A 55,810-nucleotide genomic window follows, 5' to 3' on the forward strand; every position below is an offset into this window, starting at 1 on the left:
TCGACCAGATCAGCAAGCAGGTCGGCGCGGAGAACGTCGCCGCGATCATCATCGAGCCGTTGCTCGGCGAGGGCGGTTTCATCGAGCCGGCCAAGGGCTTCCTGCCGGCGATCCGCGAGTTCGCCTCCGCCCACGGCATCGTCTTCGTCGCCGACGAGATTCAGTCCGGCTTCTGCCGTACGGGCCAGTGGTTCGCGTGTGAGGACGAGGGCATCGTCCCGGACCTCATCACCACCGCCAAGGGCATCGCCGGCGGTCTCCCCCTGGCCGCCGTCACCGGTCGCTCCGAGATCATGGACGCCGCGCACGCCGGCGGCCTGGGCGGCACCTACGGCGGCAACCCGGTCGCCTGTGCCGGTGCGCTGGGCTCGATCGAGACGATGAGGGAGCTCGACCTCAACGCGCGGGCGAAGAGCATCGAGGCCGTCATGAAGGCCCGCCTGTCGGCCATGCAGGACAAGTTCGACATCATCGGCGACGTCCGCGGGCGCGGTGCGATGATCGCCATCGAGCTGGTGAAGGACCGGGCCACCAAGGAGCCGAACCCGGAGGCGACCGCCGCACTCGCCAAGGCCTGCCACGCCGAGGGCCTGCTGGTCCTGACCTGTGGCACCTACGGCAACGTGCTCCGCTTCCTGCCCCCGCTGGTGATCGGCGAGGACCTGCTGAGCGAGGGCCTCGACATCATCGAGCAGGCCCTCACCCGCGTCTGAACCGCCGCCGCGCGTATCTGAGCCCCCGTCGGGGCAGGTGAGCCGCCCCGGTTCCGCTCCCGGGGCGGCGAGCGACAGAGCGTGTGAAGAAGGTGTGCGAGGTGGATGGCAGGGAGCCCGGCGGCCTGTCCTCCGCCCCGCCCCTGTCGTAGGTTCTACCCAGATGAGAGATACACCCCGCCCACAGGGGACTGTGGGCGACATCAGGCCGGGGCCTCCCCAGCTTCGACCTGGTCGTGCCCTCGCGCACACAACCGGAGCCTGAGGCTCTGGATCTCCTCACCGATCGGACGGTCGCCCGCCCCAAACCCCCCGGGGCGCGCGACGTTCCGGTCCGTACGGCCGCCTCGGAGCCACCCCCCCTTGTTCCGGGGCGGCCGACCTCCCTCCCGTGCGTCCGCGCGCGTGCCAAGCTGTGCCACATGCCGATCCCCGCGAGCCAGGAACGCGCCGCGTCCACCGCGCGGGCCAGGAGAACACACCCGGGAGCGCTGACCCTCCTGTTCGGCCTTCCCGCCCTGCTGTTCGCGCTGATCACCTGGCAGGTCGTCGCCGACGGCCCGCTCGTCCGGCTCGACGAGCGCGTCAGCCGCGGCCTCGTCCACCCGGACGGTCTCTCCGAGTTCCTCTCCGACCTCGGCAACGTCCAGGTCGCGGTCCCGGTCCTCGCGGTCGCCCTCGGGTACGTCGCCGTACGCGTCCGCCGCGGCGGCGGCGACCGCTGGTGGTCGCCGGTGGCCGTCGCGGTCCTGCTCATGGCCCTGGTCCCGGCGCTGGTCATCCCGCTCAAGGAGCTCACGGACCGCCCGGGCACGCCGGCCGTCCCGCCCGGCACCGGCTACTACCCGTCGGGCCACACCGCCACGGCCGCCATCGCCTACGGCTCCGCGACCCTGCTGCTGCTCCCCCGGCTCCGCACGCCCCTCGCCCGCCGCACCCTGGTCACCGCCTGCCTCGTCCTCGTCCTCGGCGCGAGCTACGGCCTGGTCCGCCGCGGCTACCACTGGCCGCTGGACGTGGTGGCCGGCTGGTGTCTGTGCGCGGTGCTGCTGTCGTCGCTGTGGCTGTCCCTCAGGCGGACTGCGCCGCCCGAGCAGCCCGAATAGCGCCTACGCGCCGTTCTCCGTGGCCAGCCCCGCCGCCGCCTCGTGCATCGCCAGTTCCAGCAGGGCCGGGTCCGTCAGCAGGCCCGACCCGTCCGGGGGGACCAGCCAGCGGACGCCGCCCGGTGAGGAGCGGCCCGGGTACGGTACGACGATCCAGGTGCCGGCGCCCGCCGTGCGGATGCCCGTGCCGAGCCAGCGTGCCGCGGTGCCCGGCGGCACGAAGAAGCCCATGCGCGCGTCACCGAAGTCCACGAGCACCGGCCCCGGCCGGTCGAGAACCCGGCTCAGCACGTCGAGCGTGGCGTAGCCGAGTTCGCCGGGCAGGATGAGCACGTCCCAGGCGCTGCCGGCCGGCAGCAGCGCCACCCGGAGCAGGCTGCGCTCCCACTTCCAGCGGCAGGCCTCGGGATCGGGTGCGACGGATGCGAGCCACTCCACCGCCGTCTTCGCCCCTTTCATCAGGAAGACCCCCATCTCTCTCGTGAATCTCGCGGACGCGCAGCGCGTCACGAGGGAGAGGGGGTGTCCTGGTGGTCATTACGCGGGTTGCGGCCCCTCGTTGGAGTGAACCGGCTCACGCCCGTGCGTCAGCTGTCGAAGCCGAGGCCCAGCTTGTCCATCGTCCGCAGCCACAGGTTGCGGCGTCCGCCCCGCGCATCCGCGCGGGCCAGGGACCACTTGGTGAGGGCGATGCCCGTCCAGGCGAAGGGCTCGGGCGGGAACGGCAGCGGCTTCCGGCGGACCATCTCCAGCTCCGTGCGCTCGGTGCGCTCCCCCGCCAGCAGGTCCAGCATCACCTCGGCGCCGAACCGGGTGGCACCGACCCCGAGTCCGGTGTACCCGGCCGCGTAGGCCACCTTGCCCTGGTGGACGCTGCCGAAGAACGCCGAGAAGCGGGAGCAGGTGTCGATCGCGCCGCCCCAGGCGTGGCTGAAGCGGACGCCCTCCAGCTGCGGGAAGCAGGTGAAGAAGTGCCCGGCGAGCTTGGCGTAGGTCTCGGGGCGGTCGTCGTACTCGGCGCGGACCCGGCCGCCGTAGGGGTAGATCGCGTCGTAGCCGCCCCAGAGGACGCGGTGGTCGGCGGACAGGCGGAAGTAGTGGAACTGGTTGGCGCTGTCGCCGAGACCCTGGCGGTTCCTCCAGCCGATCGAGGCCAGTTGAGCGGGGCTGAGCGGCTCGGTCATCAGGGCGTAGTCGTAGACCGGGACGGTGTAGGAACGGACGCGTCTGACCAGGTTCGGGAAGATGTTCGTGCCGAGGGCGACCCGGCGGGCACGGATCCGGCCGTAGGGCGTGCGGACCGCCATGCCGGCGCCGTACGGCTTCAGGTCCAGCGCCGGGGTGTGTTCGTAGACGCGCACGCCCAGGTCCACGCACGCCCGCTTCAGGCCCCAGGCGAGCTTCGCCGGGTTCAGCATCGCCACGCCCCGGCGGTCCCACAGGCCGGCCTGGAAGGTGGGTGAGTTCACCTGCTCCCGTACGGCTTCGGCGTCCAGGTACTCGATTCCGTCGGCGAGGCCCCGGCGGGAGGTCTCCTCGTACCACTCCCTCAGTTCCCGCGCCTGGTACGGCTCGGTGGCGACGTCGATCTCGCCGGTGCGTTCGAAGTCGCAGTCGATGGCGTGCCGGGCGACCGCCGCCTCGATCGCGTCGAGGTTGCGGGCGCCCAGCTCCTGGAGCTTGTGGATCTCCTCGGGCCAGCGGGCGAGGCCGTTGGGCAGGCCGTGGGTGAGGGAGGCGGCGCAGAAGCCGCCGTTGCGGCCGGAGGCGGCCCAGCCCACCTCGCGGCCTTCCACCAGCACCACGTCCCGCTGCGGGTCGCGCTCCTTGGCGACCAGCGCGGTCCACAGTCCGCTGTAGCCGCCGCCGACGACCAGCAGGTCGCAGGTCTCGGAGGTGGTGAGGGCGGGTGCGGGACGGGGCCGGCCGGGGTCGTCCAGCCAGTACGGGACCGGCCGGGCGTCGGAGAGCGAACGGGTCCACTGATTCATGGCGCTCGGGGCCATGATGTCAACTCCCTACGGTGATGCCTTGTGTCTGTTGCGGCGGTTTCCGACAGCCATGGAAACCAGGACGAACAGGACGGCGACGACGAACATGGCCGTGCCGATGACATTGATCTGAACGGGCGTTCCGCGCTGCGCCGATCCCCAGACGAACATGGGGAAGGTGACGGTCGAGCCGGCGTTGAAATTGGTGATGACGAAGTCGTCGAAGGAGAGGGCGAAGGCGAGCAGCGCCCCCGCCGCGATCCCCGGCGCCGCGATCGGCAGGGTGACCCGGACGAAGGTCTGGAACGGGCCCGCGTACAGGTCCCGCGCCGCCTCCTCCAGTTGTGGGTCCATCGACATCACACGCGCCTTGACGGCCGTGACGACGAAACTCAGGCAGAACATGATGTGCGCGATGAGAATTGTCCAGAAGCCGAGCCGCGCGCCCATGTTGAGGAACAGGGTGAGCAGTGAGGCGGCCATGACGACCTCGGGCATCGCCATCGGCAGGAAGATCAGCGAGCTCACGGCGCCGCGGGCGCGGAACCGGTAGCGAACCAGGGCGAAGGCGATGAGCGTGCCGAGGAGGGTGGCGCCGAGGGTCGCCCAGAACGCGATCTGGAGGCTGACCGACAGCGAGCCGCACAGGTCGGAGACCCCGCAGGGGTCCTTCCAGGCGTCCAGGGAGAACTGCTGCCACGCGTAGTTGAAGCGCCCCTTCGGTTTGTTGAAGGAGAAGACCGTGACGATGACGTTCGGCAGGAGCAGATAGCAGAGCGTCAGCAGTCCCGCGATGACGACGAGATTTCTCTTGAGCCAGTTGACGAAGGGCATTCAGACCAGATCCTCCGTCCCGGACCTGCGGATGTAGAAGGTGACCATGAGGAGGATGGCCGCCATGAGGATGAAGGAGAGCGCCGCGGCCGTCGGGTAGTCGAGCACTCTGAGGAACTGCGCCTGGATGACGTTTCCGACCATGCGGGTGTCAGTGGAGCCGAGCAGATCGGCGTTGACGTAGTCGCCGGTCGCCGGGATGAAGGTCAGCAGCGTGCCGGAGACGACACCCGGCATCGACAGCGGGAAGGTCACCTTGCGGAAGGTCGTCCAGGGCCGGGCGTACAGATCACCGGCGGCCTCGTGGAGCCGGCCGTCGATGCGCTCCAGCGAGGTGTAGAGCGGCAGGATCATGAACGGCAGGAAGTTGTACGTCAGGCCGCAGACCACCGCGAGCGGCGTGGCCAGGACGCGGTCGCCCGCGGTCCAGCCGAGCCAGCTGGTGACGTCCAGGACGTGCAGCGTGTTGAGCGCGCCGACGACCGGGCCGCCGTCCGCGAGGATCGTCTTCCAGGCCAGCGTGCGGATCAGGAAGCTGGTGAAGAACGGCGCGATCACCAGGATCATGATCAGGTTCCGCCAGCGGCCCGCCCGGAAGGCAATCAGGTACGCGAGCGGGTAGCCGAGCAGCAGGCAGAAGATCGTCGCGGTGCCGGCGTAGAGCACGGACCGGACGAACTGCGGCCAGTACCCGGACAGCGCGTCCCAGTACGTGGCGAAGTGCCAGGTGACCCTGTATCCCTCCTCCAGTGAGCCCGTCTGCACGGACGTGGAGGCCTGGTAGATCATCGGCAGCGCGAAGAACACGAGCAGCCAGAGGATGCCGGGGAGCAGCAGCCAGTACGGGGTCAGGCGGCCCCTGCGCTTCGGGGGCTTCGGCCCGGGGGCTTCCGGTGCGAGCGGCGGTGGCGCCTCGGTGAGTGTGGTCATCAGGCGGCCTCTTCCACTCCGGCCTCGATGTCCTGGGCCGCGTCCAGGCCGAAGGTGTGGGCCGGGTTCCAGTGCAGGACGACCTCGGCGCCGGGCACCAGGCGGGGGTCGCGGTCGATGTTCTGGGCGTAGACCTCGAAGTCGGCGCAGACAGGGCTGTCGACCACGTACTGCGTCGAGACGCCGATGAAGCTGGAGTCCGCGATCCGGCCGGTGATGCGGTTGCGGCCCCCGGGTATCTCGCCGGCGTCGTCCGCGTGGGTGAGGGAGATCTTCTCCGGGCGGACGCCGACCAGCACCCTGCCCCCGGCCGTCGTGGGCGCGCCGCACCGCGCCCCGGGCAGGACGAGCTTGCCGCCACCCGCCTTCAGCACGATCTCCTCGCCGCTCTTGTGGTCGACCTCGGCCTCGATGAAGTTCGAGGTGCCGAGGAAGTTGGCGACGAACGTGGTGCGCGGGTTCTCGTAGAGATCGGCCGGCGAACCGAGCTGCTCGACGCGGCCGGCGTTCATCACGGCGACCGTGTCGGCCATGGTCATGGCCTCCTCCTGGTCGTGCGTGACGTGGATGAAGGTGATGCCGACCTCGGTCTGGATGCGCTTGAGCTCCAGCTGCATCTGGCGGCGCAGCTTCAGGTCGAGGGCGCCGAGCGGCTCGTCGAGCAGGAGCACCTTGGGGTGGTTGATGAGCGCGCGGGCCACGGCGACGCGCTGCTGCTGGCCGCCGGAGAGCTGGTGCGGCTTCTTGCGGGCCTGCTCGCCGAGCTGGACCAGGTCGAGCATCTCCTCGACCTGCTTCTTCACCGACTTCCATCCCCTCCGACGCAGCCCGAAGGCGACGTTCTCGAAGATGTCGAGGTGCGGGAAGAGGGCGTACGACTGGAAGACCGTGTTCACCGGCCGTCTGTACGGCGGGAGGGCCGTCACGTCCTGGTCGCCCAGGAAGACGGTACCGGCGGAGGGCTCCTCCAGGCCGGCGATCATGCGCAGGGTGGTGGTCTTGCCGCAGCCGGAGGCGCCGAGCAGGGCGAAGAACGAGCCCTGCGGCACGGTCAGGTCGAGCGGATGGACGGCGGTGAAGGCGCCGTAGGTCTTGGTGATACCCGTCAGGCGGACGTCACCGGTGGGGTCCGTCTTGGTCGTCATGGTGGTCACGCCCCCGTCAGCTTCGCGAACTTCTCTTCGAACTCGGTCTCTTCCTTCGAGCTCAGCGAGCGGAAGGCGTGCGACTTGGCGGCCATGGCCTTGTCGGGGATGATCAGCGGGTTGTCCGCCGCGTCCTCGTCGATCTTCGCCAGCTCGGCCTTCACCCCGTCGACGGGGCACACGTAGTTGATGTACGCGGCGAGTTCGGCGGCCGGCTTCGGCTCGTAGTAGAAGTCGATGAGCCGCTCGGCGTTCGTCTTGTGACGGGCCTTGTTGGGGATCAGCAGGTTGTCGGTCGACGTCATGTAACCGCTGTCCGGGATGAGGAAGTCGATGTCGGGGCTGTCCGCCTTGAGCTGGACGACGTCCCCGGCCCAGGCGACGCAGGCCGCGAAGTCGCCGCTGGTCAGGTCCGAGGTGTAGTCGTTGCCGGTGAAGCGGCGGATCTGGCCCTTGTCGACGGCCTTCTGCAGCCGGGCGATGGCGGCGTCGTAGTCGTCGGCGGTGAAGTCCGCCGGGTCCTTGCCCATGTCGAGCAGCGTCATACCGACGCTGTCGCGCATCTCCGACAGGAAGCCGACCCGGCCCTTGAGCCTGGGGTTGTCGAGCAGGTCGGATATCGACGTCACCTCGACTCCGTCGAGGGCCTTCTTGTTGTACGCGATGACGGTGGAGATGCCCTGCCAGACGTACGAGTAGGCGCGGCCCGGGTCCCAGTCGGGGCTGCGGAACTGGGCCGACAGGTTGGCGTAGGCGTGCGGCAGGTTGGCCGGGTCGAGCTTCTGCGCCCAGCCCAGGCGGATGAGGCGGCCGGCCAGCCAGTCGGTGAGGACGATCAGGTCGCGGCCGGTGTCCTGGCCCGCGGCGAGCTGCGGCTTGATCTTGGCGAAGAACTCGTTGTTGTCGTTGATGTCCTCGGTGTACTTGACCTTGATGCCGGTGCGCTCGGTGAACTGCTCCAGCGTCGGGTGGTGCTTGCCGCTGTCGTCGACGTCCATGTACTCGGTCCAGTTGGAGAAGTTCACGGTCTTCTCCTCGGCCGAGCGGTCCTCTGCGGAGACGCCGCCCTGCGAGGTGCCCGCCGCCGGGATGCCGCAGGCGCTCAGTGTCCCGAGTCCGCCGGCCGCGAGTGCCCCGCCCGCGGAGGCGCGCAGCAGGGACCGCCTGGTGAGGGCGGCCCGGCCGTTGGTGAGACTGCGCCGCATTGCGGCCACTTGGGCCGGGGACAGGCGGTCGGGCTCGTACTGCTCCATGCGCGTGGTGCCCTTTCGGAGGGTGGGCGGCCGCGGGTCAGGCGGCCTGCATACGGCTATCGGTCCCCGAAGACGGTGCGGTGCCAGTCCTTCGCGGCCACTGCGGTGTTGTCGAACATGACGTGCTTGATCTGGGTGTATTCCTCGAACGAGTACGCGGACATGTCCTTGCCGAAGCCGGAGGACTTGTAGCCGCCGTGCGGCATCTCGCTGATGATCGGGATGTGGTCGTTGACCCACACGCACCCGGCCTTGATCTCGCGCGTGGCCCGGTTCGCCCGGTACACGTCCCGGCTCCACACGGAGGCTGCCAGCCCGTACGGGGTGTCGTTGGCGAGCGCGAGGCCCTCGTCGTCGGTGTCGAACGGCAGCACGACCAGGACCGGCCCGAAGATCTCCGACTGGACGACCTCGCTGTCCTGGGCCGCGTCGGTGATGAGGGTGGGCCGGTAGTAGGCGCCCTGGGCGAGCTCACCCGCGGGTTCCTCGCCGCCGGTCACCACGCGCGCGTAGGCCCGTGCCCGGTCGACGAAGCCGGCGACCCGGTCGCGCTGGGCGTGCGAGATGAGCGGGCCGAGGTCGGTGCCGGCAGCGAAGGGGTCGCCGAGCCGGACGGTCTCCATGAGCGCGGCCGTCCGTTCCACGAAGGCGTCGTGGAGCGGTCGCTGCACGTACGCGCGCGTGGCGGCCGTGCAGTCCTGCCCGGTGTTGATGAGGGCGCCCGCGACCGCGCCGTGGGCGGCGGCCTCCAGGTCGGCGTCGTCGAAGACCACGAAGGGCGCCTTGCCGCCGAGCTCCAGGTGGAGGCGCTTGACGGTGGCGGTGGCGATCTCGGCGACGCGCCTGCCGACGGTGGTGGAGCCGGTGAAGGAGGTCATGGCAACGTCGGGGTGGCCGACGAGGTGCTCTCCGGCCTCCTTGCCGGTGCCGGTGACGATGTTGATCACGCCGTCCGGGATCCCGGCGTCCGTGGCCGCCCGGGCGAAGAGCAGTGAGGTCAGCGGGGTGAGTTCGGCGGGCTTCAGGACGATGGTGTTGCCCGCGGCGATCGCCGGGAGGATCTTCCAGGCGGCCATCTGGAGGGGGTAGTTCCAGGGCGCGATCGACCCGACGACCCCGATGGGCTCGCGCCGGACGTACGACGTGTGGTCCCCGGAGTACTCACCGGCGGACTGCCCCTGCAAGTGCCGTGCGGCGCCGGCGAAGAAGGCGGTGTTGTCGATCGTCCCAGGGACGTCGAACTCGCGGGTCAGCTTCAGCGGCTTGCCGCACTGGAGCGACTCGGCCCGCGCGAAGTCCTCGGCCCGGTCGGCCAGGACCGCGGCGAACCGGTGCAGGGCGTCGGACCGCTCGCCCGGGGTGGCCCCCGCCCAGCCCGGGAAGGCCGCCCGGGCGGCGGCGACGGCCCGGTCGACGTCGGCCGTGCCCGCCAGCTCGTAGGTGAGGACCTCCGCGCCCGACGCCGGATCGACGACCGTGTGCGTGCGGCCGGAGGTGCCCCTGGTGAGGTGCCCCGCGATGAACTGCGCGCCCTGCGCGAAGCGCTCCTCGGCCGGGGATCGGTCCGGGGTGACAGTGCCCGGGTTGTGCATGTCGCTCTCCTCCGTGCCCTTGATGGGGCCGGCGTGGCTCAGGCTCGATTTGAGTGCCGATCCTGACAGAGGTATGCCACTCCAACAAGGGATTCCGTTGTTGATTTTTGGTTACGCGACGGAATCTGTCGACCAGGTGTCGAGTTGACCGGGAAAAGGCAGGACGCTGTGTCAGTGGTGCGTGCCAGACTCACGTGCATGAAGGAGATCACGGGGGCGGTCGGCTCGCGGGAGGCCCTGATCAGGGCGGTCCAGGCGGGGGCCAGGATCAGGTATCTGCTGTTCTGGGGCCACCGGCCGCGGCCGGACGGCCGGATCGGGGCGAGCTGTCTGAGCCAGTGGTGGCCGGCGCCGTTCACGGTGGACGAGGTGGAGTACGCGACGGCCGAGCACTGGATGATGGCGGGCAAGGCCCGGCTCTTCGAGGACCCGGCGGCGGAGCGTGCCGTGCTGGACGCCGGGCATCCCGCGGAGGCGAAGAAGGCCGGGCGGCTGGTGCGCGGGTTCGACGAGGCGGTGTGGCAGCGGGAGCGCTTCCGGATCGTCGTGGAGGGCAGCGTCCACAAGTTCGGGGCGCATCCCAGGCTGCGGGAGTTCCTGCTGGGCACCGGTGACCGGGTGCTGGTCGAGGCGAGCCCCGTGGACCGCGTCTGGGGCATCGGACTGGCCGCGGACGACGATGCGGCGATGGATCCGCAGCGGTGGCGGGGGCCGAATCTGCTGGGCTTCGCGCTGATGGAGGCGCGGGAGCGGCTGCGTTCGGCGGGTGCATGAGTGAGGGGGCCGGTCCGCGGACCGGCCCCCTCCTCGATGCTTCGTCCGGCCCAGGCGCGGTTCACAGGCCATGACTCGGCTCGGGCCACCGCTGCGCTCAGGCTTCGGCTCCGCTCAGGAAGCCGCGCCGATCCCGCCCATGATGCTGGCGAAGAGCAGGAAGCCCAGCAGCGGAAGGATCACGGTGGCGATGATGCCGCAGACCAGGCCGGCGGTCGCCGCACCCTTGTTGGTGGCCTCCCCGCGGGTGGCCTTGCCCCGGCCGACGGCGCCGAAGATGATCGCCAGAATGCCCAGGATCACGCCGAAGAACCACAGCACCAAGGTCACGCTGCACACCACGCCGATGATGCCCAGCACCAGACCCGTGGTCCCCATGCCGTTGCTCGGCTGCGCGGGCATCGCGTAGCCCGGGGCCTGCGCATAGGCCGGGGCCTGCGGGTAACCCGCCGTCGGCGCGGCGGGGTAGCCGGGGCCGCCCTGGGGGTAGCCGTAGCCGGGGCCGGACTGCTGCGGGAAGCCGTAACCCGGAGCTGGCTGCTGCGGGGGCTGGGACGGCGGGCCGAAACCACCGGGCGTGGGGTTGGTGCTGGACATGGACGATCTCCCCTCCGTTGTCAGACCAGGGAATCGTAGTGGCCAAGTCCCCCGCGGAGTACGGCAGTTTCAGCGGTGGGACCAGGCGGTGGCGACCGGGGCGTGCGCGCCGTAGTACGGGTCGTCGTAGGAGTCGTCGCTGTTGATCGCGGCCGTGATGCCGACGGCGATCAGGACGATCACCGTGATGCCGAGGATGATCCCGATGATGCCCATGATCAGACCGGCCTGGGCCTGGCCGTGGTTGGTGGCCACCCCTGCCTCGGCGCGCTTACGGCCCTTGATGCCGAAGACGACGGCGAGGATGCCGGTGACCAGGGAGACCACGCCGTAGAGACAGAACAGGGTGCAGGAGATGATGCCGAGCACCATCGCCGCGACACCCATGCCGTTCTGGGGGGCCATGGGCATGCCGGGCCAGCCGTGTCCCGCCGCGGGGTAGCCCGGGTAGCCGGGGTGGCCGTAGCCGCCGGTGGCGGGACCGCCGGGTGCGACGGGCGGGGGCGGGACCGCGCCGGTGCCGGTGTTGCCGTACTGCGGCGTGCCGGTGGGCGGAGTGAAGCCCGGCATCGAGGTGACCGTGGCCTGGTCGTGCACCGAGGGGGGACCTGCGGCGGGGGGCTGGTTCTTCTCGAGCGACGGCCTGTTCTCCGGGGGCGCCCACGGGTCGTGGCCGCCGCCTCCGCCGGGCTGCGTCGGGTCCGTCATGATGTTTCCCCCCTGGGTCGATCGTGCCGCCATGCTACGGGGCCGCTCGGTGCGGGCCACAGGGCGGGGGCGTGGGGACGGCTCGGTCCCACGCGGCGAAGCCGCACGTCGATGCCGCCCCCGTGCCCCCAGCGGAAGGCGCCGCACCACGGCCTACGATGAACCCGAGTCACCGATCAGCCGATCACCCGCGCCCCGCCCGCCGCGAGCCGGCAGGGGCGCCGTTCCGGGGAGGAACCCTTGACCGAGCATCTCGTCGACCCCCGTGCCCCACGCGACCTGAAGGACTTCGTCGCCGGGCTGCCCAAGGCCGAGCTGCATGTGCACCACGTGGGCTCCGCCTCCCCCCGGATCGTGTCCGAGCTGGCCGCCCGGCACCCCGACTCGAAGGTGCCGACCGACCCCGAGGCCCTGGTCGACTACTTCACCTTCACCGACTTCGCGCACTTCATCGACGTGTACCTGTCGGTCGTCGACCTGATCCGCACCCCGGAGGACGTCCGGCTGCTGACGTACGAGGTGGCCCGTGACCTCGCCCGGCAGCGGGTGCGGTACGCCGAGCTGACCATCACGCCGTTCTCGTCCACCCGTCGCGGCATCGACGAGCTCGCCTTCATGGACGCGATCGAGGACGCCCGCAAGGCGGCCGAGTCCGAATTCGGGACCGTGCTGCGCTGGTGCTTCGACATTCCCGGCGAGGCGGGGCTGGAGGCCGCCGAGGAGACGACCCGGCTCGCCACCGACGACCGGCTGCGCCCGGAGGGCCTGGTCTCCTTCGGCCTCGGCGGGCCGGAGGTCGGCGTGCCCCGGCCGCAGTTCAAGCCCTACTTCGACCGCGCGATCGCCGCCGGGCTGCACTCCGTGCCGCACGCCGGCGAGACCACCGGCCCGGAGACGGTCTGGGACGCGCTGACGCACCTGCGGGCCGAGCGCATCGGGCACGGCACCAGCTCCGCCCGGGACCCGAAGCTGCTCGCGCACCTCGCCGAGCACCGGATCCCGCTGGAGGTGTGCCCGACCTCGAACATCGCCACCCGCGCGGTCCGCGTCCTCGACGAGCACCCGATCAAGGAGTTCGTGCGTGCCGGGCTCATCGTGACGATCAACTCCGACGACCCGCCGATGTTCGGCACCGACCTCGACAACGAGTACGCGGTCGCCGCCCGGCTCCTCGACCTCGACGAGCAGGGCCTGGCGGGCCTGGCGAAGAACGCCGTCGACGCGTCCTTCCTGGACGCGCCGGGCAAGGCCCGGATCAAGGACGAGATCGACACGTACACCGCGGGGTGGCTCGGCCGGTGAAGCCCTCCGCACAGCGCCCCGGGCGGGCCGTGACCGCAGTGGCCCACCGGGGCGACCCCTACCGGGTCCGCGAGAACACCGTCGCCTCGCTGCGGTCCGCCATCGGCCGGGGCGCGGACGCGGTGGAGATCGACGTACGGCTCACCCGGGACGGCGTGCCGGTGCTGCTGCACGACGCGACGCTGAAACGGCTCTGGGAACACGAGAGGCCGGTGCTCGCGCTGTCCTCGGACGAGGTGCGCGGGCTGACCGGCGGCGGCGTGCCGACCCTGGCCGAGGCGCTCACCGCGACGGACGGGCACCGGGTGCTGATCGACCTGCCCGGCTCGCCCGACGTGCGGGCGGTGCGCCGGGTGATGGACGCCGTACGGGAGTCGGAGGCGGCGGACCGCGTCTACTACTGCGCGGGCGCCGACGCCATGCTCGCCGTGCGCGCGGCGGACCCGGCCGCCGAGATCGCGCTCACCTGGACGACCCTGGCCCCGCCCCGGCCCGTCCTGCTGGAGGCGATCCGCCCGCGCTGGCTCAACTACCGCTTCTCCCTGGTGGACCGCGCCCTCGCCGACCGCGTCCACCGCGACGGCTTCCTGCTGTCCGTCTGGACCCCCGACACCCGCCGCTCCATGCGGCGCCTGCTCGACGCGGGCGTGGACTCGGTCACGACCAACCGCGTCGACGTGCTGTGCTCTACACGCGCGAGCGCTGCGGCACCGTCGCCGGATCGGCCGGGGTCGCGCGCGTGAGGTACTGCGGCACCGGCGCGGCGTCCGTGCCGGTGTCGCGGACCAGGCCGTAGCGGATGGCGCCCTGTGCGGGGCCTTGGTTGACGTCATTGTCCACGGCCTCCCAGCTCGACGGGGAGACGGCCACGCCGTAGTCGCAGCCGCGTTCGTTCTGGGTGAGGGTGACCGTGCCGTCGAGATAGAAGTACTCGTTCTGCCACATCTGCTGGGTGCCGGGCGGCAGCACCGCGTAGCCGATGTCCGGGCCGCCCATGCCGGTGGCGTAGCCGTTCGGGGCGCCGGGCAGCGGGTCGTCCATGCGGCGCGAGCCGCCGGAAGCCACGTGGAACAGCTTGCCCTTCAAGCCGGTCCAGGTCGGCATGACGACCGCGCCGGGCCGGGCGTGCGGCGAGATCTGCCAGCGGACCTGGACATAGCCCTGGCCGCTCAGCGTCACGCTGTCGCCACGGTGCTGCATCACGGCCCTCGGGCCGCCGGTGCTGGTGATGCCGGACTCGGGGCGGCGGGGCAGGGCGGCGGGCCGGGTGTTCGGGGCGGGGGCGCGGTCGACGGCGTCGACGACCGTGCCGTACAGGTCGGCCTTCTTCGTCGCCGGCGGGGAGGGCGTCGGGGTGGGGGTGGGCGGGGCGGCGGACGTCGGGGCGGCGGACGTCGGGGCGGCGGGCGGCGGGGCGGAGCGGGCCGTCACCGTGGGGGTGGCCGCGGCCCGGGGCGGCGAAGCGTCCTGGGGCTGGGTGACGACGTAGGCGCCGCCCGCGACGATCGTCGCGCCCGCCGTCATCGCGACGGCCGGTTTGGTGAGCGCGCCCAGCAGCTTGGCGGACCAGCCGGCCGAGGTGGCGGCGGAGGTGGCGGCCACCGCCGTCTTGCCGCCGAAGGCGAGCGACAGCGTGAACCCGACGGGCAGCGGGACGAGCGCGATGCCGACGAGGAGGCGTTCCGCCGGTACGACCGCCTCGTGAGTGCCGCCGCAGTAGCCGCAGCCCCGGATGTGCCGGGCCAGCCGCTTGCGCCACACCGAGTCGGGCCGGCCGTTCCAGCGGCCGGTCAGTTCGCGCAGGCCGGGACAGGCGCCGTCCAGGGCACGGACGATGCCGCGCGAGGTCTCCAGGCGTTCCTTCATCCGCTGGACGCGCACGGCGGCGTGCTGCCGGGTGATGCCGACAGCGGCGGCCAGCTCGCGCCGGGTCAGTTCGCCCGCGACCTCCAGCCACCACAGCGACAGCAGCTGCCGGTCCTCGTCGTCCAGCCACCGCACCGCCTCGGCGACCTCGCGCCGCTGCCCCTCCAACTGCAGTCGCAGCACGCTCAGTTCGGCGAAGTCGGAGGCAGCCGCCTCCTCCAGCCGGTCCGGGGCCCGGCGCCGGGCGCGGTCGCGGATCTGGCGCATGGCGATGGCCACCAGCCAGGACCGGAAGCTGTCCGGGTCGCGCAGCGAGCCGAGGTTGCCGACCGCGCGCAGCATGGTCTCCTGGACGACGTCGTCCACGTCGGCGTGCCCGTTCAGGGCCCGTCCCACGATGTTGTAGACCAGCGGCAGCCAGCCCGCGACCAGCTCGTCCAGCGCCTGCCGGTCGCCGGCCTGCGCCGCCGTAATGGTGGCGCGCCAGTGCTGACTGTCCACGGTGACCTCTCCATGCCCGGTTTCACTGATGTTCAGCACGCACCCTCTCAGTCGGTCCCGGGGTTCTCGCCATGGCGGGGATCACACCGTGGAGACGAGGTGAAGGCTTGCGGATAACACTTTTTCGCCGTGGACGCACGAACGGCCCCGGACGGCAACCAACCGTCCGGGGCCGCTGCGGCCTGCTCGGGGGACTACGCGTCCAGGGACGTCATCACGTGCTTGATCCGCGTGTAGTCGTCGAAGCCGTAACCCGACAGGTCCTTGCCGTAGCCGGACTTCTTGAAGCCGCCGTGCGGCATCTCGGCAACCAGCGGGATGTGGGTGTTGATCCACACGCAGCCGAAGTCGAGCTTCTTGGACATCCGCATGGCGCGGCCGTGGTCCTTGGTCCACACGGAGGAGGCGAGCGCGTACTCGACGCCGTTGGCCCACTCGACCGCCTGGTCCTCGTCGCGGAAGGACTGGACGGTGATGACCGGGCCGAAGACCTCCTTCTGGATGATCTCGTCGTCCTGCTTCAGGCCCGAGACGACGGTCGGCGCGTAGAAGTAGCCCTTGTCGCCGACCCGCTTGCCGCCGGTCTCCACGCGCGCGTGCGCCGGCAGCCGGTCGATGAAGCCCTCGACCTGCGCGAGCTGGTTGGGGTTGTTGAGCGGGCCGAACAGCACGTCCTCGTCGTCCGGCTGCCCGGTCTTCGTCTCGGACGCGGCCTTCGACAGCGCGGAGACGAACTCGTCGTGGATGGACTCGTGGACGAGCACGCGCGTGGCGGCCGTGCAGTCCTGGCCGGCGTTGAAGTAGCCCGCGACCGAGATGTCCTCGACGGCCTTGGCGATGTCGGTGTCCTCGAAGACGACGACCGGGGCCTTGCCGCCCAGCTCCAGGTGGACGCGCTTGACGTCCTTGGAGGCGGACTCGGCCACCTGGATGCCGGCGCGCACCGAGCCGGTGATGGAGGCCATCGCCGGAATCTCGTGCTCGACCATCATGCGGCCGGTCTCGCGGTCGCCACAGATGACGTTGAAGACGCCCTTGGGGACGATCGAGCCGATGATCTCGGCGATCAGGACCGTCGAGGCCGGGGTGGTGTCGGACGGCTTCAGGACGACCGTGTTGCCCGCGGCGATCGCCGGGGCGAACTTCCACACGGCCATCATCATCGGGTAGTTCCACGGCGCGACCTGCGCGCAGACACCGACCGGCTCCCGGCGCACGATGGAGGTCAGCCCCTCCATGTACTCGCCGGCCGAGCGGCCCTCGAGCATCCGCGCCGCGCCCGCGAAGAAGCGGATCTGGTCGACCATCGGCGGGATCTCCTCGGAGCGGGTCAGCCCGACCGGCTTGCCCGTGTTCTCCACCTCGGCCGCGACCAGCTCCTCGGCACGCTCCTCGAAGGCGTCCGCGATCTTCAGCAGGGCCTTCTGGCGCTCGGCGGGCGTGGTGTCGCGCCAGCCGGGAAACGCCTCGGCGGCTGCCGCCATCGCGGCGTCCACGTCCGCCTGCCCGGACAGCGGAGCGGTCGCGTACGCCTCGCCCGTCGCGGGATTGACCACCTCGGTGGTCCGTCCGTCGGTGGCGTCCCGGACCTCACCGGCGATGTAGTTGCGTAGCTTGCGCAGCCGTCCCAGGTCGGTGCTCACTGCCGGCCCTCCAGTTCGAGTGTCCAGTACTTGAGACACCCACCCTAGTCGGCCGACCCACGTTTTCAACAGCCCGGCTCCCTTCGATCGTACGGAATCCGCAGGAGTCGGCTACCGAAACAACGGATTTCATCGATCGAGGCTTGCGGAAGTGTCGAGACCTCGTGCACAGTGACCCCGTGGCCAGTCGAAGCGCAGACCAGAAGGGCTCGCGGGAGCACCGCGAGTCCTCCCGTGACTCCTCCCGTGACTCGTCCCGTGAGCCCTCCCGTGAGCCCTCCCGCGAGACAAGGAACGGCAGCTCGGCGCAGCTCGACGCCGTGTCCCTCGCCATCATCGAGCAGCTCCAGGAGGACGGTCGCCGACCGTACGCCGCCATCGGCAAGGCCGTGGGCCTGTCCGAGGCGGCCGTGCGCCAGCGCGTCCAGAAGCTGCTCGACCAGGGCGTGATGCAGATCGTCGCCGTCACGGACCCGCTCACCGTGGGCTTCCGCAGACAGGCGATGGTCGGCGTCAACGTCGAGGGCGACGTGGAGTCGGTCGCGGACGCGCTGTCGGCCATGTCCGAGTGCGAGTACGTGGTGATGACCGCGGGTTCCTTCGACCTGATGGTGGAGATCGTCTGCGAGGACGACGACCACCTCCTGGACGTCATCAACAAACGCATCCGGGCCGTCCCCGGCGTGCGCTCCACCGAGAGCTTCGTCTACCTCAAGCTCAAGAAGCAGACCTACATGTGGGGAACCCGATAACCGTGAGGACCCGATAGCCGTGAGCAAGGACCTCTCCCAGACCGCGTACGACCACCTGTGGATGCACTTCACGCGCATGTCGTCGTACGAGAAGTCCCCCGTCCCCACCATCGTCCGGGGCGAGGGCACGTACATCTACGACGACCGGGGCAAGCGCTACCTGGACGGCCTCGCCGGCCTGTTCGTGGTGCAGGCCGGGCACGGCCGCGTGGAGCTCGCCGAGACCGCCTTCAAGCAGGCGCAGGAGCTGGCGTTCTTCCCGGTGTGGTCCTACGCCCACCCCAAGGCCGTCGAGCTGGCCGAGCGCCTCGCGCACCACGCGCCGGGCGACTTGAACAAGGTCTTCTTCACCACCGGTGGCGGTGAGGCGGTCGAGACCGCCTGGAAGCTCGCCAAGCAGTACTTCAAGCTGGTCGGCAAGCCCACCAAGCACAAGGTCATCTCCCGCGCGGTCGCCTACCACGGCACCCCGCAGGGTGCCCTGTCCATCACGGGCCTGCCCGCTCTGAAGGCGCCCTTCGAGCCCCTCGTCCCGGGCGCCCACAAGGTCCCGAACACGAACATCTACCGGGCGCCGCTCCACGGTGACGACCCGGAGGCCTTCGGCCGCTGGGCCGCCGACCAGATCGAGCAGCAGATCCTCTTCGAGGGCCCGGACACGGTCGCCGCGGTCTTCCTGGAGCCGGTGCAGAACGCGGGCGGCTGCTTCCCGCCCCCGCCCGGATACTTCCAGCGGGTCCGCGAGATATGCGACCAGTACGACGTGCTGCTCGTGTCGGACGAGGTCATCTGCGCTTTCGGCCGCCTGGGCACGTACTTCGCCTGCGACAAGTTCGACTACGTCCCGGACATGATCACCTGCGCCAAGGGCATGACCTCGGGCTACTCCCCGATCGGCGCCTGCATCATCTCCGACCGTCTGGCCGAGCCGTTCTACAAGGGCGACAACACCTTCCTGCACGGCTACACCTTCGGCGGCCACCCGGTCTCCGCGGCCGTGGGCCTGGCCAACCTCGACCTGTTCGAGCGCGAGAACCTCAACCAGCACGTCCTGGACAACGAGGGCGGCTTCCGCGCCACCCTGGAGAAGCTCCACGACCTGCCGATCGTCGGCGACGTCCGCGGCAACGGCTTCTTCTACGGCATCGAGCTGGTCAAGGACAAGGCGACCAAGCAGTCCTTCGACGCGGACGAGACCGAGCGGGTCCTGTACGGCTTCCTCTCCAAGAAGCTCTACGAGAACGGCCTGTACTGCCGCGCCGACGACCGCGGCGACCCGGTCGTCCAGCTCGCCCCGCCGCTGATCTCCGACCAGTCGACGTTCGACGAGATCGAGCAGATCCTGCGGGCCACCCTCTCGGAGGCGTGGACCAAGCTCTGACCCGTCGTCGCTCCGATCGTCTGCATGGATGATCAACACCGGCCTCGGTGCCGCCCGTTCGAGTGAGAAACGGCGGCCCGGGGCCACGTGCTGTCCGGCGTCCCGCCGCCTTCTGCCTAGCGTGCCCAGTGACCGATCGGCCCTGCCTTCGTTCCCCCGGACGGGGGATGGCACGGGAACTACGGATCTGAACCGAGGTGTACGCCCATGGAGGCCCCGCCGGACAACGACGTGCTCTGGACACGTGCCCTGCACTTCCAGCACGACGACGGCTCGCCCGCGCTCTGCGGCGTCTCGCTCGGCGTCCGGGAGGGCGAGATCCTCGCCCTCAGCGGCCCGCGCGGCAGCGGCAAGACGACCCTGCTGCGGTGCCTGTCCGGCCTGGTGCCCGTCCGGCGCGGCGAGGTCTGGTTCAACAGCATGCCCGTGCACACCATGGGCCCTCTCACCCGTGAGCGGCTGCGCCGCGACCGCTTCGGCTGGATCGACCCGGCCCCTTCCCTGGTGCCGGAGCTCAACGCCTGGGAGAACGCCGCCCTGCCGCTGATGCTGCGCGGCACCAGTCGGCGCCGGGCCAAGACCTCAGCCCTGGAGTGGCTGGAGCGCCTGGACATCGGCGACAGCGCCCGCAAACGCCCGCACCAGTTGGTGCAGGCCGAGCGCCAGCGAGTCTGCATCGCCCGCGCCCTCGCCCCGGCTCCGTCGGTGCTGTTCGCCGACGAGCCCACGGCGCCCCTGCACCGCGCCGACCGCGCCCATGCGCTGCGCACCCTCACCACGGCGGCCCGCTCCCACCACATCACCGTCGTCCTGGCCACGCACGACCCGCAGACCGCGGCCCTCGCCGACCGCACCGTGTCCCTGCTCGACGGGCGGCGCGTACAGACCGTGCACCTGCCGCCGGTAGTCGAGAACGCCGAGCCGGAAGGCCGGGCCGCGTGCTCGCTCTCCGTCTGACCCGCGGCGCCCACCCCGCCGTCCAGCTGCGCCGCCTCCTGGTCGCGGCGGCCTCAGCGGGCACGGGTTTCCTGTTGCTCTGCACCCTGGGCTACGCACTGGGCCACCCCGGCTCCCCGGGTGCCTCCCTGCTGCGCCTGGCCTGGTGCGCGGCCCCGCTGGCCGCCACGGTGTACTTCGCGGTCGCGGTGGCCCGTACCGACCCCGCCACCAAGCCCCGCCCCGGCCTGTCGGCGATCGGCCTCGGCCCGGTGCGCCTGATGGCCGTCTCGGCGACGACCACAGCCCTGTCCTGCACCCTGGGATCGATGCTCGCCCTGTTGTTCTTCCTCCACCTGCGGGGTGACCTGACGGGCATGCCCTTCGACGGCGCCGCCGCCGAGTCCCTCGCCGCCGGCCGGCCACTGCCGCTGCCGGGCGCCCTGACGTTGCTGGCGATCGTGCCCGGGGGCGCGTCGGTCGCGGTGGCACTGGCGCTGCGGCCCCGGGAGGCGGGGCCGGCCGGTCCCGGTGCGGCCCGGATGTACGGCCAGTTCGGCCGGCTGATCGTCCGGCCCGGGGACGCTCCCAGCACGGAGTCCGCCGCGCGGAAGAGCGGGCCGCCGGCGGCACGGGTCAGCGAGCGGACGCCAGCGACCGTCACGGACGCCGGCGGCACGGTGAGCGCGGTCGTCGAACCCGCTCAGCCGGTCGGTTCCATGAGCCTGACCGGGGAGCCCGCTCAGCAGCCCGCCCCGCACCCGGCGAGGCCGGACGCCGCGGGCGCCCTCAGTCTCGACGCGGCCCCCGCCCGCCACCCCGTGGCTCCTGACACCGCCGACGACCCCGCGGCCCTCGACGCGGCGCCGCCGGACACCCTCGACCCCGAGGCCTCCCCCACCGCCGCCCCCTCCGGTCTCCCCTGGGGCATCGCCGCCCTGGCCGCGGGCCTCGCCGTGGAGACCTACACGAGCCGTACCTCCCCCACGCCCCCCGACCTCACCTTCTCCGGCGCATCCCCCGGCATCCTGGTGGGCTGGGCGCTGTGCGCCGTGGGCCTGGCCTTGGCCGGTCCGGGCCTGACCCACCTGAGCGGGCGGCTGCTCCAGTCGGCCCGCCCCGGCGCCCTGCGGCTCCTGGCCGGCCGCATCCTCATGGCGGAGGCCACCCGCATCGGCCGTCCTCTGGGCGTCGTCTGCGCGGTCATGGCCGCCGCGTGGGCCATGACGCTCCTGCACGCCCCGGACGGGCTGTCGCTCGGTCCGCTCACCGTCCTCGGCGTGCTCCTGGTGACCGGCTGCACCGTGGCGACGCTCCTCACGGCCGCGGTCGAGGCCCGGCAGGCCCGCGCCGACACCACCGCCGCGCTGATGCGCCTCGGCGCCCCCGCGACGGTGCTGCGCAGCGCCGCCGCCCTCCGCGCGGGCGCGCTGCTCGCCCTGTTCGGCCCGCTCACGCTGACGGTCGCGGAACTGGCGGCGCTGCCGCTGGCCCGCTGAGCCCGCCCGCCGACTCCCGCCGAAGGCCCGTACGAGAAATATCCCCGGACGGCGATGAGTTCCGTGCCGGCCCCCGGTCTTATCCCGCGTAACGACAGTGACCTGACCCGATGGGAGAGACCTCCATGTACCAGCAGATGATCTTCGTGAACCTGTGCGTCAGCGACCTCGGCGCCTCAAAGAAGTTCTTCACGGAGCTGGGCTTCACGATCAACGAGCAGTTCAGTGACGACACGACCGCCTCGGTCGTGATCAGCGACGCCATCGTGGTGATGGTGCACACCAAGGAGAAGTACTCCCAGTTCACGAAGAAGAAGATCGCGGACCCGACGAAGACCAGCGAGGTGCTGATCGCACTGAGCGCCGAGAGCCGCGAGAAGGTCGACGAGCTGGTCGAGAAGGCGGTCGCGGCGGGCGGTTCCGTCTCCGGCGAGACCCAGGACCACGGCTTCATGTACGGCCGCGCCTTCGACGACGTCGACGGCCACACCTTCGAGGTCGTGTGGATGGACCCGGCGGCCGTCGAGGGCTGAGACGCGCTGTGCCAGCATGGGCGGGTGCAGACGATGCCCGCCCACGCGGCCCACCATGACGACCGTGAGATAGAGACCCTCGAGGAGTTCGACGCGACCGTCTCGGCGCGCGGCACGCTCGCCGGACACCGTGTCCAGGCCGTCGATCTGACGGACCGCACGCGCGAGTTGCTCACCACGGACACGTCGGGCGCGGTCTTCCTCGGCTGCGCGATGCGCGAGGACGCGGCCGCGAAGATCCGCGGCGACGGCGCCCTGGTCTTCCCGCCGGTCCCGGACCTGCCGTTCGACCCGTACCGCGGCCTGCTCTACTCGCCCGACGAGTTGTTCGCGTCCCTGGCCGACGGCTACGAGGCCACGCCCGACGCCCTCGCCTACGCCTGGTTCCAGCGCACCAAGGCGGACCGGGACATCTACGCGTCCCTGCTGCGCGCGGTCCACGACGACTCCGTCTCGGACGCGCTCGACGAACTCCTGTCCGGTGCCCGGGTGGTGGGCGTGATGGGCGGCCACGCGATGGCCCGCGGCACGGAGGAGTACGCGGGCGCCGCACGCCTCGGCCGGGAACTGACCCGGGCCGGTTTCACGGTCGCCACCGGCGGTGGCCCCGGCGCGATGGAGGCGGCCAACTTCGGCGCGTACGCCGCCCCGTTCGGTGACGAGATGCTCACCGAGGCGCTGGAACTGCTCGGCAGAACACCGCGCTTCACCCCGTCGATCACGCCATGGGCGGCAGCCGCCTTCGAGATACGCGCCCGCTGGCCCCGGGGCGGGCGTTCCGTCGGCATCCCGACCTGGTTCTACGGCCACGAGCCGCCGAACGCGTTCGCCTCCCACATCGCCAAGTACTTCGCCAACGCCACCCGCGAGGACGGCCTGCTGGCCCGGTCGGGCGCGGGTGTGGTGTTCCTGCCGGGCGCCGCCGGGACGCTGCAGGAGATCTTCGACAACGCGACGCCGAACTACTACGAGTCGCGCGGCGAGCCGACGCCCATGGTGCTCGTGAACCGCGCGCACTGGACGGAGCGGCTGCCTGCCTGGCCCCTGCTCCGTTCACTCGCCGAGGGGCGTTCCATGGAGGCGCGCATCGCGCTGGTGGAGCGGATCGAGGAGGCGCCGGAGGCGTTGAAACGTCTCGGCGGTTAATAAGCTGGCAAAGCAAGTGCTTGCATCCTGCATATGCGTTGACACTACTTATGCCGCACTTATAGACCTGTGAGTCTCCTGGTAGTGCTGATGTCCCGTCAACACTGCCTCAGCCCCCCGCATTTACGCATCCCGTAAAGGACAAACGTGGCAGTTCTGTCCGTATCACCCCGTACGGCCTCGCGTCGTACCGTCGCACGTTCCGTGCGGATCCTCGGTGTCGTCTCCGCCTCGGCCGCGCTCGCGCTCGGCGCCGCGGGCAACGCGCTCGCCTGCAACATCAACGAGTTCTCCGCCGAGGCGAAGTGCGATGGTGACAAGGGCGTCATCACCGTCACCGACGTGGACCCGGCCGGCGTCCCGGCCACGGTCACCGTGTACCTGGAGAACAACGGCGCCGACGTGAAGAAGGTCGGTGAGCAGGTGGTCAGGGGCTCGCGCGAGGGCACCACCATCACCTTCGCCGAGGACTGGAAGCCGAACGCCGAGTACCGCATCCACGTCAAGGCCATTCCGTACGTCGACGAGGACATCAAGCCGAACCTCGTCACCCCGGCCACGGCCTGCAAGAAGGAGGAGGAGAAGCCCCCGGCTTCGACTCCGCCGGCCACGCCGACCCCGTCGGCCTCCCCGTCCAAGCCCGCCGAGGAGACCGAGACCCCGGCTCCGACGCCGTCGGAGAGCCAGAGCACCTCGCCGGCGGCCAACGCGCCCGCTCCGGCCGGTGACTCCAACCTCGCCGAGACCGGAGCCAACTCGAGCACCGGCATCATCGCCGGCGTCGCGGCTGCCCTGGTCGTCGTCGGGGGCGGCGCGGTGTTCTTCGGCATGCGCCGCCGCGGGGCCAAGGCCGACAGCTGACGAGTCCGCACCCCGCGATGTGGCCCGCCCCTGATCCGGGGGCGGGCCACGTCCCGTCTCACCCGAACGTCGCCCGCCGCAGCCAGAACTCCAGCAGCTCCCGGTCACCGAGCACTTCCAGCTCCCCGGCGTCCAGGGGCAGCCGGCGGTAGAACGCGAGCAGCACGGAGGTGAGGGGTCCGCGCAGGGCGACGGTGGCCTTCTCGTGGCCACGGCGCCAGGTGACACCGTCCTCGGTGAGTTCGACGAGCCACTCGGCATTCAGGCCGGGACCGGTGTCGGTGGCGTGCAGATGGATGCTGCGGGCCGGGCCGCGCAGTTCGCTCACCGTGTCGTCCGGGTCCGTCCGCTGTACGTACGCCACGATCTGGAGCCACTCGTCGATCGCGTCGGCGGCCACCTCGGGCGCGACCTCGTACGGCAGTCCCGCGGCGAGGGTGGCGTCCGCGCGGTGCACGGTGATCTCGTGCGTCACCCGGCGGGCCCAGAACCCGGAGTCGGGGATCCCCGCCCAGCTCCACACCTTCGTGTCCGGCCCCGCCTCCCGCAGCGCTGCGACGACCTGCTCGCCGCTCTCCGCGAGCCACGCGTCCAGTGCGGCGGCGTCACCCCGGGCCCCGGGTCCGGCGAAGTCCGGCACCCGCTCCTCGGGCACCTCCTTCTGGGCCCGGGTCCGCACGATGAACTCCACCCAGCGCAGGGCACCGCCCAGGTGCCGGACCAGATCCTCCAGCGACCAGTCCGGGCAGGTCGGCACGGTGGCGGACAGATCGGCACCGGACGTCACCACGGTTCTCAACTGAGCGACCTGGTGGAAGATTTCGTCGCAGTAGCGGTCATGTTCGAGCAGCGTCATGCCCCGCACCTTAGGCGGCGGACGATCAGTCGAGCACCACGATTTCGGCCGCGTCGAACTCCACACCGACCTCGTCCCCGACCTCCGGCGCCGCCCGCAGCGCGCAGGCCGCCTCCAGGCGCGGTGCGTCCGGAGGCTGAAGACGGACGGCGACGTGGGTGCCCTTGAAGGTGCGGGCGGTCACCGTGCAGCGCAGGCCCGTCCCGGCGGGCACCAGGAGCACGCCGGCGGGCCGGACCAGCAGGGTGTGCGTGCCCTGCGGGGCTCCTTCCGGCACCGGCACCTTGCCCCACGGCGTGTCCGCGGCCTCCGCCCCGACCGTCGCCTCGACAACGTTCTCGAAGCCGAGGAAGCGGGCCACGAACGCATCGGCGGGCCGCTGCCACACCTCAAGGGGCGTACCGGACTGGGCGATCCGCCCGTCCCGCATCACCACGACCCGGTCGGCCAGCGCGAAGGCCTCCCCCTGGTCGTGCGTCACGGCGAGTACGGTCGTGCCCAACCGGGCGAACAGTTCCCTCAGTTCGACGACCAGCCGCTCCCGCAGCGACCGGTCCAGCTGACCCAGCGGCTCGTCCAGCATCAGCAGCCGGGGGCTCGGTGCCAGGGCCCGGGCGAGCGCCACCCGCTGCTGCTCCCCGCCGGACAGCGCCGCGACGGCCCGGCGCTGCGCACCGGGCAGGCCCACGAGGTCCAGCAACTCCCGGACGCGCTCGGCCTGTTGACGCTTGGTTGCGCCACGCGTCCGCAGCCCGAAGGCGACATTGCCGCCCACGTCCCGCTGCGGGAACAGCTGGTGGTCCTGGAACATCAGCCCGACGCCCCTCTGGTGCGCGGGCACGCCCGCCTGGTCGCGTCCGTCGAGCGCCACCCGCCCGGAGTCGAGCGGCTGCAGCCCGGCCACCGCCCGCAACAGGGTCGACTTGCCGCTGCCGCTCGGCCCGAGCACGCACACGATCTGGTGCTCGGCGACCTCCAGATCGACGGCGTCCAGCACGGCCCGCCCGCCGAAACGGACCGTCGCACCCTCCAGGGCCAGCAGCATCAGAACTCCCCCGTCCGGTCCGTGCGGAGCCTCTCCAGCACCAGCAGGGCCACGGCGCACACCACCATCAGAATCGTCGACAGGGCCATCGCCTGCCCGTAGTTGAGATCCCCGGGCCGCCCCAGCAGCCGTGCCACGGCCACCGGCAGCGTGGGGTTGTCGGGTCGCGCGATGAACACCGTCGCCCCGAACTCACCGAGCGACACCGCGAAGGCGAACCCGGCCGCGATCAGCAGCGCCCGCCGCACCAACGGCAGGTCCACCTCCCGCCACACCCGCCAGGGCGAGGCTCCCAGCACCGAGGCCGCCTCCCGCAGCCGCACGTCCACCGCCCGCAGCACGGGCAGCATGGTCCGCACGACGAACGGCACCCCGACCAGCGCCTGCGCGAGCGGCACCAGGATCCACGAGGACCGCAGATCCAGCGGCGGCTCGTCCAGCGCGATCAGAAACCCGAAGCCGACGGTCACCGCGGACACCCCGAGCGGCAGCATCAGCAGCGCATCGAAGCCGCGCACGAACCGCCCGACGTCCCGGCGGGTGAGCGCGGCAGCGGCGAGACCGCCGATCACCACGGCGATGGCCGTGGCGGCGACCGCGTACGACAGGGAGTTGCCGATCGCCTCGATCGGCGGGACCAGGAACACTCCCCCGTCGTCGCTGGTCAGCGCCCGGTAGTAGCCGAAGCCCGGTGCGTCCAGCGACCGCTGCACCAGCACGGCCAGCGGCAGCACGAGCAGCACGACGACGGTGACGAGCACCCCGCCCAGCAGCGCCCACTGCCCCGCACCGCGCGGCCGGCGCGCGGTCACGGACGCGTCCACCAGCCGCAGCGCGGTCTCCCGCCGCCGCACGGTCCAGGCGTGCAGCGCGAGGACCGCCCCCACCGCGACGAACTGAATCAGCGTCAGCACGGCCGCCGTGGACAGGTCGAAGATCTCGGACGTCTGCCGGTAGATCTCCACCTCCAGGGTCGAGAAGGTGGGGCCGCCGAGGATCTGGACGACACCGAAGGAGGTGAAGGTGAACAGGAAGACCATGAGCGCGGCGGCGGACACGGCAGGTCCGAGGGCCGGCAGGGTCACCTGCCGCCAGGCCTTCAGAGGGGACGCGCCGAGCATCCGCGCGGCCTCCTCCTGCCGGGGGTCGAGCTGGGCCCACAGCCCGCCGACGGTCCTTACGACCACCGCGTAGTTGAAGAAGACGTGCGCGAGCAGGATCGCCCACACGGTGGTGTCCAGCCGTACGCCCCACAGCTCGTCGAGCAGCCCACCGCGCCCGACCAGCGCCAGGAACGCCGTGCCGACGACGACCGTCGGCAGCACGAACGGCACGGTCACCACCGCCCGCAGCACCTGCCTGCCCGGGAAGTCGAAGCGCGCGAAGACGTACGCGCCGGGGAGCGCGACCAGCAGCGTGAGCGCGGTGGAGACGAGCGCCTGCCAGGTGGTGAACCACAGGACGTGGCGGATGCCGGACTGGGCCAGCACCTCCCCGATCCGCCCGAGGTGCCAGGCCCCGTCGGCCTTGAGACCGCGCGCGACGATCGCGGTGACGGGGTAGGCGAAGAAGACCGCGAAGAACGCGACGGGCACGGCCAGCAGACCGAACCGCGCCGCCGCGCCCCGCTTCCGGACACCTACTTCAGTACGAGTGAGGTCCACGACTTGACCCACTGGTCACGGTGGTCGGCGATCTTCGCCGGGTCCATGGTCTCCGGGTCCTCGGCCTGCGGCCCGTACTTCGTGAACTCCGGAGGCAGTTGGGCGCCCTCGCGCACCGGGTGGACGAACATGTTGAGCGGCACGTCCTCCTGGAACTCCTTGCTGAGCAGGAAGTCGAGGAACGCCTTGCCGCCCTCGGTGTTCCTCGCGTTGCTGAGCAGCCCTGCGTACTCGACCTGCCGGAAGCAGGTGCCCTCGGCGACGCCGGTCGGGGCCGTGCTCGGCTTCGGGTCGGCGTAGATCACCTCGGCGGGCGGCGAGGAGGCGTACGACACGACGAGCGGCCGGTCGCCCTTGGCCTTCCTGCCGCTGCTTGAGCCGGAGAACTCCTGGTTGTAGGCCTGCTCCCAGCCGTCGACGACCTTCACGCCGTTGGCCTTGAGCTTCATCCAGTAGCCCTCCCATCCGGCGTCGCCGTACTTCGCGACGGTGCCGAGCAGGAAGCCGAGGCCGGGAGAGGAGGTGGAGGCGTTCTCGGTGACGAGCAGGTTCTTGTACGCGGGCTTGACGAGATCGTCGAAGCTCCGCGGCGGGTCGAGCTTGCGGTCGGCGAAGTACTTCTTGTCGTAGTTGACGCAGACGTCGCCGGTGTCGACGGGTGTGACCCGGTGCTTGTCCTGGTCGACGCGGTACTCCGGCAGGATCGTGTCGGAGCCCTTCGCCTCGTACGGCTGGAACAGGCCGTTGTCGAGGGCGCGGGACAGCAGCGTGTTGTCGACGCCGAAGAAGACGTCGCCCTGCGGGTTGTCCTTGGTCAGGATGGCCTTGTTCACGGCCTGCCCGGCGTCGCCGTCCTTGAGGACCTCGACCTGGTAACCGGACTGCTTCTCGAAGGCCGCGATGACGTCCTCGGACGCGGCCCACGAGTCGTGGCTGACGAGGGTCACGGTCGTTGAGTCGCCGGACCCCTGACCGCCGCCGGACGAGCCGCACGCGGCGAGTGTGCCGGCCAGGCCGAGCCCGACGGCCACCGCCGTCAGCCGCTTGATGTTGTTGCTCACTGGATTCCTCCTGGGGGTGACCAGGAGAAGACGCGGCCCCGCCCGGGACTTGTCGGGGGTCCCGGGCAGGGCGCAACAGCTCGAGTGATGACCGATCTCCCTACCCAGAATGACCTGGGCCAGGTTCGGAGGGTCTGCGGCCCTGTGCCGCACTCTCAGCGCTGTGGCGCTCCCCTGTCGGAATATGCAGGTGTCGAAGAGTCGAACATGAAGATGTGCTTACGGCCGCCACACTACCGTTCGGTGGCCGCGAGCTGACCACACGCCCCGTCGATCTCCTGACCACGGGTGTCCCGGACGGTCACCGGCACACCGTGCGCGGCGATGGCCGCCACGAACGCCTTCTCGTCCTCGGGCCGCGAGGCGGTCCACTTGGAGCCGGGCGTCGGGTTCAGCGGGATCAGGTTGACGTGCACGGGCCGGCCCTTGAGCATCCGGCCCAGCCGGTCACCACGCCACGCCTGGTCGTTGATGTCGCGGATCAGCGCGTACTCGATGGACAGCCGACGCCCGGACTTGGCGCTGTACTCGAAGCCGGCGTCCAGCACCTCCCGGACCTTCCACCGCGTGTTCACGGGCACGAGGGTGTCGCGCAGCTCGTCGTCGGGGGCGTGCAGCGAGATGGCGAGGCGGCATTTGAAGCCCTCGTCGGCGAACCGGTGGATGGCCGGGACGAGCCCGACCGTCGAGACGGTGATACCGCGCTGCGAGAGTCCGACACCGTCGGGCTCGGGGTCGGTGAGCCGCCGGATGGCGCCGGTGACCCGGTTGTAGTTCGCGAGCGGCTCGCCCATGCCCATGAACACGATGTTGCTGAGCCGCGCCGGACCGCCCGGGACCTCCCCGTCCCTGAGGGCCCGCATCCCGTCCACGATCTGGTGGACGATCTCGGCGGTGGACAGGTTCCGGTCCAGCCCCGCCTGCCCGGTCGCGCAGAACGGGCAGTTCATCCCGCAGCCGGCCTGCGAGCTGATGCACATGGTGACCCGGTCCGGGTAGCGCATCAGCACGGACTCGACGAGCGTCCCGTCGAACAGCCGCCACAGCGTCTTGCGCGTGGTGCCCTGGTCGGTCGACAGATGCCGCACGACGGTCATCAGCTCGGGCAGCAGCGCCTCCCGCAGCCGGCCGCGGGAGGCGGACGGGATGTCGGTCCACTGCTCCGGATCATGCGCGTACCGCGCGAAGTAGTGCTGCGAGAGCTGCTTGGCACGGAACGGCTTCTCCCCGACCGCGGCAACGGCCTCCTTGCGCTCGGCAGGAGTGAGGTCGGCGAGATGCCGCGGCGGCTTCTTGGCTCCGCGCGGGGCGACGAATGTGAGTTCTCCGGGTGCAGGCATAACCCGTCCAGTGTGGCAGATCAACTCCGGCGGCCCAGGCCAGAGCCGGGTGGGGGCGGTCACCCGTGGGTGGCGGGTCGTCGCCGGTCGGCCTCGCACGGCCCGGGGACGGCCCGGGAGCGCGTGCTCCGGGGGTGGGATGATCGCTCCGGAGGGGTGCGAGTGGACATGCTCGAGCTCATGGAGTGGCTCGCCGAGCGCGGGGTCACGACCGTCTTCAAGGCCGACGGTGACCGCATGGCCGAGCGGAGGAAGGCATGGATGGTCATCGTCAGCGGTGGGCCGCTCGGCGAGGACTCGTTCTTCCGTGCTGACCTGGCGACGGCAGACGCATGCCTTGACTCGTTGCTCGCTCACCTGGAGGACAAGGGTCTGTCGCCGTTCGCGTGATCAGGGTCTGCCCTGCAGCCGTTGAAGGGCCCTAGCCGCCCGTGTGTTCCAGCCGGTCCTTGAGGAGCTGCTCGTTGCGCGGGAGTTCCTTGCGGACCTGGGGGCGCACGACGAGCGGGACGAGGACCTTGCCCATGCCGTGGCCCTCGAAGTCGATGTCGATCGTGACGTGGGAGCGACGCCCCTCGTCGAACGGCTCGACCTCGCCGTGCACCGTGGCCCGGACGGGACCGTCGACGCCGCGCATCGCCCAGCTGTGCGGCGGGTCGTACTCGGTGACCTCCATGGTCATCGGCATCACCCGGCGGCTGCCGACGTGGCGGGTGACCCTGACGCGGGTGCCGACGCGGACGGGGCCCTCGTCGAGACGCTCCGCGGACACGGCGCTCAGCTGCCACTCCGGCAGGCGGGAGGTGTCCATGACGTAGTCGTAGACGTCCTCGGGGCGGCGGTCCACATCGATGGTCTGTCGGATGGTGGTCATGACGGCCTCCTTCGGGAGGTACCTCTGCATCGTCCCACTTCCCGCCCCGCGTCGCCGCTCGGTACGAGACGCCGCTCGATACGCCAGTGAGCTCCCGCCCGGCCGGACGAGAGCTCACTGACGATGACTGGCCCGGCTCAGCCGGACCCGACGAAGAGCACGAGCAGCAGCCACACCACCGGAGCCGTGGGCAGCAGCGAGTCCAGGCGGTCCATGATGCCGCCGTGACCGGGCAGCAGCGTGCCCATGTCCTTGATGCCGAGGTCCCGCTTGATCATGGACTCGCCGAGGTCACCGAGCGTGGCGCTGACCGCGACCGCGAGACCGAGCACCAGACCCTGCCACCAGGCACCGTCGTCGATGAGGAACTGCATGCACAGCGCCCCCACGACCATGGCGAAGGCGATCGCGCCGGCGAGGCCCTCGCGGGTCTTGCCGGGGCTGATGCGCGGCGCGAGCTTGTGCCGGCCGAACCGCCAGCCGACGGCGTAGGCACCCGTGTCGCTGACGACCGTGAGCAGCAGGAAGGTGAGCACCCGCTGCGGCCCGTCGTCCGCGGTCAGCATCATCGCGACGAACGTCGCGAGGAACGGCACGTAGAACGTCGCGAAGACGCCCGCGGTGACGTCCCTGAGGTAGTTCTCGGGCGGTTCCGTCATGCGCCAGACGAGCACGGCCAGCGCGGTGAGCGCCATGGCGACCCAGGCACCCTCGGCGCCCCGGACGTACCCGGCGACGACCATCGCGGCACCGCCGAGCGCGAGCGGCACGAGCGGCGCCCGGATGCCCCTGCGCTCCTCCAGCCGCTTGGTCAGCTCCCACAGGCCCACCACGACGGCGACCGCGACGACACCGACGAAGACGGCCTTGACGACGAACAGCGACGCGACGATCACCGCGCCGAGCCCGACGCCGACCCCTATCGCGGCGCTCAGGTCGCGCCCCGCGCTCTTCTTCTGCGGCTTGGGGGCCGGCTGCGAGGCGTCGGGCATGGGCTCCGGATTCGTGTCGTTTCGGACCGGGGGGCCGCTCAGCCGAGCGGCCCCCCGGTCGCCATCCTGGTTTCCGCCGAAGTCGGGCATGTCGGGCACGACGGGCATGGGGCGAGTCTGAGGCGCTTCATACGCATCGTATGCGGGGCCCGCCGGAGCGGCCCCCGGGACGTGCCCCTGGCCGGGGCTCCGGACGGGGCCGTGGCCCTGCCCTTGGTCGGTGGGCCCCCAGTACCCGGCCTGTGGCGGCGCCCCCCAGGAAGAGTCGTTCATCAGACCTCGAGCAGTTCCGCTTCCTTGTGCTTCAGGAGCTCGTCCACCTGCGCGACGTACTTCGACGTCGTGTCGTCGAGCTCCTTCTCCGCACGGCGGCCCTCGTCCTCGCCGACCTCGCCGTCCTTGATCAGCTTGTCGATGGCATCCTTGGCCTTGCGGCGCACGGAGCGGATGGAGACCTTGGCGTCCTCACCCTTGCTCTTGGCGACCTTGATGTACTCGCGGCGGCGCTCCTCGGTCAGCTCGGGGAACACCACCCGGATGATGTTGCCGTCGTTGCTCGGGTTGACGCCCAGGTCGGAGTCGCGGATGGCCTGCTCGATGTTGCGCAGGGCGCTCTTGTCGAACGGGGTCACCACGGCCATGCGCGGCTCGGGCACCGAGAACGAGGCCAGCTGGTTGATCGGGGTCGGCGCGCCGTAGTAGTCGGCCACGATCTTGTTGAACATCGCCGGGTGCGCACGGCCGGTGCGGATCGCGGCGAAGTCCTCCTTGGCGACCACGACGGCCTTCTCCATCTTCTCCTCGGCCTCGAGGAGGGTCTCTTCGATCACCACTTGCTCCTGCGTGTCTTGAGTAGGCCCGGCTGCGGTTCCATGTGGGGCGGCGGCCGGCTGCGTCGCGTCTTCTTCCTGCACGGTTCCCGACCGGCGGGACATTGTCCATCCCCCGGCCCGGCTCCGTCCCGTCCGTCCCCCGGACGGGGTTGTTCCCGGGGTGTCAGTCCCGGCTGCCGGGGTCCCCCACCAGCGTGCCGATCTTCTCACCCTTGACGGCGCGTCCGATGTTGCCCTCCGCCAGCAGCTCGAAGACCACGATCGGGAGCTTGTTGTCGCGGCACAGCGTCACGGCCGTGGCGTCGGCGACCTTGAGGTCGCGGGTGATGACCTCGCCGTAGCCGAGGTGGTCGAACTTCACGGCGTCCGGGTTGGTCTTCGGGTCGGAGTCGTAGACCCCGTCCACGCCGTTCTTGCCCATGAGCAGCGCCTCGGCGTCGATCTCCAGGGCGCGCTGGGCGGCGGTGGTGTCGGTGGAGAAGTACGGCATGCCCATCCCGGCGCCGAAGATGACCACGCGGCCCTTCTCCAGGTGCCGTACGGCGCGCAGCGGGATGTACGGCTCGGCGACCTGGCCCATGGTGATGGCGGTCTGCACCCGGCAGTCCACGCCCACCTTCTCCAGGAAGTCCTGGAGGGCGAGGCAGTTCATGACGGTACCGAGCATGCCCATGTAGTCGGAGCGGGCCCGGTCCATGCCGCGCTGCTGGAGTTCGGCACCGCGGAAGAAGTTGCCGCCGCCGATGACGACCGCGATCTGCGCACCGTCGCGCACGACGGCCGCGATCTCGCGGGCGATCTTGTGCACCACGTCGGGGTCGACGCCCAGGCCCCCACCGCCGGAGAAGGCCTCTCCGGACAGCTTCAGCAGAAACCGGCCGCGCACTTTGCCGTCGTCGCTCTTCTGGGCCTTGGTGGTCATGGGGGATCCCGCCTCTTTCACCTGTTGCACATACGAAGGAGGCCACTGCCGGCGGGGCGTGTTTCGCATCCCATACGGCAATGGCCTCCTCGTCAGATCTGCTGTCGCCCGCCACCCCTGTGACGGCGCACCCGGACGACTGCTGTCGACCCTATCGGGGTCGCGCGCCGATCGCGGTACGGACTCAGATGCCGACCTTGATGCGCGTGAAGCGCTTCAGGGTGACACCGGCCTCGTCCAGGATCTTCTGGACGGACTTCTTGTTGTCGAGCGCGTACGGCTGGCCGAGCAGCGTGGCGTCCTTGAAGAAGCCGTTGAGGCGACCCTCGACGATCTTCGGCAGGGCGGCCTCGGGCTTGCCCTCGGCGCGGGTGGTCTCCTCGGCGACGCGGCGCTCGGACTCGACGACCTCGGCCGGCACGTCCTCCTTGGAGAGGTACTTCGGCGCGAAGGCGGCGATGTGCTGGGCGACGCCCTTGGCGATCTCCGCGTTCGGCTTGTCCAGCTCGACGAGGACGCCGATCTGCGGGGGCAGGTCGGGCATCGTGCGGTGCATGTACGCCGTCACGTAGCCGTCGGCGAACTGCGCGAAGCGGTCCAGGACGATCTTCTCGCCGAGGTTGGCGTTGGCCTCGTCCACGAACGCCTGGACGGTCTTGCCGGCCTCGATCTCGGAGGCGAGCAGGGCCTCGAGGTCGGCCGGGGAGGTCTTGGCGACGTGCTCGGCGATGGTGTTGGCCACGGCCTGGAACTTGTCACCCTTGGCGACGAAGTCCGTCTCGCACTTCAGCTCGACCAGGACACCGGAGGAGTTGTCGTCGGCGATGATCGAGACGACGGCACCGTTCTCGGCGGAGCGGCCCTCGCGCTTGGCGACGCCCTTCTGGCCCTTGATGCGGAGCGCCTCGACGGCCTTCTCGACGTTGCCCTCGGCCTCGTCCAGCGCCTTCTTGCAGTCCATCATGCCGGCGCCCGTGAGCTCACGGAGCTTCTTGACGTCGGCGGCGGTGTAGTTCGCCATGAGTCTGTGAATCTCTCTCGAAGTCTGGAAGATCGACGATCTGCGGATGTGCCCCATGGAGTCGGGGGCACTGTCCTTCCGCTGACCTACGGATGAACGGCGGGAGCGGACTTCACCGCGCCGGAGGCGCTGCTGGCTGCCGTACCGCTCCCGCCGTCACCTCGGACTGACGGGTCAGGCCTGCTCGGCCTCGGCCGGCTTCTCGCCCTCGACCGGCTTCTCGGCCTCAGCCTCGGCGGCGGGGGCGGCCTCGGCAGCCGGAGCCTCAGCGGCCGGAGCGGCCTCGACGGCCGGAGCGGCCTCGGCGGCGGGGGCGGCCTCGTCGGCCTTCTTCTCGCCCTCGAGCAGGTCACGCTCCCACTCGGCGAGCGGCTCGCCCGCGGCCTTCTCGCCCTTGCCCTCGGTGGCGACACCGCTGCGGGCGATGAGGCCCTCGGCGACGGCGTCGGCGATGACGCGGGTGAGCAGGGTGACGGAGCGGATCGCGTCGTCGTTGCCCGGGATCTTGTAGTCGACCTCGTCGGGGTCGCAGTTGGTGTCGAGGATCGCGACGACCGGAATGTTCAGCTTCCGCGCCTCACCAACGGCGATGTGCTCCTTCTTGGTGTCCACGATCCAGACGGCGCTGGGCACCTTCTGCATCTCGCGGATACCGCCGAGGGTCTTCTCCAGCTTGGCCTTCTCGCGCGAGAGCACGAGAAGCTCCTTCTTGGTCAGACCGGACGCGGCGACGTCCTCGAAGTCGATCTGCTCGAGCTCCTTGAGGCGCTGCAGACGCTTGTAGACGGTCGAGAAGTTGGTGAGCATGCCGCCCAGCCAGCGCTGGTTGACGTAGGGCATGCCGACGCGGGTGGCCTGCTCGGCGATGGCCTCCTGCGCCTGCTTCTTCGTGCCGACGAACATGACCGTGCCGCCGTGGGCGACGGTCTCCTTGACGAACTCGTAGGCGCGGTCGATGTACGACAGCGACTGGAGCAGGTCGATGATGTAGATGCCGTTGCGCTCGGTGAAGATGAAGCGCTTCATCTTCGGGTTCCAGCGACGGGTCTGGTGACCGAAGTGGACGCCGCTCTCCAGCAGCTCCCGCATCGTGACGACGGCCATGGCCGTATCTCCTTGATTTTCTCGGTTGTGCCGCGGATGCCGGACGGCTTCCGCGCCTGACGCCCACTGCGCGCCGTGCCACGAGGGACCGAGGGGCGCTGATACGGCCCGTTGCCGGGGTGCGTATCGGGGCGTGCGAAGTCGACCCGGTGACCCGGATCGCCACCAGAAGTGTACGGGACCCGCGGGGCACCGGGTGACGCCGTTGTCCACAACCGGTGGCCGGTCCACAGCCCCGGGCGGTGCCGGCCGCGCTCCGGGACGCTTTTCCCCATGCGAGTGAAGCGATGTGTACGTGGTGGTGCGCGCCTGGTCCTGCTGCTGGTCATGACGGCGGCCGTCCTGCTGGCCCCGCCGCCGCCCCTGTTCGCGGCGAACGCACCGGTCGCGGACGTCACCGTGCCGGCGGTCGGCCGCACCTGGCCCGTCGGCTCACGCCCCCGGGTCCTGCGCGGCTGGGAGCCCCCGGCGACGGCCTACGGCCCGGGCCACCGCGGTGTGGACCTGACGGCGGTGCCGGGGGCCCCGGTGCGGGCGGTGGCGGCGGGCCGGGTGTCGTTCGCGGGCCGGGTGGCCGGCAAGGGGGTCGTCTCGGTGGAGCTGGCAGGGACGGGCGAACCACCGCTGCGCACGACGTACGAGCCGGTGACGGCGGCGGTGGAAGAGGGCGAGGAGGTCACACCCGGCGAGGTGATCGGCACGGCGGACGCCACGGGCTCACACTGCGGGACCACCTGCGTGCACTGGGGGCTGCTCAGGGGCGAGACCTATCTGAGCCCCCTGTCCCTGCTGCCACCGTGGCTGCTCCACAGGGGGCCGTCGCGCCTCCTGCCGGTCCATGGGGTTTCCTGAGACCCTTCTGACGGATCTCCCCGGCGTCATGACGCCGGGCACGCCCCCCGAGCTCCTCTTCGAGCAGGGGGACCCCCACTCGCCGCACGGCGCGAAAGCCCAAGTACGCCCAGTACGAGGGTTTCCGCGCGGCAAACCGAGAGCACGCACCGGACGCCGTCCTTCTCCGACGGAGATCCGTCAGAAGGCCCCTGGCCCCGGGCGGCCGTGCCGCTCGGGCGACGGGAGCCCTGTCCGAGCGAAGCCGAGAACTCGGGGCGGGCGCCCCGGCAGTCAGCCTCGTGCACCCCGCAGGGCCATACGGACGGCCGCCTCGGTGATCGCGCCCGGCTCCTCCGCCGCCCCCAGCTCGATCCTCCGCACGGCCGCGTCCACGACCCCCTGCACCAGCATCGCCGCGAGCCGGGGCTGTTCATGCCCCATCTCCGCGAGGGCCTCTACGATCATCGCGACCAGCCCGCCGTGCGCCGCCCGGATCTTCTCCCGGGCGCCCACGTCCAGTTCGCTCGCCGAGATCGCGACCACGGCCCGGTGCCGCCGGTCCCCGACCAGCTCCAGCTGCTGCCGCACATACGCCTCGATCTTGCCCTCGGCCGTCCGCGTCCGCTCCATCGCCGCCGACACCTCGGCCGCCCAGACCGGGAAGTCGACCTCGCACAGCTCCTCGACCACGGCAGCCCGGGACCGGAAGTACTCGTAGACGCTCGACCGCGCGAGGCCCGTCCGCTCGGCGAGGGCCGGGAAGGTCAGCGCCTCCGTACCGCCCTCGGACAACAAGGAACGAGCCGCGTCCAGCAGGGCGGCTCGCTGCATCGACCGGTGCTCGGCCACGGAGGCCGCTCGAATCCTTGGCACGTCAACACTCTACGGACGCGTCACGCCCGAGGGGAGTACCTCCTGCCGGCCCGACGTCATCCGGCCAGGTCAGCGGCCGAAGCTCGCCAGTTTCGCTCTCAGCTGCAGCACGGACTTGGTGTGGATCTGACTGACCCGGCTCTCGGTCACGCCCAGGACGTTACCGATCTCGGCCAGGGTGAGTCCCTCGTAGTAGTACAGCGTGACCACGGTCTTCTCCCGGTCGGGCAGCGTGTTGATCGCCCGCGCCAGGAACCTCCGCAGCTCCCGGTCCTCGGCGACCTCGACCGGGTTGTCGGCGGCGTGGTCCTCCAGCGTGTCCATGACGCTCAGCCCGTCGCCGCCCTCGGCCCCGCCGCCGTGCAGCAGGTCCTCCAGGGCCACCACGTTGGCCAGCGACAACTGGCTGAACACCGCGTGGAGTTCCTCGACCGCGATGCCCATCTCGGAGGCCACCTCGCCCTCCGACGGCGTCCGCCGCAGCCGCGCCTCCAGCGTGGCGTACGCCCGCTCCACGTTGCGCGCCTTCTGCCGCACCGACCGGGGGATCCAGTCCAGCGCCCGGAGTTCGTCGATCATCGCGCCGCGGATCCGGGTGATCGCGTACGTCTCGAACTTGATCTCCCGGTCGATGTCGAACTTCTCGATCGCGTCGATGAGACCGAACACCCCGGACGAGACGAAGTCCGCCTGCTCGACGTTGGACGGCAGGCCCACGCTGACGCGTCCCGCGACGTACTTCACGAGCGGCGAGTAGTGCAGGATCAGCTGCTCCCGCAGCCGCTCGTCCCCCGTCGCCTTGTACGACCGCCACAGCTCGTCGAGCGTCGAGGGAGCGGGCGGCCGCACGCTGCCACCGTCACGGGCGGCTGGGGGGATCGCCGCCCGGTCGGACCCGGAGGTGTGCTGGGGCATTCGTCGCCTTGTGCCGTTCTGCTGCGGAGTGGTGCTGCTGGGGTGGGCTGTCTGTCCGATGTCGAGTTGCCTGTCCGTGTCGGGATCCTCGTGAGCGTAGCGTGACTGCGGTGTCGCGGTGCGCGAAGGACGGAGGCCGAGGCGGGCGCAGATACGTTCATCAGGGCCTCCCGGCTGGTCCTCCCGGCCGCTCGGTGTGATCACCACAGAACCCCAACTGGGCGCATTTCCAAGGGATGTCGGGGTTCCCCCGGACGGCCGAACACGCACGGTCGTCACGGCCCGCGGCCGTCGCGGACCGACATCACCGCCTGGCGTGTCAACTTCCAGCCGTCGTCGTGTCGTTCGACGTAACCGAGTGCTCGGAGTTCGTACAGTCTCGCGATCGCGTCGTCCGATGTGGTCTGTGCGCGGCGCGCGATCTCGTCCGGCCCGGCCGCCCGGCACGCCGGGAGCGCGGCCAGCACCTGCCGGGCGGCCGGCTCGAGCAGGTCACGGGGCAGGACGGGGCCGCGCCGGTCGGGGGCGAGCTGCCCGATGTCACCGACCAGTTCGACGACGTCCGCAGCGTCGGTGACCAGGGTGGCCTCGCCGCGCAGCAGTTCGTGCACCCCGGCGGACAGGCCACTGGTGGCCGGGCCCGGCACGCCCATGGTGTGACGGCCCAGGCGCTGTGCCGCCCGCGCGGTGACCAGGGAGCCGCTGCGGAGGGCGGCCTCGACGACCACGGTGCCGCGGGTGAGCGCCGCGATCACTCGGTTCCGCAGGATGAACCGGCTCGGCGTCGGGTGGTCGCCGGGTGGCAACTCACCGACGACCAGTCCCTGTTCGGCGATTCTGGTGATCAGCTGGGTGTGCCCGCGGGGGTAGGGCCTGTCGACTCCGCAGGCGAGGACGGCGACGGTGGCGCCGTCGGCCCCGAGGGCACCGCGGTGGGCTGCGCCGTCGACCCCGTAGGCGCCACCGGACACGACGACCCACGCTTGCTCCGCGAGACCGGCGGCCAGGTCGGCCGCCATGTGCGCCCCGTACTCGGTGCAGGCCCGGGCGCCGACGACGGCGACCGACTTCAGCGCCCACATCCGCAGGCTGGGCCGCCCGCGTACCCACAGGCCGAGGGGCCGGGCGTCCCCCAGGTCGTCGAGCTGCCCCGGCCACTCCGCGTCCCCGGGGCACACGAACCGCACCCCGGCCTCCCGGGCGGCCTCCAGATCCCGCCGCGGCCGGGCGACCCCGGCCCTGGCCACCAGTCCGGCCCACCTCTTCCCGCTCACCCCGGGCAGGGCCGCCTTGCCCTCCCCCAGGCGCCGCACCACTTCCCCGACCCCGAGTTCCCGCACCCAACGCCCACCGGCCTCGTCACCGGGTTCGACGACTCGAGTGAGGAAGACTCGGCCCAGCCGCTCCTCGTCCGGTTCGCCGGCGCCGTTCACGTCAGCGCCCCGATGGCCATGGGGACGCCCCGAGGCACTCCCGTGCGCAACTGGAGCGCGAGGGCGACGTCCGTCGCGTCGGGCCGGTCGTGGCCGACGAGATCGGCGACGGTCCAGGCCACCCGCAGGACGCGGTCGAGTCCGCGGGCGGTCAGGACGCCCCGCTCCAGGTTCCGCTCGGCCTCGTCCATCGCGCCGGGGACGGCGTACCAGCGGCTGCGCAGTTCGCGGCCTGGCACCTCGCTGTTCGTGCGCCAGGGAGTGCCGGCGAGTCGCTCCGCCGCCCGTTCCCGGGCCGCCCGCACGCGCTCGGCGACCGTCGCGGTGGACTCGCCCCGGGCACCGGACGCGGTCAGCTGGGCGCGGGTGACGCGGTCCGCCTCGACGCGCAGGTCGACGCGGTCGAGCAGGGGGCCGGAGAGCCTGGCCTGGTAGCGGCGGATCGCCGAGGGCGGGCACTCGCACAGGTCGTCCCGCTGCGAGAACCGGCCGCACGGGCAGGGGTTGGCCGCGAGCACCATCAGGAACTTCGCCGGGAAGCGCACGACTCCGGAACTGCGCGCGATCACGACATGCCCCGCCTCCAGCGGCTGGCGCAGGGCGTCCAGGGCGTGACTGCTGAATTCCGGTGTCTCGTCCAGGAACAGGACGCCTCGGTGGGACAGCGACACCGCACCGGGCCGCGCGATGCCCGGGCCACCGCCCACGAGTGCCTGCATCGTGGCCGAGTGGTGCGGGGCGCAGTAGGGGGCGACGTCGATCAGCGGCTTGCCCGCGGGCAGCAGGCCGGCCACCGAGTGCACCGCGGTGACCTCCAGCGAATCCTGCCGGCCGAGCCGGGGCAGGATGGCCGGCAGCCGCTCCGCGAGCATCGTCTTGCCGGCACCGGGAGGTCCTTCGAGGAAGAGGTGATGCCCGCCCGCCGCGGCCACCTCCACCGCGGTACGCGCCGAGGTCTGCCCGACGACGTCCGCCAGGTCGTGGCCGTGGTCGTGCTGCGCGGCGCCGACGCTGTGCATGCCCGTGGCCGCGCCGGCACCGGGCATGCGCAGACCGGCGAGCAGCGGGTCCGGGCGGCCCTGCCCGTCCGGTTCCTCGTCGGGCACGGGTTCGTCGGCGAGGACGGCGATCAGCTGCCGCAGGCTGCGGACGCCCAGCACCGACACCCCGGGCACGAGGGACGCCTCGGCGGCGGCGCACTCCGGCACCACGACCTGCTCATAGCCCGCGTCCGCCGCCGCCAGCACCGCCGGCAGCACCCCCCGCACCGGCCGCACCCGCCCATCGAGCCCCAGCTCCCCGATCATCACGATGTCGGAGAGAACACGCGGGTCGATGCGCTCCGCCGCGCCGAGGACCGCCGCCGCTACGGCCAGGTCGAAGCCGCTGCCCGACTTCGGCACCGAGGCCGGGCTCAGGCCGACCGTGAGCTTCTTCTGCGGCCAGGCCGCGCCCGAGTTGACGACGGCGGCGCGCACTCGGTCCCGGCTCTCGATGAGGCTCTTGTCGGGCAGCCCCACCAGCGTGAATGCCGCGACACCCGGCTCCAGGTCGGCCTGGACCTCGACGACCACGCCCTCGACGCCCACCAGCGCCACCGAACACGTACGGGCGAATGCCATTCAGGCCACCCCCCGCACATGCTCGACCACGGCCGCGCCCCGCGCCGGCAGCAGTACGCCGACCACGTCGATGCGGACCCCGCCGGGCGGTGCGCCCCCGTGGGTGTGGATCCAGCGCTCGGCGAGATTCCGCAGCCGCTCCGCCTTCTGCGGGGTCACGGCCGCCATCGGATGCTCGAAGCGGCCCTCCCTGCGGGTCTTCACCTCGCAGACGACCAGGACGTCCCCGTCCTGGGCCACGATGTCGATCTCTCCGGTCCGGCCCGAGCGCCAGTTGCGCTCCAGGACCGTCAGTCCGGTCTCCGCCAGCCGCCGGGCCGCCAGGGTCTCTCCGTACCTGCCCATCGCACTGCGTGCGTTCATGTCGGCACCACCTCCGGCGCCAACGATCACGCGGCCGTCCCCGCGAAGTGGATCTTGGTGGACGACTCAGCGGTTGTGGATAACCCCGTCACCCACTCGGCAGCTCGAGGTCGCTCTTGTTCAGCTCCTCGATGTTCACGTCCTTGAACGTCAGCACCCGGACCTGCTTCACGAAACGCGCTGGCCGGTACATGTCCCACACCCATGCATCCGCCATGGAGACCTCGAAAAACACCTCGCCCTGAACCGAGTGCACCTGCATCTCGTAGTCATTGGTCAGGTAGAAGCGTCGCTCGGTCTCGATCACGTATTTGAACAGACCGACGACATCGCGGTACTCCCGGTAGAGCTTCAGCTCCATCTCGGTCTCGTACTTCTCGAGGTCCTCGGCGCTCATGGCATGTTCCCCTTCAGCCGTGCGATCCCCCCATTGTGCGCCAGTCCTGTGAGCCCCTAGACGATTTCCGGGTCAAGGATCACGGGCCTGGCCGGGGGACCTTCGTCGAGCAGCGTGCGCAGCAGCCCGGCGAGTCTGGTCGGATACACCGTCTCATGTGCCCGGCTCAGTTCCGGACACGTCCACCAGCGCGCTCCGGCGACACTGCGCCGTTCCAGCTCGGTCAGCGCGGTGGCGGCGACCGCCGTACGGTCCGTGCGGGCCAGGAAGTACCACTCGTCCTGGTCCCAGCGGCGCCCCGCGAACGGGAACGAGCACCTGCGCCGCCACAGCACCGGGCCGAGCTCGACCTCGGTGATGCCCGTCTCCTCGGCGAGTTCCCTCAGGGCGGCCTGTTCACGGGACTCGTCGCCCTCCACACCGCCGCCGGGGGTGAACCACCAGTCGTCGGCCGGATCGTCCGGCTCGTGCCCGTGCAGCAGCAGGATGCGGTCCCGCGGGTCGAGGAGCACGACCCGGGCGACCTTGCGCAGCCCGCCCTCGTAGGAGTCCTGGCCCGCCCGCACGGCCTCAGCGGGCACCTGCGGTCTCCGCGCTCGCCCGGCGGGCCCGGGCCGCGCCCGCGCGCTTGGCGATCGGGCCGTAGGCGCCCCCGCCCAGGACGAGCACGGCACCGGCGATCACCGAAGCGGTCATCGTCCGCAGCGGTCCGGGCGAGGAGAGGGTGCCGAGCGGCTCGAAGCCGGTGGGGCGCTCCAGCATGCCCTTCATGGGCCAGACGACGGCGTCGACGCGGGCGTCCACGGCGGAGCGCGCCACCGTGCCGCTGGCGGTGTCGGTCAGGTGGGCGGTGGAGTCCACGGAGCTTCCGCGCTCGTCGCCGAGCAGGAACAGACGCCCCTTGGGGACGGTCACGGCCGGGAAGTTGCTCATCTCGGCCGGCGTGCCCTCGGGCAGGTACGTCTCATCGATCTCCTGGCCGTTGACCTTGAGCTTGCCGTCCTGGCAGCAGGCGACCGTGTCGCCGCCGATCGCGACCACGCGCTTGACCATGGGCGCGTTGGCCCAGGTCGCGTCCTTGAAGACGACGACGTCGCCCCGGCGGACCTCGTCCCCGTCGACGCGCTGCGCCAGGATCCGGTCGCCCGCGTCGATCGTCGGTGTCATGGAACCGGTGGGCACGGTGTACGGCCGGTAGACCACCGCTGCCCAGGCGAACCCGCCGAGGAACAGCACGAGGCCCAGTGCGACGGCCAGCCCGGACAACCGCTGTCCGGTCCGGCTGCCCACCGGGCCCGTCCCCGTCCCGCCGCTGCGCGGGGTTGTGTGCGTCATGCTCTCGCCACCCATGGGTCCGCACCCTACCCGGGGGTACCGCACGGGGTCAGCCCGTGGTCGTGGTCGGGATCATGACCGACCGCGGACCGAACCGAACCGGCAAACCTCACGTCCCGAACCGGCAGGCGTCACGCCCCGGCCCGCAAGCCTCACGCCCCGGCCCGCAAGCCTCACGCCCCGGCCTGCAAGCCTCACGCCCCGGCCCGCAAGCCTCACGCCCCGGCCTGCAAGCCTCACGCCCCGGCCCGCAAGCCATGCCGGGCGACGGGCCTCACGCGCTGCTGCGCCCCGCCCCGGCCTCACTGCTTCCTGCGGCGCCACCACACAACCGGCACCACGCCGGCGAGCGCCAGCCCCTGCGGCGCGACCGTCAGACCGGCGGCGGGCTGTGCGTTCAGACCGGCCTGGTCGAAGGTGTCCGGCACGGGCAGGGTGCTCCAGCGGTTGATCGGCCAGGCGACGACGATGGCGCGGCCGACTACCTCCTTCACCGGGACCATGCCCTGGTGCTTGTCGGACTGGTTGTAGCGGGAGTCCCGCGAGTTCTGCCGGTGGTCGCCCATGACCCAGATGTAGCCCTGGGGGACCTTCAGCTTGAACTGGCCGCCCTGGTCGTCGACGCTGCACGGCGTGTTGCCGGGGTAGACGTACGAGGTCTCGTTGAGTGCCTTGCCGTTGACCGTGAGCGGGCCGGTGCCCTTGCACTCGATCGTGTCGCCGCCGACGCCGACGACGCGCTTGATGAGGTCCTTCTCCTCCGCGGACGGCATGAGGCCGATCCAGCTGAGGAACGTCTGCAGGGCGTTCGGGTCCGCGGTCGGTTCGCCGGCCAGCCAGTTGTCCGGATCGTGGAAGACGACGACCTCGCCGCGCTCGGGCTCGGAGCCGAACCAGGGGGTGAGCTTGTCGACCAGGACGCGGTCGCCCTGCTGGAGGGTGTTCTGCATCGAGTCGGAGGGGATGGAGAACGCCTGCACCAGGAACGTCTTGATCAGCAGCGCCAGTACCAGCGCGATACCGATCAGGATGGGCAGCTCCTTCCAGAAGGAGCGCGGCTTCTTCGGGGTCCGGGCCGTACCGCCCGATCCCTGGTCATCGGCTGTCGTGTGCTCGCCAGTCACCCTGTCATCCTCGGCTGCCCCGGAGTCACTCCCGGAGGTCACGGCGCTGTCCGCGGCCGGGACGGCGGATTGCGCGGGGCGTCCGCGGTGCTCCTCGCCGTCGTTTCCCGACCGTGCGCCAACCGCCACATCCCCCACGCCAACTCCTCACTCTGTGCCGCCGCCTGCCCCATACGCGGCGCAGGCCCACTACTCCCATAACGAGCGGGAGTTCCGCAGGGGTCGGGAGCTGGATCGTTCCGTTCGAATCGTAGGGGCCAACCCTATGCGACAGTTCGGGAGCTGCGGTCGACCCGGTGGCCGAGTCGGACACGGAGGCGTAGGTGTTCGGCTCCTCCAGGGTGTTCCAGTGACCGAAGGGCCAGGCGATGACCATGGCACGGCCCACGACCTCGTCCTCGGAGACCGTACCGCCGTAGTCGGTGTCCTGGTGGGCACGGGAGTCCGCGGAGTTGTTGCGGTGGTCGCCCATGACCCACAACCGCCCCTGCGGGACCGTGATGTCGAAGGGCGTGTCGGAGGGGGCGTTGCCGGGGTAGAGGTAGTCCTCGTTCAGCGGGATGCCGTTGACGGTCACACGGCCCTGTGTGTCGCAGCACTTGACGCGGTCGCCGCCGACGCCGACGACCCGCTTGATGAGGTCCTTCTCGTTCTCCGAGGGCAGCAGACCGATGAAGGTGAGCCCTTCCTTGACCTGCTTGATGACGATGGGGTCGTTCTTCGGAAGGGTGGGCTGCTCGTCCTGGAGCCAGCCGCCGGGGTCCTTGAACACGACGACGTCCCCGCGCTGCGGCTTCGAGCCGAACCACGGGGTGAGCTTGTCGACCAGGACGCGGTCGCCGATCTGGATGGTCTGCTCCATGGAGCCGGACGGGATGACGAAGGCCTGCACCAGGAACGTCTTCAGCACGAGGGCTATGAGGACGGCGACGCCGACCAGGAGCGGTATCTCCTTGACGGCGCCGCGCCTGCGGCGCCGCTTGACCTTGCGCTGGAGCTTGCGCCGCTCGGCGCGCGTACGGCCACCGGACGGGCTGGAGGCGCGCCGGGCACCGGTGGGCAGCAGGTTCTCCGCGGGGCTGGCGGGGACGCCACGCGGTTTGCCGCGGTTACCCATGGGCGCCCGCCCTTGCGGCGGCGGGCACGCGCGCGTAGGCGTCGGGACGGTGCAGCCCGGTGGCGTGGCCGAGGGGCCAGACGATCCAGTCGGCGCGGCCGATCACGACACCGGCCGGGATCATGCCACCGCCGGGTGAGCCGAGGTGGTCGCGGGAGTCGCTGGAGTCGCTGCGGTGGTCGCCGAGGAGGAACAGGCTGCCGTCGGGGACGACGACGTCGAAGGCAACCGTGGACGGGCTGTCGCCGGGGTAAAGGATGCCCGACTCGTCGACCGGCCGGCCGTTCACCTGGATCCTCCCCTCCTTGTCGCAGCAGACCACGTGGTCTCCCCCCACGCCGACAACGCGTTTGATGTAGTCCGCGTGCCCGAAGTACCCGGTCCCGTCGAACACGACGATGTCTCCCCGCTGCGGCGCGGCACCGAAACGGTATGCCAACTTATTTACGAGAACCCGGTCCCCGACCCTCAATCCCCGTTCCATGGATCCGCTGGGGATCTGGAAGGGCCGCAGCACGAAGGTGCTGAGCAGCAGCAGGAAGACCAGGCAGAGCAGCAGGGTGAGAGTGATCCGGCCGCCGGGGACCCAGGCGCTGACACGCGACACCAACGCGAAACGCGACCGTTCCTCCGGCCCTCCGGAGTCCGAGGTCGGCTCGGAATCGGAAGGGCGGGAGGAGCGGTCGCGCTCCGTGTGCTGTGCTTCGGTGTCCATCGGAGCCAGATGCTATCCGGCCCCGATGTGAACTCCGGAGAGCGCTCAGTTCTCGCGCTTCTCCTTGATCTTCGCGGCCTTGCCGCGCAGCTCGCGCAGGTAGTACAGCTTGGCGCGACGAACGTCACCCCGGGTGACCAGCTCGATCTTCTCCACGATCGGGGTGTGCACCGGGAAGGTGCGCTCGACGCCGACGGAGAAGGAGACCTTGCGGACCGTGAAGGTCTCGCGCACGCCGGAGCCCTGGCGGCGGATCACGACGCCCTTGAACTGCTGCACACGGGAGCGGTTGCCCTCGATGACGCGGACGTGCACGTTGACCGTGTCGCCCGGGCGGAAGGCGGGGACGTCGCTGCGCAGCGACGCGGAGTCGACGGTGTCGAGCAGGTGAGACATTTCGTCTGCTTTCTTCGCTGATGCCACAGGTCATCAACGGAAACTAGGTGTTTCGGATCAGGGTTGTGCGGGTCGGGACGGGCGTCGTCTCCCCCTGTGGCAGGGGCGCGCTCCGGACGGACGCACAACAGCTGGCTATTCTTCCACGCCGTCGGTCCTGCGCCAAAATCGACCGTACGGCTCCCCCGCCGGGTCCGGTGCCCAGCCCAGGATGGAGAGCATCTCGCGGTCCTTCTTGTCGAAGGCCTTGGGGTCGCACCGCTCGATGAGGTCGGGCCGGTGGGCGGTCGTGCGCTTGATGGCCTCGTCCCGGCGCCAGCGGGCGATCTTCCCGTGGTGGCCGCTGAGCAGCACGTCGGGGATGTCCCGGCCGCGCCACTCGGGCGGCTTGGTGTAGACGGGCCCCTCCAGGAGGCTGGCCATCGCCCCGGGCGCGAAGGAGTCGTCCCGGTGGGACTCGGCGTTGCCCAGGACGCCCGGCAGCAGCCGCGCCACGGCCTCGGTGACGACGAGGACGGCCGCCTCGCCGCCGGCCAGGACGTAGTCGCCGATGGACACCTCGTACACCGGCATCCGTGTCGCGTACTCGTCGACGACCCGGCGGTCGATGCCCTCGTAGCGGGCCGGCGTGAAGATCAGCCAGGGGCGCTCGGAGAGGTGGACGGCCAGCTCCTGGGTGAAGGGGCGGCCACTGGGGGTGGGCACGATGAGGGCGGGCTCGCGGGAGCCGGTCTCGTAACCGTCGGCCAGGACGGAGTCCAGGGCGTCTCCCCACGGCTCGGTCTTCATGACCATGCCGGGGCCGCCGCCGTAGGGGGTGTCGTCGACGGTGTGGTGACGGTCGTACGTCCAGGACCGCAGGTCGTGCACGTGCACGTTCAGCTGCCCACGCGCGCGTGCCTTGCCGACGAGGGAGACGTTCAGCGGTTCCAGGTACTCAGGGAAGATCGTGACGACGTCGAGGCGCATCAGGACTCTTCCCGACCGGAGGCCTCTTCCCTGCTGGAGGCGACCTCGGCACGGTCGTCGATCAGGCCCGGCGGCGGGGTGATGACGGCCTTCTGCTCCTCCAGGTCGATCTCGGCGACGATCTCCTCGACGAAGGGGATCATCACCTCGCTGCCGTCGGGGCGCTCCACGATGAAGAGGTCCTGGGTGGGCAGGTGCGAGATCTCCGTGATCCGCCCGACCTCCGTGCCGTCCGCGGTGACCACGTCGAGGTCGATGAGCTGGTGGTCGTAGTACTCGTCCTCGCCCTCGGGCAGTTCCTCCGGGTCGATCTCGGCGATCAGGAGGGTGTTGCGCAGGGCCTCGGCGCCGGTGCGGTCACTGACGCCCTCGAAGCGCAGCAGGAGGCGGCCGCTGTGGACGCGGCCCGTCTCGATGGTGAGGGGTCCCGCGGAGGCGGGATCCGTGGCGAGTACGGCTCCGGGGGCCAGCCTCAGTTCCGGCTCGTCGGTCCGTACCTCGACGGTGACCTCGCCCTTGATGCCGTGGGCGCGGCCGATCCGTGCGACTACCAGCTGCACGTGTCCATTCTCCTGTCATACGACTGCGGGCCGGGGACGGCCCTCAGGCCCTCCCCGGCCCGAGCCGGTTGCGATAAGCGTCAGCGGACGTGGTCCACGTCGACGAGGTCGACGCGGACACCGCGACCGCCGATGGCGCCCACGACGGTGCGCAGGGCGCGTGCGGTGCGGCCGTTGCGGCCGATCACCTTGCCCAGGTCGTCCGGGTGGACCCGGACCTCGAGCACGCGACCGCGGCGCAGGTCGCGCGAGGCGACCTGCACATCGTCAGGGTTGTCGACGATGCCCTTCACGAGGTGCTCGAGAGCCTCCTCGAGCATGCTCAGGCCTCGGTCGAAGCGGACTCAGCGGCGGCCTCGTCCTTCTTCTCAGCCTTCTTCTTCTGGGTGATCGCCTCACCCTTGCCCTCGTCGTCACCACCGAGAGCCTCGAACGACGGGCGCGCGGCCTTCTCGGGCCGCGTCAGCAGAGGAGCCGGGGCGGGCTCGCCCTTGAACTTCTGCCAGTCGCCGGTCTTCTTGAGGATGGCGAGCACGGGCTCGGTCGGCTGGGCGCCGACACCGAGCCAGTACGCCACACGCTCGGCGTCGACCTCGATGACCGACGGGTGGTACGTCGGGTGGTACTTGCCGATCTCCTCGATCGCACGGCCGTCACGACGGGTGCGGGAGTCGGCGACGACGATGCGGTAGTGAGGCGAACGGATCTTGCCCAGACGCTTCAGCTTGATCTTGACTGCCACGGGAGTGGGTTCTCCTGGATTTGACGTGGTTGGGCACGGCGAGAAAGCCGCGTGGGGTTGCGGTACCCGAGTGCCCGATGGACGCGTCAGCCGGAGGAGAGAGGGGTCCTGTGCGGCTGTCGAGTACAGCTAGTCATTGTGCCACACCCGGCGGGTCGCCCCGGGCCCGGGGTACGGGCCGCCGCGCGGGCATGCCAAAGCGGCACCCGGCGTGAAGGTGCCGCACGTCGGGTGCCGAACCGTCCCGGCGTCCGTCTCGACCGGCAGCCACGAGATGCCGGTGGGGGACGTCAGCCGGCCACCGCTCCCACGACCTCCGGGATCCGGAACGGCTTGCCGCAGCCGCCGCAGACGATCGGGGCCTGGGCGAGGACCGACGGGACGACGCGGACGTTGCGGCCGCAGTCGCAGACCGCCTTGACGCGGACGCCGCCGCCGGAGGAGCCGTGCCGGGCGGCCGGCCCCCGGAAGGTGCGGGAGGTGTCGGAGGAGGTCGCCGCGGTGTGGGCCTTCAGGGCCCGCTGGAGGCGCTCCATCGTCGGACGGTAGCGGCGCTTTGCCTCGGGGGTGAGCGTGACCAGGGAGAAGCCGCTGCTGGGATGCGGTTCCTCGGGATGGTCCAGGCCCATCTCCTCGGCGATGGCGAGGAATCTGCGGTTGTGGTAGCGGCCGGCCCGGGAGGTGTCGCGGACGCCGCGGGCGGCGGCGATGCCATGGACTGCCTCATGGAGCAGTCGCTCGAAGGAGAGCTCGTGACCGCACGCGGACGACGACTCCCCGATCAGGGACTCTGGCGCGGCAAGGTCGGGCAACTCGGGGTGGTACCGCTGAATATCGGCCCACGCCTGTGCCAGCTCTGCGGCGAGAACAGGTGGTGTCTGTGTCGTGCTCACGTAATGGCAACGAGCCGGGGTGCCCCAGTGTTCCGATTCCGGGGCATCCCAAATAAAATTGCACGTACCCGTCAGTTGCCTCTGATGCGTCCCGACGAGGGCGGGTGCGCTGATCTGTGGAGAAGCCTCGCAGCTCACCACAAGGTGGTGCGTAGCCCCGCCTACGCCCCGGCGCGCGGAACGTCTTGGCGCGGCCGGGGCCTCAGGGGTTCGCGAGTACGCAAGAGGGCGTTTCGGCCCCTTGGGCTCCACTCAGTAAGCGCGTGCCGCGACCGCGACGTTACCGGGTGCGTCGCCGCCGTTCGGCACCGACCCGTCCCCGGCGACCGGACACCGCACGGCCACCACGCGCCCGGCGAGCCCGGCCTCGCCCTGCCTCGGCCCTGACCATGGCGCGACGGCCCGGTCAGGTTGCCGGGATGTGAAATCTCGCCATAGGCACATGACAACTCACAAGCCCTGCCGCATTCCACTGGACGACAGGTCGAGGGGGGAGTTTCCTGGCATACGGGGGTAGTGCGAGCGCACTGTCACGGGGGCCATGGAATCGGGCAAGAGGCAACTCTCGGCGGATTGGGGCGCTTACTTATGACACCTACGCTCGTGCGGCAGCACCTGCCTCACGCCGGGGCCGCACCCCGCGTGGACCGGCGTGCACGCGCGCGTGACTGGTCCGAGATCCAGGAGCGGATGCTCGTACCGCTCTACGAGGCCGTCTACGAGCGACTGGACGTGGGTCCCGCCACGCGGCTGCTCGGCCTCGGCTGCGGTTCCGGACTCGCCCTGCTGATGGCCGCCGCCCGGGGAGCGGCGGTCACCGGTGTCGACGCTTCCCACGAAAGAATGGCCCTGGCACGGGAGCGGCTACTCCCCCAGGCGTCGGACACGCGCACGCGTCCGGACACCCGGCTGGTCGACGGCTCACCCCGCGACGCGCGGGAGCCGGGCGCTCCGGGCTACACCCTGGTGACGGCGTTCGAGCCGATCGGGTGCCTGGCGGGCGACTCGGAGGGGCTGGGCGGGCTGCTCACGGAGGCGACGCCGCTCGCCGAGCGCGGTGCGGCGGTGGTGCTGGCCGGCTGGGGCCCGCCGGAGCGGTGCGCCACGACGTCCGTGCTACGGGTGGCCACGAAACTGGCGGAGCCGCTGCGCGCCTCGGGCAGCTGGCGCCCCGCCCTCCGCGACGACCTGGAGGAGGTCGCCCAGCGGGCCGGGCTCAGGCCGGACGGCTCCGGCCGCGTGGCCTGCCCCTTCGGCTACGCCGACGTGGACAGCGCGGTGCGCGGCCTGAAGTCGACGGGCCTGTTCGACGCGGCGATGACGGCGACGGACCAGGTACAGGTGGACAAGGAGCTCACGGAGGCGCTCCATCCCCACCAGCGCCAGGACGGCACGGTGTGGATGCCGAACGTGTTCCGGTACCTGATCGCCCGGACTCCGTGAAGAGCAGGTCTTGAGTGCAGGTGTGAATGGCGTGAAGGAAAGCCCATGGGGTGCTTCTCGTTTCGCCAAGTGGATCATGAACGCATAAAGTGATCCACCGCTCGAGGGACCTACACATCTGCATACAGGAGCTGTTGTGCCGTACCGCAAGACCGCGCTGCGTCTCGTCGCGCCCGTCGCCGTCCTCACCCTCACGCTCACCGGCTGCGGTGGCGGCGGCGACAGCGCGGAGGCGAAGAGCCAGGCCACCGGGAAGACCAGGGTCTCCCCTTCGCCGGAGCCGGCTTCCGGCGGTGAGATGGGGACGGGCGAGAGCGTGACGGGCAAGGTCGCGGAGGACCCGGGCGAGGTCACCTACGACGTCGTGGCGCAGAAGGTCGAGCTGGGCACCGAGGCGGAGGCCGCCAAGGCCGTGTCCGAGCCGGACAAGGTCAAGGGCAGGGTGCTGGCCGTCGCCCACGTGAAGTACACGCACCGGAGCGGGCCCGCCCTCACCGAGGGTTCCGACGTGCACGACGGCACCACCGTCTTCGCCGACGGGCAGCGCGGCTCCGTCCTCATCGGCGCGTCCGAGGACACCGCGGGCTGCGAGGACCCGTACGACGTCGAGAGCTGGAAGCAGGGCGAGAGCCACGTCTTCTGCGAGACGTACGTGGTCCCGGCGAACGCCGAGAGCGTCGAGGTCCACTGGTCCGAGGAGGACGGCGAGCCGTACATCTGGAAGTTCCCGAACGCCTGACCGGCGCGCTGCCGACGAACCGCTGAGGGCGCCCCCTTCGGAAAAGGGGGCGCCCTCGGTGTCGTGCGGACCGAAAGCGGTCAGCCCATGAACTTCTTGAACTCGTCGGGGAGTTCGAAGTCCTTGCCGCCCTGCTGCGGCAGGCCGAACGCGTTGCCGCCCTCGGCGGCGGCCGCGCGGCGGGCGGCCTCCTCCTGCTCCTGCTGCTTGCGCTTCATCGGGTTGCCGGAGCGCTGCTTGCCCTTGGCCTGCTTCTGCTTCTTCTTCGTCCGGCCGGGTCCGCCGCCCATGCCCGGCATCCCGGGCATCCCGGGCATGCCGCCGCCCTGGGCCATGCGTGACATCATCTTGCGGGCCTCGAAGAACCGCTCGACCAGGTTCTTCACCGCGCTGACCTCGACACCGGAACCCCGCGCGATACGGGCGCGCCGCGAGCCGTTGATGATCGTCGGGTCGTGGCGCTCGCCCGGCGTCATCGACTTGATGATGGCCGCCGTGCGGTCGACGTCCCGCTCGTCGAGGTTGTTGATCTGGTCCTTCATCTGGCCCATGCCCGGCAGCATGCCGAGCAGCTTGGAGATGGAGCCCATCTTGCGGACCTGCTCCATCTGGGCCAGGAAGTCGTCCAGGGTGAAGTCCTGGCCCTTCTTGGACGCCAGCTTGGAGGCCATCTTCTCGGCCTCTTCCTGGCTGAACGTCTTCTCCGCCTGCTCGATCAGGGTGAGCAGGTCACCCATGTCGAGGATGCGGGAGGCCATCCGGTCGGGGTGGAAGGCGTCGAAGTCGTCGAGCTTCTCACCGTTCGACGCGAACATGATCGGCTTGCCGGTGATCTGCCGGATCGACAGGGCAGCACCACCACGGGCGTCACCGTCGAGCTTGGAGAGCACCACGCCGTCGAAGCCGACGCCGTCGCGGAAGGCCTCGGCGGTGTTGACGGCGTCCTGGCCGATCATCGCGTCGACGACGAACAGGATCTCGTCCGGGGAGACGGCGTCGCGGATGTCCGCGGCCTGCTGCATCATCTCCTGGTCGATGCCGAGGCGGCCGGCGGTGTCCACGATCACGATGTCGTGGACCTTGGACTTGGCGTGCTCGATGGAGTCCTTGGCGACCTTGACCGGGTCACCGACGCCGTTGCCCGGCTCCGGTGCGTAGACCGCGACACCGGCGCGCTCGGCGACGACGCTGAGCTGGTTGACGGCGTTGGGCCGCTGGAGGTCACAGGCGACGAGCAACGGCGAGTGGCCCTGCTCCTTCAGCCAGCGGCCGAGCTTGCCCGCCAGGGTGGTCTTACCGGCACCCTGCAGACCCGCCAGCATGATCACGGTGGGCGGCTGCTTGGCGAAACGCAGGCGGCGGGTCTCGCCGCCGAGGATCGTGACCAGTTCCTCGTTGACGATCTTGAGGACCTGCTGGGCGGGGTTCAGCGCCTTGGAGACCTCGGCGCCGAGGGCACGCTCCTTGACGTTCTTGATGAACGTCCGGACGACCGGCAGCGCCACGTCCGCCTCGAGCAGCGCGATCCGGATCTCGCGCGCCGTGGCGTCGATGTCCGCCTCGGAGAGCCGTCCCTTGCCGCGCAGGTTCTTGAAGGTCGCTGAGAGGCGATCGGAAAGAGTATCGAACACGGCGCTCGCGGTCCTCGGGGTCGGAGACAGACTGGGGAATCGCCCTCCAGGGTATCCCGGCGTGACAAGTCGCCGGGTCGGGCTCACCCTCGCAGTGTCTCCTCCAGCTTCCGCGCCACCGCCGCGGCCTCGTCACCGGGCAGCGGCGCGCCCTCCGGGCCGGTCACATAGAAGGCGTCGACGGCGTTGGCGCCGAGCGTGGAGACGTGCGCGCTGCGCACCCGTACGCTCGCGTCCTCCAGGGCCCGGCCGATACGGAACAGCAGGCCCGGGGCGTCCTGGGAACGGACCTCGATGACGGTGGCCAGCCGGGAGGCGGCCGGATGGACCGACACCCTCGGCGGCGGAGCGATCACGCCCCGGCGGCGCGGATAGGCCGCGTCCCGTTCGGCGAGACGGCCGGCGATGTCCAGGGAGCCGTCCAGGGCCCGGACGAGGTCCGCGCGCAGACGGGCGGCCTGCGGCAGGGAGCCGTACTCGGCGGCGACCCGCCAGTCGAGCAGCAGGACGGAGCCGTCGACGCCGTCCGGGAGGGTCAGGGACCGCAGCTCGGCGGTCCGTACGGTCAGCCGGTGCATGGCCAGCACACCGGCCACCGCGGGCAGCACCTCCGCCTGGTCGGGGACGGCGATGAGCAGTTCCACGCCCAGCGGCTCGGGATCGCCGGACGGCTCCTGTCCGGCGGGCGGCTCGGTCTGGGCCCGCAGGGCGAGGACGGGACTGCCCGTCGCGGCCGCTTCCAGGGCGAGCCGCTCCTGCTCGGCGGTCGGCGCGGCCTCCTCGGGGTCGGCCGGGTCGTCCCCGGCGAGCACCGCCGAGACCCGTCCGACCAGGTCGGCGACGAGCGAGCCGCGCCAGGAGGACCAGGCGGCCGGTCCGGTGGCCAGGGCGTCGGCCTCGGTGAGCGCGTGCAGCAGTTCCAGGGTGCCCTGGGAGCCGACGGCCTCGGCGACCGCGCGCACGGTGGCCGGATCCTCCAGATCACGCCGGGTGGCCGTCTCGACGAGCAGCAGGTGGTGGCGGACGAGGGTGGCGATGACGGTCACGTCGTGGCGGTCGAAGCCGATGCGGGCGGCCACGTCCTTGGCGATGATCTCGCCGGCCACCGAGTGGTCACCGGGCCAGCCCTTGCCGATGTCGTGCAGCAGCGCGGCGACCAGCAGCAGGTCGGGCCGGCTGACCCGGCGGGTGAACTCGGACGCGCGTACCGCGGTCTCGATGAGGTGCCGGTCGACGGTCCACAGGTGCACGGCGTTGCGCTGCGGGCGGCAGCGGACCCGCTCCCAGTCGGGCAGCAGCCGGGTGATCAGTCCCTCGGCCTCCAGCGCCTCCCAGACCTCGACGGTGGGGCGGCCGGAGCCGAGCAGGGTGACGAGTTGTTCGCGTGCCTCGGCGGGCCAGGGCGTGGGCACCGGGCGCACGGTGGCCGCCAGGCGCCGTACGGCGTGCAGGGAGAGCGGGAGTCCGGCCTGGGCGGCGGCAGCGGCGGCGCGCAGCGGCAGGACGGGATCGCGCTCGGGGCGCGCGGCGCGGGCGAGCACCACCTCGCCGTCCTGCTCCACTACGCCCTCGGCCAGCGGGGACCGCTCGGCGGTCGGCTTCCCGCCCCCCAGCATGGCGCGCAGCCGGGGCCGCACGGCGCGTGACCGCAGCACGCGTCCGACCTCGCGCCAGGTGACGTCACTGGCGTACGAGATGAGCCGCGCCGCCTCGTACACCTGCCGCAGCAGCGTGTCCGCGTCGAGCAGGCCGAGCTCGGCGGCCACCTGGTCCTGCTCCTGGAGGGCCAGCCGGTCGGTCGCCCGCCCGGTGGCCAGATGCAGGGCGTCCCGTACGTCGAGGAGCCGGCGCCGGGCGTCGGCGAGGCCCTCGCGCGGGGCGTCGGCGAGCCAGGAGGCGGCGACGGCCCGCAGGGCGGTGGCGTCGCGCAGCCC

At 71.0% G+C, this 55,810-nt stretch carries 57 protein-coding genes and 1 riboswitch (2 of these 58 running past the window's edge); of the genes, 16 read left to right on the top strand and 41 right to left on the bottom strand.

Annotated elements, in window-relative coordinates; genetic code table 11:
* Positions 1-713 carry the 3' portion of a 4-aminobutyrate--2-oxoglutarate transaminase gene (gene gabT / locus ACZ5TL_RS18740; RefSeq protein ID WP_468590987.1) on the top strand. 622 nt of this gene lie to the left of the window's left edge, so the window shows 713 of its 1,335 coding nt (coding positions 623-1,335); its start codon lies off the left edge, out of view; its stop codon occupies positions 711-713.
* A 422-nt stretch (positions 714-1,135) separates the two neighbouring features.
* Positions 1,136-1,819, top strand: a complete 684-nt coding sequence (locus ACZ5TL_RS18745; RefSeq protein ID WP_468590988.1) for a phosphatase PAP2 family protein — start codon at positions 1,136-1,138, stop codon at positions 1,817-1,819.
* A gap of 3 nt (positions 1,820-1,822) precedes the next feature.
* Here the strand turns inward: ACZ5TL_RS18745 and ACZ5TL_RS18750 are convergent, their stop codons facing one another.
* The 7 genes from ACZ5TL_RS18750 to ACZ5TL_RS18780 all read right to left on the bottom strand — a co-directional run bounded on the left by ACZ5TL_RS18750 (position 1,823) and on the right by ACZ5TL_RS18780 (position 9,564).
* Positions 1,823-2,278 (bottom strand): hypothetical protein, encoded by a 456-nt coding sequence (locus ACZ5TL_RS18750; protein WP_468591230.1) that lies wholly within the window; start codon positions 2,276-2,278, stop codon positions 1,823-1,825.
* Between the two features lie 128 nt (positions 2,279-2,406).
* Positions 2,407-3,825: an NAD(P)/FAD-dependent oxidoreductase gene (locus ACZ5TL_RS18755; RefSeq protein ID WP_468590989.1), complete on the bottom strand. Its 1,419-nt coding sequence runs from the start codon at positions 3,823-3,825 to the stop codon at positions 2,407-2,409.
* A 12-nt stretch (positions 3,826-3,837) separates the two neighbouring features.
* Positions 3,838-4,644, bottom strand: coding sequence for an ABC transporter permease (locus tag ACZ5TL_RS18760; RefSeq protein WP_468590990.1), 807 nt, complete (start codon positions 4,642-4,644; stop codon positions 3,838-3,840).
* Positions 4,645-5,574, bottom strand: coding sequence for an ABC transporter permease (locus ACZ5TL_RS18765; protein WP_468590992.1), 930 nt, complete (start codon positions 5,572-5,574; stop codon positions 4,645-4,647).
* Positions 5,574-6,719, bottom strand: coding sequence for an ABC transporter ATP-binding protein (locus tag ACZ5TL_RS18770; RefSeq protein WP_468590993.1), 1,146 nt, complete (start codon positions 6,717-6,719; stop codon positions 5,574-5,576). The genes ACZ5TL_RS18765 and ACZ5TL_RS18770 overlap by 1 nt, the downstream gene beginning before the upstream one ends.
* Before the next feature lie 5 nt (positions 6,720-6,724).
* Positions 6,725-7,972 (bottom strand): polyamine ABC transporter substrate-binding protein, encoded by a 1,248-nt coding sequence (locus ACZ5TL_RS18775; RefSeq protein ID WP_468590994.1) that lies wholly within the window; start codon positions 7,970-7,972, stop codon positions 6,725-6,727.
* A 56-nt stretch (positions 7,973-8,028) separates the two neighbouring features.
* The gene (locus ACZ5TL_RS18780) at positions 8,029-9,564 is read right to left on the bottom strand and encodes a gamma-aminobutyraldehyde dehydrogenase (RefSeq protein ID WP_468590996.1); all 1,536 of its coding nucleotides are present in this window, start codon (positions 9,562-9,564) and stop codon (positions 8,029-8,031) included.
* A 198-nt stretch (positions 9,565-9,762) separates the two neighbouring features.
* On the opposite strand from ACZ5TL_RS18780, the gene ACZ5TL_RS18785 reads away from it, so the two are divergent.
* Positions 9,763-10,338 carry an NADAR family protein gene (locus ACZ5TL_RS18785; protein WP_468590997.1) on the top strand — a complete coding sequence of 192 codons (576 nt, stop codon included), beginning with the start codon at positions 9,763-9,765 and terminating at the stop codon, positions 10,336-10,338.
* A gap of 114 nt (positions 10,339-10,452) precedes the next feature.
* Here ACZ5TL_RS18785 and ACZ5TL_RS18790 read toward each other — a convergent pair whose 3' ends face one another.
* Positions 10,453-10,935, bottom strand: coding sequence for a DUF4190 domain-containing protein (locus tag ACZ5TL_RS18790; protein WP_468590999.1), 483 nt, complete (start codon positions 10,933-10,935; stop codon positions 10,453-10,455).
* 69 nt (positions 10,936-11,004) lie between these two features.
* Positions 11,005-11,643 carry a DUF4190 domain-containing protein gene (locus ACZ5TL_RS18795; protein WP_468591000.1) on the bottom strand — a complete coding sequence of 213 codons (639 nt, stop codon included), beginning with the start codon at positions 11,641-11,643 and terminating at the stop codon, positions 11,005-11,007.
* A 183-nt stretch (positions 11,644-11,826) separates the two neighbouring features.
* Between ACZ5TL_RS18795 and ACZ5TL_RS18800 the strand changes: the two genes are divergently transcribed.
* Together ACZ5TL_RS18800 and ACZ5TL_RS18805 are read left to right on the top strand one after the other, a co-directional pair.
* Positions 11,827-12,945, top strand: a complete 1,119-nt coding sequence (locus tag ACZ5TL_RS18800; protein ID WP_468591232.1) for an adenosine deaminase — start codon at positions 11,827-11,829, stop codon at positions 12,943-12,945.
* Positions 12,942-13,688, top strand: coding sequence for a glycerophosphodiester phosphodiesterase (locus tag ACZ5TL_RS18805; protein ID WP_468591001.1), 747 nt, complete (start codon positions 12,942-12,944; stop codon positions 13,686-13,688). Before ACZ5TL_RS18800 ends, ACZ5TL_RS18805 begins: the two co-directional genes overlap by 4 nt.
* Here the strand turns inward: ACZ5TL_RS18805 and ACZ5TL_RS18810 are convergent.
* Positions 13,633-15,312 carry an RNA polymerase sigma factor gene (locus ACZ5TL_RS18810; protein ID WP_468591002.1) on the bottom strand — a complete coding sequence of 560 codons (1,680 nt, stop codon included), beginning with the start codon at positions 15,310-15,312 and terminating at the stop codon, positions 13,633-13,635. The two genes, ACZ5TL_RS18805 and ACZ5TL_RS18810, sit on opposite strands and share 56 nt — an antisense overlap.
* A 194-nt stretch (positions 15,313-15,506) precedes the next feature.
* On the bottom strand, positions 15,507-16,955 hold the full coding sequence (locus tag ACZ5TL_RS18815; protein WP_468591004.1) for a gamma-aminobutyraldehyde dehydrogenase: 1,449 nt from the start codon (positions 16,953-16,955) through the stop codon (positions 15,507-15,509).
* Between the two features lie 164 nt (positions 16,956-17,119).
* On the opposite strand from ACZ5TL_RS18815, the gene ACZ5TL_RS18820 reads away from it, so the two are divergent.
* From ACZ5TL_RS18820 to ACZ5TL_RS18850, 7 genes are all read left to right on the top strand, one after another.
* Positions 17,120-17,707, top strand: coding sequence for an Lrp/AsnC family transcriptional regulator (locus ACZ5TL_RS18820; RefSeq protein ID WP_468591006.1), 588 nt, complete (start codon positions 17,120-17,122; stop codon positions 17,705-17,707).
* A 19-nt stretch (positions 17,708-17,726) separates the two neighbouring features.
* Entirely contained in the window at positions 17,727-19,088 is a 1,362-nt protein-coding gene (locus tag ACZ5TL_RS18825; protein WP_468591007.1) for an aspartate aminotransferase family protein, read from the top strand.
* Positions 19,089-19,295: 207 nt separating this feature from the next.
* Complete coding sequence (locus ACZ5TL_RS18830; protein WP_468591009.1) at positions 19,296-20,045, top strand: ABC transporter ATP-binding protein; 750 nt, start codon at positions 19,296-19,298, stop codon at positions 20,043-20,045.
* Complete coding sequence (locus ACZ5TL_RS18835; protein ID WP_468591010.1) at positions 20,027-21,523, top strand: hypothetical protein; 1,497 nt, start codon at positions 20,027-20,029, stop codon at positions 21,521-21,523. Before ACZ5TL_RS18830 ends, ACZ5TL_RS18835 begins: the two co-directional genes overlap by 19 nt.
* 125 nt (positions 21,524-21,648) lie before the next feature.
* On the top strand, positions 21,649-22,056 hold the full coding sequence (locus tag ACZ5TL_RS18840) for a VOC family protein (RefSeq protein ID WP_468591233.1): 408 nt from the start codon (positions 21,649-21,651) through the stop codon (positions 22,054-22,056).
* A 24-nt stretch (positions 22,057-22,080) separates the two neighbouring features.
* Positions 22,081-23,202, top strand: a complete 1,122-nt coding sequence (locus ACZ5TL_RS18845) for an LOG family protein (protein WP_468591012.1) — start codon at positions 22,081-22,083, stop codon at positions 23,200-23,202.
* A gap of 204 nt (positions 23,203-23,406) precedes the next feature.
* Positions 23,407-24,063, top strand: coding sequence for an LAETG motif-containing sortase-dependent surface protein (locus ACZ5TL_RS18850; protein WP_468591013.1), 657 nt, complete (start codon positions 23,407-23,409; stop codon positions 24,061-24,063).
* 58 nt (positions 24,064-24,121) lie between these two features.
* Here the strand turns inward: ACZ5TL_RS18850 and ACZ5TL_RS18855 are convergent, their stop codons facing one another.
* The 5 genes from ACZ5TL_RS18855 to rlmN form a co-directional block, all read right to left on the bottom strand.
* Complete coding sequence (locus ACZ5TL_RS18855; RefSeq protein ID WP_468591015.1) at positions 24,122-24,919, bottom strand: maleylpyruvate isomerase family mycothiol-dependent enzyme; 798 nt, start codon at positions 24,917-24,919, stop codon at positions 24,122-24,124.
* Between the two features lie 25 nt (positions 24,920-24,944).
* Entirely contained in the window at positions 24,945-25,964 is a 1,020-nt protein-coding gene (locus ACZ5TL_RS18860; protein WP_468591016.1) for an ABC transporter ATP-binding protein, read from the bottom strand.
* On the bottom strand, positions 25,964-27,628 hold the full coding sequence (locus ACZ5TL_RS18865) for an ABC transporter permease (protein ID WP_468591017.1): 1,665 nt from the start codon (positions 27,626-27,628) through the stop codon (positions 25,964-25,966). Before ACZ5TL_RS18865 ends, ACZ5TL_RS18860 begins: the two co-directional genes overlap by 1 nt.
* On the bottom strand, positions 27,604-28,689 hold the full coding sequence (locus tag ACZ5TL_RS18870; RefSeq protein ID WP_468591018.1) for a thiamine ABC transporter substrate-binding protein: 1,086 nt from the start codon (positions 28,687-28,689) through the stop codon (positions 27,604-27,606). The genes ACZ5TL_RS18865 and ACZ5TL_RS18870 overlap by 25 nt, the downstream gene beginning before the upstream one ends.
* A gap of 79 nt (positions 28,690-28,768) precedes the next feature.
* Positions 28,769-28,875, bottom strand: a riboswitch (TPP riboswitch).
* Between the two features lie 47 nt (positions 28,876-28,922).
* Entirely contained in the window at positions 28,923-30,029 is a 1,107-nt protein-coding gene (gene rlmN / locus ACZ5TL_RS18875) for a dual-specificity RNA methyltransferase RlmN (RefSeq protein WP_468591019.1), read from the bottom strand.
* Positions 30,030-30,197: 168 nt separating this feature from the next.
* On the opposite strand from rlmN, the gene ACZ5TL_RS18880 reads away from it, so the two are divergent.
* The gene (locus ACZ5TL_RS18880) at positions 30,198-30,419 is read left to right on the top strand and encodes a hypothetical protein (RefSeq protein WP_468591021.1); all 222 of its coding nucleotides are present in this window, start codon (positions 30,198-30,200) and stop codon (positions 30,417-30,419) included.
* Between the two features lie 31 nt (positions 30,420-30,450).
* Here the strand turns inward: ACZ5TL_RS18880 and ACZ5TL_RS18885 are convergent, their stop codons facing one another.
* From ACZ5TL_RS18885 to rpsB, 6 genes are all read right to left on the bottom strand, one after another.
* A complete protein-coding gene (locus ACZ5TL_RS18885) occupies positions 30,451-30,903 on the bottom strand; it encodes an SRPBCC family protein (protein WP_468591023.1) in 453 nt (150 codons plus the stop codon).
* 137 nt (positions 30,904-31,040) lie between these two features.
* Positions 31,041-32,168 (bottom strand): phosphatidate cytidylyltransferase, encoded by a 1,128-nt coding sequence (locus tag ACZ5TL_RS18890; RefSeq protein WP_468591024.1) that lies wholly within the window; start codon positions 32,166-32,168, stop codon positions 31,041-31,043.
* On the bottom strand, positions 32,168-32,725 hold the full coding sequence (gene frr / locus ACZ5TL_RS18895; RefSeq protein WP_086560067.1) for a ribosome recycling factor: 558 nt from the start codon (positions 32,723-32,725) through the stop codon (positions 32,168-32,170). The genes ACZ5TL_RS18890 and frr overlap by 1 nt, the downstream gene beginning before the upstream one ends.
* 166 nt (positions 32,726-32,891) lie before the next feature.
* Complete coding sequence (gene pyrH / locus ACZ5TL_RS18900) at positions 32,892-33,650, bottom strand: UMP kinase (RefSeq protein WP_010044452.1); 759 nt, start codon at positions 33,648-33,650, stop codon at positions 32,892-32,894.
* A 184-nt stretch (positions 33,651-33,834) separates the two neighbouring features.
* Positions 33,835-34,671: a translation elongation factor Ts gene (tsf, locus tag ACZ5TL_RS18905; protein WP_468591027.1), complete on the bottom strand. Its 837-nt coding sequence runs from the start codon at positions 34,669-34,671 to the stop codon at positions 33,835-33,837.
* A gap of 174 nt (positions 34,672-34,845) precedes the next feature.
* Complete coding sequence (gene rpsB / locus ACZ5TL_RS18910) at positions 34,846-35,775, bottom strand: 30S ribosomal protein S2 (protein ID WP_468591028.1); 930 nt, start codon at positions 35,773-35,775, stop codon at positions 34,846-34,848.
* Between the two features lie 273 nt (positions 35,776-36,048).
* On the opposite strand from rpsB, the gene ACZ5TL_RS18915 reads away from it, so the two are divergent.
* Positions 36,049-36,627, top strand: a complete 579-nt coding sequence (locus ACZ5TL_RS18915; protein ID WP_468591030.1) for a murein hydrolase activator EnvC family protein — start codon at positions 36,049-36,051, stop codon at positions 36,625-36,627.
* A gap of 273 nt (positions 36,628-36,900) precedes the next feature.
* Here the strand turns inward: ACZ5TL_RS18915 and ACZ5TL_RS18920 are convergent, their stop codons facing one another.
* The 17 genes from ACZ5TL_RS18920 to ACZ5TL_RS19000 all read right to left on the bottom strand — a co-directional run bounded on the left by ACZ5TL_RS18920 (position 36,901) and on the right by ACZ5TL_RS19000 (position 50,063).
* Complete coding sequence (locus ACZ5TL_RS18920; RefSeq protein ID WP_468591235.1) at positions 36,901-37,458, bottom strand: TetR/AcrR family transcriptional regulator; 558 nt, start codon at positions 37,456-37,458, stop codon at positions 36,901-36,903.
* A gap of 93 nt (positions 37,459-37,551) precedes the next feature.
* Positions 37,552-38,397, bottom strand: coding sequence for an RNA polymerase sigma factor WhiG (whiG, locus tag ACZ5TL_RS18925; RefSeq protein WP_468591032.1), 846 nt, complete (start codon positions 38,395-38,397; stop codon positions 37,552-37,554).
* Between the two features lie 275 nt (positions 38,398-38,672).
* Entirely contained in the window at positions 38,673-39,830 is a 1,158-nt protein-coding gene (gene dprA / locus ACZ5TL_RS18930; protein ID WP_468591034.1) for a DNA-processing protein DprA, read from the bottom strand.
* Positions 39,827-41,452 carry a YifB family Mg chelatase-like AAA ATPase gene (locus ACZ5TL_RS18935; RefSeq protein WP_468591036.1) on the bottom strand — a complete coding sequence of 542 codons (1,626 nt, stop codon included), beginning with the start codon at positions 41,450-41,452 and terminating at the stop codon, positions 39,827-39,829. Before ACZ5TL_RS18935 ends, dprA begins: the two co-directional genes overlap by 4 nt.
* Positions 41,453-41,815, bottom strand: coding sequence for a YraN family protein (locus ACZ5TL_RS18940; RefSeq protein WP_468591037.1), 363 nt, complete (start codon positions 41,813-41,815; stop codon positions 41,453-41,455). It abuts the gene before it with no gap.
* Between the two features lie 88 nt (positions 41,816-41,903).
* Positions 41,904-42,212 carry a DUF2469 domain-containing protein gene (locus ACZ5TL_RS18945; protein WP_003993268.1) on the bottom strand — a complete coding sequence of 103 codons (309 nt, stop codon included), beginning with the start codon at positions 42,210-42,212 and terminating at the stop codon, positions 41,904-41,906.
* A gap of 56 nt (positions 42,213-42,268) precedes the next feature.
* Positions 42,269-42,793, bottom strand: a complete 525-nt coding sequence (locus tag ACZ5TL_RS18950; RefSeq protein WP_468591039.1) for an NUDIX hydrolase — start codon at positions 42,791-42,793, stop codon at positions 42,269-42,271.
* Entirely contained in the window at positions 42,783-43,562 is a 780-nt protein-coding gene (gene lepB / locus ACZ5TL_RS18955) for a signal peptidase I (RefSeq protein ID WP_468591040.1), read from the bottom strand. Before lepB (ACZ5TL_RS18955) ends, ACZ5TL_RS18950 begins: the two co-directional genes overlap by 11 nt.
* 287 nt (positions 43,563-43,849) lie before the next feature.
* Entirely contained in the window at positions 43,850-44,809 is a 960-nt protein-coding gene (gene lepB / locus ACZ5TL_RS18960) for a signal peptidase I (protein ID WP_468591041.1), read from the bottom strand.
* A complete protein-coding gene (gene lepB / locus ACZ5TL_RS18965; RefSeq protein ID WP_468591042.1) occupies positions 44,697-45,788 on the bottom strand; it encodes a signal peptidase I in 1,092 nt (363 codons plus the stop codon). The genes lepB (ACZ5TL_RS18960) and lepB (ACZ5TL_RS18965) overlap by 113 nt, the downstream gene beginning before the upstream one ends.
* Positions 45,781-46,503, bottom strand: a complete 723-nt coding sequence (lepB, locus tag ACZ5TL_RS18970; RefSeq protein ID WP_468591043.1) for a signal peptidase I — start codon at positions 46,501-46,503, stop codon at positions 45,781-45,783. Before lepB (ACZ5TL_RS18970) ends, lepB (ACZ5TL_RS18965) begins: the two co-directional genes overlap by 8 nt.
* A gap of 45 nt (positions 46,504-46,548) precedes the next feature.
* Complete coding sequence (rplS, locus tag ACZ5TL_RS18975; protein ID WP_046727833.1) at positions 46,549-46,899, bottom strand: 50S ribosomal protein L19; 351 nt, start codon at positions 46,897-46,899, stop codon at positions 46,549-46,551.
* A 135-nt stretch (positions 46,900-47,034) separates the two neighbouring features.
* Complete coding sequence (trmD, locus tag ACZ5TL_RS18980) at positions 47,035-47,868, bottom strand: tRNA (guanosine(37)-N1)-methyltransferase TrmD (protein WP_468591044.1); 834 nt, start codon at positions 47,866-47,868, stop codon at positions 47,035-47,037.
* Positions 47,868-48,428, bottom strand: coding sequence for a ribosome maturation factor RimM (rimM, locus tag ACZ5TL_RS18985; RefSeq protein ID WP_468591046.1), 561 nt, complete (start codon positions 48,426-48,428; stop codon positions 47,868-47,870). The genes trmD and rimM overlap by 1 nt, the downstream gene beginning before the upstream one ends.
* A gap of 80 nt (positions 48,429-48,508) precedes the next feature.
* Positions 48,509-48,748, bottom strand: a complete 240-nt coding sequence (locus ACZ5TL_RS18990; protein ID WP_005479813.1) for an RNA-binding protein — start codon at positions 48,746-48,748, stop codon at positions 48,509-48,511.
* 2 nt (positions 48,749-48,750) lie between these two features.
* Entirely contained in the window at positions 48,751-49,170 is a 420-nt protein-coding gene (gene rpsP / locus ACZ5TL_RS18995) for a 30S ribosomal protein S16 (protein WP_468591047.1), read from the bottom strand.
* 290 nt (positions 49,171-49,460) lie between these two features.
* The gene (locus tag ACZ5TL_RS19000) at positions 49,461-50,063 is read right to left on the bottom strand and encodes a hypothetical protein (protein ID WP_468591049.1); all 603 of its coding nucleotides are present in this window, start codon (positions 50,061-50,063) and stop codon (positions 49,461-49,463) included.
* A gap of 588 nt (positions 50,064-50,651) precedes the next feature.
* Between ACZ5TL_RS19000 and ACZ5TL_RS19005 the strand changes: the two genes are divergently transcribed.
* Entirely contained in the window at positions 50,652-51,506 is an 855-nt protein-coding gene (locus tag ACZ5TL_RS19005; protein WP_468591050.1) for a methyltransferase domain-containing protein, read from the top strand.
* A gap of 136 nt (positions 51,507-51,642) precedes the next feature.
* Positions 51,643-52,245 carry a hypothetical protein gene (locus ACZ5TL_RS19010; RefSeq protein WP_468591052.1) on the top strand — a complete coding sequence of 201 codons (603 nt, stop codon included), beginning with the start codon at positions 51,643-51,645 and terminating at the stop codon, positions 52,243-52,245.
* Between the two features lie 80 nt (positions 52,246-52,325).
* On the opposite strand, the gene ffh is transcribed toward ACZ5TL_RS19010, so the two are convergent.
* Together ffh and ACZ5TL_RS19020 are read right to left on the bottom strand one after the other, a co-directional pair.
* Positions 52,326-53,876, bottom strand: a complete 1,551-nt coding sequence (ffh, locus tag ACZ5TL_RS19015) for a signal recognition particle protein (RefSeq protein WP_468591054.1) — start codon at positions 53,874-53,876, stop codon at positions 52,326-52,328.
* Between the two features lie 83 nt (positions 53,877-53,959).
* On the bottom strand, positions 53,960-55,810 hold the 3' portion of the coding sequence (locus ACZ5TL_RS19020; protein ID WP_468591055.1) for a [protein-PII] uridylyltransferase. Its footprint extends 597 nt past the window's final position; the window shows 1,851 of its 2,448 coding nt (coding positions 598-2,448); its start codon lies off the right edge, out of view; it ends in the stop codon at positions 53,960-53,962.

The organism is Streptomyces sp. NPDC033136, from assembly GCF_055578235.1.

Bases quoted from the DNA above. Each gene is read 5' to 3' on its own strand.
- rplS (WP_046727833.1), bottom strand. From the start codon at position 46,899: ATGTCTCACCTGCTCGACACCGTCGACTCCGCGTCGCTGCGCAGCGAC.
- ACZ5TL_RS18855 (WP_468591015.1), bottom strand. From the start codon at position 24,919: ATGACGCTGCTCGAACATGACCGCTACTGCGACGAAATCTTCCACCAG.
- ACZ5TL_RS18860 (WP_468591016.1), bottom strand. From the start codon at position 25,964: ATGCTGCTGGCCCTGGAGGGTGCGACGGTCCGTTTCGGCGGGCGGGCC.
- lepB (WP_468591042.1), bottom strand. From the start codon at position 45,788: ATGGGTAACCGCGGCAAACCGCGTGGCGTCCCCGCCAGCCCCGCGGAG.
- rlmN (WP_468591019.1), bottom strand. From the start codon at position 30,029: ATGCCTGCACCCGGAGAACTCACATTCGTCGCCCCGCGCGGAGCCAAG.
- whiG (WP_468591032.1), bottom strand. From the start codon at position 38,397: ATGCCCCAGCACACCTCCGGGTCCGACCGGGCGGCGATCCCCCCAGCC.
- ACZ5TL_RS18830 (WP_468591009.1), top strand. From the start codon at position 19,296: ATGGAGGCCCCGCCGGACAACGACGTGCTCTGGACACGTGCCCTGCAC.
- ACZ5TL_RS18890 (WP_468591024.1), bottom strand. From the start codon at position 32,168: ATGAACGACTCTTCCTGGGGGGCGCCGCCACAGGCCGGGTACTGGGGG.
- ACZ5TL_RS18770 (WP_468590993.1), bottom strand. From the start codon at position 6,719: ATGACGACCAAGACGGACCCCACCGGTGACGTCCGCCTGACGGGTATC.
- ACZ5TL_RS18790 (WP_468590999.1), bottom strand. From the start codon at position 10,935: ATGTCCAGCACCAACCCCACGCCCGGTGGTTTCGGCCCGCCGTCCCAG.
- ACZ5TL_RS18780 (WP_468590996.1), bottom strand. From the start codon at position 9,564: ATGCACAACCCGGGCACTGTCACCCCGGACCGATCCCCGGCCGAGGAG.
- tsf (WP_468591027.1), bottom strand. From the start codon at position 34,671: ATGGCGAACTACACCGCCGCCGACGTCAAGAAGCTCCGTGAGCTCACG.
- lepB (WP_468591043.1), bottom strand. From the start codon at position 46,503: ATGGACACCGAAGCACAGCACACGGAGCGCGACCGCTCCTCCCGCCCT.
- ACZ5TL_RS18945 (WP_003993268.1), bottom strand. From the start codon at position 42,212: ATGAGCGCCGAGGACCTCGAGAAGTACGAGACCGAGATGGAGCTGAAG.
- ACZ5TL_RS18785 (WP_468590997.1), top strand. From the start codon at position 9,763: ATGAAGGAGATCACGGGGGCGGTCGGCTCGCGGGAGGCCCTGATCAGG.
- ACZ5TL_RS18885 (WP_468591023.1), bottom strand. From the start codon at position 30,903: ATGACCACCATCCGACAGACCATCGATGTGGACCGCCGCCCCGAGGAC.
- ACZ5TL_RS18775 (WP_468590994.1), bottom strand. From the start codon at position 7,972: ATGGAGCAGTACGAGCCCGACCGCCTGTCCCCGGCCCAAGTGGCCGCA.
- trmD (WP_468591044.1), bottom strand. From the start codon at position 47,868: ATGCGCCTCGACGTCGTCACGATCTTCCCTGAGTACCTGGAACCGCTG.
- lepB (WP_468591040.1), bottom strand. From the start codon at position 43,562: ATGGGTGGCGAGAGCATGACGCACACAACCCCGCGCAGCGGCGGGACG.
- ACZ5TL_RS18940 (WP_468591037.1), bottom strand. From the start codon at position 41,815: ATGAACGCACGCAGTGCGATGGGCAGGTACGGAGAGACCCTGGCGGCC.
- ACZ5TL_RS18990 (WP_005479813.1), bottom strand. From the start codon at position 48,748: ATGCTCGAGGAGGCTCTCGAGCACCTCGTGAAGGGCATCGTCGACAAC.
- ACZ5TL_RS18750 (WP_468591230.1), bottom strand. From the start codon at position 2,278: ATGAAAGGGGCGAAGACGGCGGTGGAGTGGCTCGCATCCGTCGCACCC.
- ACZ5TL_RS18765 (WP_468590992.1), bottom strand. From the start codon at position 5,574: ATGACCACACTCACCGAGGCGCCACCGCCGCTCGCACCGGAAGCCCCC.
- ACZ5TL_RS19005 (WP_468591050.1), top strand. From the start codon at position 50,652: ATGACACCTACGCTCGTGCGGCAGCACCTGCCTCACGCCGGGGCCGCA.
- ACZ5TL_RS18880 (WP_468591021.1), top strand. From the start codon at position 30,198: ATGCTCGAGCTCATGGAGTGGCTCGCCGAGCGCGGGGTCACGACCGTC.
- pyrH (WP_010044452.1), bottom strand. From the start codon at position 33,650: ATGACCACCAAGGCCCAGAAGAGCGACGACGGCAAAGTGCGCGGCCGG.
- ACZ5TL_RS18935 (WP_468591036.1), bottom strand. From the start codon at position 41,452: ATGGCATTCGCCCGTACGTGTTCGGTGGCGCTGGTGGGCGTCGAGGGC.
- rpsB (WP_468591028.1), bottom strand. From the start codon at position 35,775: ATGGCCGTCGTCACGATGCGGGAGCTGCTGGAGAGCGGCGTCCACTTC.
- ACZ5TL_RS18840 (WP_468591233.1), top strand. From the start codon at position 21,649: ATGTACCAGCAGATGATCTTCGTGAACCTGTGCGTCAGCGACCTCGGC.
- ACZ5TL_RS18795 (WP_468591000.1), bottom strand. From the start codon at position 11,643: ATGACGGACCCGACGCAGCCCGGCGGAGGCGGCGGCCACGACCCGTGG.
- ACZ5TL_RS18915 (WP_468591030.1), top strand. From the start codon at position 36,049: ATGCGAGTGAAGCGATGTGTACGTGGTGGTGCGCGCCTGGTCCTGCTG.
- ACZ5TL_RS18745 (WP_468590988.1), top strand. From the start codon at position 1,136: ATGCCGATCCCCGCGAGCCAGGAACGCGCCGCGTCCACCGCGCGGGCC.
- ACZ5TL_RS18755 (WP_468590989.1), bottom strand. From the start codon at position 3,825: ATGGCCCCGAGCGCCATGAATCAGTGGACCCGTTCGCTCTCCGACGCC.
- ACZ5TL_RS18760 (WP_468590990.1), bottom strand. From the start codon at position 4,644: ATGCCCTTCGTCAACTGGCTCAAGAGAAATCTCGTCGTCATCGCGGGA.